Raw genomic sequence first — 57,671 nt, forward strand, 5'->3', positions numbered from 1 at the left:
GCTCAGCTTTGTCAGTCGGCTCGCAGCCAGAATGACTATATTGAGCTGTCTAGGGTTTATCACACGGTTCTGCTGGCTGATGTGTTGCAAATGGGTGCGACTTCAGATGACGCAGCAAGACGCTTCATTGCGTTAGTTGATGAGTTCTATGAGCGTAACGTGAAATTGATTATTTCAGCGGAAGTGGAGCTAGAAAAGCTATATACCCATGGTCAGTTAGAATTTGAGTTTAAACGTTGTCAGTCGCGTTTAATCGAAATGCAGAGCCATGAATATTTGGCAAAAGAACACTTAAGTTAGCTTTGATTATCTCGAATAAGAAAGAGAATTAAAAAAATCGTGATTTTGTTCAAAAAGAGGTGATTTTTTCTTCGCTCTTCTCTATAATCCTGCGACCTACCGTTACTGCGGGCCTCTAGCGATGAGTAAAATCACGTTATGCCAAGAGTTTTCCAACACTCGAAGGGGTGATGATGGTAACTCTTAGACAGTGGGAATACGCGAGTATTCCTTAAGTGTAAATTTTTTAAATAGGTAATTATTAGCATGAAAACTTTCGTTGCTAAACCAGAAACTGTAAAACGCGACTGGTATGTTGTAGACGCTGAAGGCAAAACTCTTGGCCGTCTAGCAAGTGAAATCGCTTCTCGCCTACGCGGCAAGCACAAAGCAGAATACACTCCTCACGTAGACACTGGTGATTACATCATCGTTGTTAACGCTGAGAAAGTAGCTGTGACTGGTAACAAAGCTAAGGGTAAGGTTTACTACCGTCACTCTGAGTTCCCAGGTGGTCTTAAGACTATCACTTTTGAAAAGCTAATTGCTAAGAAACCAGAAATGGTTCTTGAACTAGCAGTTAAAGGTATGCTTCCACGTGGTCCTCTAGGCCGCGCGATGTACCGTAAGCTTAAAGTATACGCTGGTACTGAGCACAACCATGTTGCTCAACAACCACAAGTACTAGACATCTAATTGGGGATTAAGACAATGGCAGAGAATCAATACTACGGCACTGGTCGTCGCAAAAGCTCAGCAGCTCGTGTTTTCATCAAACCAGGCTCTGGTGAGATCGTAATCAACAAGCGTAGCCTTGATGTTTACTTCGGTCGTCCAACTTCTCGTATGGTTGTTAAGCAACCTCTTGAGCTAGTTGAACTAACTGAGAAACTTGACCTTTACATCACTGTTTCTGGTGGTGGTATTTCAGGTCAAGCTGGCGCAATCCGCCACGGTATCACTCGTGCTCTTATGGAATACGATGAAACTCTACGTCCTGCTCTACGTGCAGCTGGCTATGTTACGCGTGACGCTCGTTGCGTTGAACGTAAGAAAGTTGGTCTACGTAAAGCACGTCGTAAACCTCAATTCTCTAAGCGTTAATTTTTCCTTACCGAAAAATACACGCGACCAGTTTTATTACTGGAATTGTGGTTCAAAGCTCGGCTATATGCCGGGCTTTTTGTCTTTCTGGCCCCCGCTAAACGCTTCCCCCTCCTCGTTTTATTCCTAAATTCTTATATTTTGAAAGCTTTTGTAACCCAATGTGCGCTTTGCCTCATGATTGTTACAAAAAGGTAGCTTTATCTTGTCAAAAAGTAGGGTTTTATTTATCATTTGCCGTCAATAAATAGAACTAAATACATATTTTGTTAGCCATGCTCTTTAATCGGAATTATTTCAATCCATAAGGAGCAAATGGGAGAATGTTTGGATGAGCAACGCGCCTTTAAATAACGGTCGCAGGCGTTTCTTAACCGCAACAACAGCCGTTGTTGGTGGTTTGGGAGCAGCTGCTGTAGCCGTGCCTTTTATTAAATCATGGAACCCGAGTGCCAAAGCGAAAGCTGCGGGCGCGCCGGTGGAAGTGGAAGTCAGTAAGTTAGAACCGGGACAAATGGTTCGTGTCGAGTGGCAAGGTAAACCTGTATGGGTTGTACGCCGTGCTGAGTCGGTACTAGAGAACCTAAAAGCGATCGGTGGTCAACTTCGTGACCCTCAATCTGAAACTGAACAACAACCAGACTACGCACAGAACGAGTTTCGTTCTATTAAGCCGGAGTTCTTCATTGCTGTTGGTTTCTGTACGCACTTAGGTTGTTCTCCAACTTACCTGCCAGATTCTTTTGCAGAACAAGTTCAGGGCGTTAAGTCTGGTTTCTTCTGTCCTTGTCATGGTTCAAAGTTTGATATGGCAGGTCGAGTATTCCAAGGCGTACCAGCTCCATTGAACCTTGTAGTGCCAAAGCATATGTATTTGAGTGACACTAAGATCATGATCGGTGTGGACGAGGGAGACGCATAATGCAAGGATTGCTTGATTGGGTAGAAAAACGTCTACCCGCAATGAATGCTTATAAAAAGCATTTATCTGAATATCCAATGCCTAAGAACTTTAACTTTTGGTACCTTTTCGGTTCTTTGGCAATGTTGGTACTGGTTAACCAAATCCTTACAGGTATTTGGCTAACAATGAACTACGTTCCGTCTGGTGATGGCGCATTTGCATCTGTTGAATACATCATGCGTGATGTGGAATACGGCTGGTTACTGCGTTATATGCACTCGACAGGTGCTTCGGCATTCTTCGTGGTTATCTACCTGCATATGTTCCGTGGTCTAATCTACGGTTCTTACCAAAAGCCTCGTGAGCTACTTTGGCTCTTCGGTATGTTGATCTTCTTAGTGCTTATGGCTGAGGCTTTCATGGGTTACTTACTACCATGGGGGCAAATGTCTTACTGGGGTGCTCAGGTAATCATTTCTCTGTTTGGTGCGATTCCTGTTATTGGTGATGACCTAACGCTTTGGATCCGTGGTGATTACATCATCTCTGGTGCAACGCTGAACCGTTTCTTCGCACTGCACGTTATCGCTCTACCAATCGTACTTCTGCTGCTTATCGTACTTCACGTACTAGCACTGCACGAAGTGGGTTCGAACAACCCAGACGGTATCGAGACTAAGCTTCCTAAAGGCACAATGGGCGACGACTACAAAACTCAGTTCCCATTCCATAAGGATTACACTAAGAAATACGACATCATTGACTCTGTTCCTTTCCACCCATACGGGACGGTGAAAGATATGGTCGGTGTTGCTGGTTTCCTATTCTTGTTCTGTTACGTGCTGTTCTTTAACCCAGAGATGGGTGGATACTTCCTTGAGCCGCCTAACTTCGAAGCTGCTAACCCACTGAAAACACCTGAGCATATTGCTCCAGTTTGGTACTTCACGCCGTTCTACGCTGTACTTCGTGCTGTTCCTGATAAGCTGATAGGTGTAGTTGCAATGGGTGCATCTATTGTTGTGCTATTCCTACTGCCATGGTTCGACCGTTGTAAAGTGCGCTCTTACCGTTACCGTAGCAAACTGCATTTGATTAACATCATCCAATTCACAATAAGCTTTATTGCGCTTGGTGTACTTGGTGCGCTTCCAGCAACGCCAACGTATACGCTACTGGCTCAGATCTTTAGCTTAGGTTATTTCATGTTCTTCGTTCTACTGTGGTTCTACAGTAAAAATGAAGCGACGAAACCATTACCAGAAAGGGTGACATTCAAATGAAAAAGTGGATTGTAATTTTATTTGCTATGTTGCCGTCACTGGCGATGGCAGCGGGTGCAGGCGTACCATTAGACAAAGCAAACAATGATTTAACAGATAAAGCCTCATTGCAAAATGGCGCTAAGATGTTCATGAACTACTGTTTTGCTTGTCACTCAACGCAGTACCAGCGTTATGAACGTGTTGCGAATGATTTAGAGATCCCTGTAGATCTAATGAAGGAAAACCTGATTTTCGACCCTGAAGCGAAAATCGGTAGCTTGATGGTTAATGCTATGCCCTCTGATCAAGCGGCAAGTTGGTTTGGTGCTCCGCCACCAGATCTAACTTTGGTTGCTCGTGTTCGTGGCGCAGATTGGCTATACACGTACCTTCGTACCTTCTATGAAGACCCATCTCGTCCGTTTGGCGTGAACAACATTGTTTTCCCAAGTGTTGGTATGCCGCACGTTCTTGAAGAGCTGCAAGGTATTCCAACACCAATCTACGATATTCATATGGTAGATGGCGAGGAAGTGACAACTGTTGTTGGCACTGAAACTGACGGTTCTGGCGAATTAAGTGCTGGTGAATACGACGAAGCAGTTCGTGACCTTGTTAACTTTTTGGTTTACTCGGGCGACCCAGTTCAACTTGAGCGTCATGCAATGGGTTGGTGGGTAATGGCCTTCTTAGTAATCTTCACTATCATCGTGATTTTGCTGAAGAAAGAGTATTGGCGTGATGTGCACTAATTGTGCTATAATACCGTGCTAATTCCCAAATTATGTTAATGTTCAATGGAGGCTTTAGGCCTCCATTGTTTTTATTTAAAGTGTACTGGAGGGCTCCATGGCTGTAGCTGCCAATAAACGTTCTGTAATGACTCTTTTCTCAAGTGCTTCTGATATGTATAGCCATCAGGTGCGCATTGTTCTTGCTGAAAAAGGCGTAAGTGTTGAAGTTGAGTTGGTTGATGAAAAAAATCTACCAGCAGAGCTTGTTGAACTGAACCCGTACAAATCAGTACCTACTCTTATTGATCGTGAGCTTGCTTTATATGACTCAAAGATCATTATGGAGTACTTAGATGAGCGTTTCCCTCATCCACCGTTGATGCCTGTATACCCGGTTGCTCGTGGTAATAGTCGTCTAATGATGTACCGCATTGAGCGTAACTGGTATTCAGTTGCAGAGAAGATCGTTAAAGGCAACGCTGAAGAATCTGAAGCTGCTCGCGTTAAACTGCGCAACGACCTACTAACTCTTGCTCCTATCTTCGCTGAGTATGAATACTTCATGAGCGAAGAATTTAGCCTAATTGATTGTTACCTAGCTCCGCTACTATGGCGTTTACCTGAGCTTGGTATCGAATTAATTGGCCCTGGCTCTAAAGAGCTTAAGATTTACATGAACCGCGTATTCGAACGTGATTCATTCCTAGCTTCTCTAACTGAAGCTGAGCGTGAGATGCGACTCGTTCGCTAAGCGTTTATGGATATTTCAAATATGACTCCACGCCGACCATATATGCTTCGCGCATTTTATGAGTGGCTGGTTGATAACGAATTAACTCCACACCTTGTTGTTGAAGCAACATTACCGGGTGTAAGAGTTCCAGAAGAGTTTGTTCAAGATGGTCAGATCATTCTGAACATCGCGCCTCGTGCGGTTGGACAACTTGAACTGGGTAACGAAGCTGTGACGTTTAGTGCTCGCTTTAGTGGTCGCCCACACTCTGTGATCGTGCCGCTTTACGCAGTACAAGCGATTTATGCTCGTGAGAATGGTGCTGGTACCATGTTTGAACCTGAAGAGGCTTACATGGAATCTTTTGAAGAAGGGATTGAAGAAAGTCCTTTTGAAGAACAAGAGAAAGGCCCATCTTTGAGCGTAGCAACGGCAGACGTAGATGCTGAAGAGCCTGACTCAGATCCTGAGCCTCCTCGTCCAGCAAAAGGTCGCCCAAGCCTTCGTGTTATCAAATAACGTTAGCTAAATAACGACTCAAATAAAAAAGCAGCGACTCGTCGCTGCTTTTTCTTTTCTGCTAAATAGCATTTAATTGGCTGGCTTAAGGCTAGTTAACGGCCGTCTCTTCTTCGCCATATTCAAACGCTCGAATCACCTGCTTTACGCCTGAAACATTACGCGCAACTTCTGTCGCGATATCAGCATGCTCTCGAGATACTAACCCAAGTAAAAACACCTCTGAATCTTCAGTGATGACTTTAACCTTGATGCCGTTGAGATCAGCGTTTGCTAGAAGGGCTGATTTCACCTTGGTAGTAATCCAGCTGTCGTTACTAATAGCACTGATGGTCAATGGCTCTTTTACTCGCACCTGATTATGGATGCTTTCTACGCCTGCCACTTCTTTGGCTTGGTTTTCAAACGCGCGACGCTCTGAGTCAGTGGTCGCTTGCCCCATCAATACAACCGAACCTCGGTAAGAGCTCGCTGTGATACGAACGTTGCCACGATATGGCTGTTTGTTGGTGATGGCTGCGACTTCAAATTCGATATTGTTATCGTTCCAGATTTGCTTGGTGGTTCGTGTGTCAGTGACTAAGTTCGCTGTGGTTGCAGCACCAGCAATGAAAATGCCAGCACAACCAGACAGGGACAGTGTAAGTAGCGAAACACTAATCAGCTTAAACAGCCTCATAGAGGTTAATGATTTCATTGTGATGCTCCGTATATCACTCTTCGTGAGCAGGGAAGAGTACTTGATCGATTAGGTCACATAAGCAATGCAGTGTCACCATGTGTACTTCATGAATGCGTGCTGTACGGTGTGAAGGGATACGAATTTCTACATCGTGTTCGCCCAATAAGCCTGCCATTTCACCACCATCTTTACCCGTAAAGGCGATGATCGTCATGTCACGTGTTACCGCTGCTTCCATTGCTTTGATGATGTTTTTGCTGTTACCGCTAGTAGAAATAGCCAGTAAAATATCGCCAGTTTGACCAAACGCACGTACCTGCTTAGAGAAAATCTCTTCGTAGTGATAGTCGTTGGCTACTGCCGTTAGCGTGGTGTTGTCTGCTGTGAGAGCCATTGCTGGTAGGCTAGGGCGCTCGGTTTCAAAGCGATTAAGTAGGCACGATACAAATTGCTGAGCATTCGACGCCGAACCACCATTACCACAACAAAGAATTTTGTTTCCGTTAAGCAAGGTCGCAACCATTGCTTGAGCGGCATGCGTAATTGCGTCTGGCAGTGCTTCTGCAGCCGCAATTTGGATCTGAATACTTTCTGTAAAACTTTCTTTAATGCTGTCTAGCATGTTTATCCTTGGGTAATCGCGTTTTGAATCCAGTCGATATTGTCATTCGGCCCTTCTATGGCAACGATATCAAACCTGAAATCTGTAGAGTGCACCGACAAGCCTTGCTGCATAAGCCAAACATTGGCTGTTTTGAGCAGCTTCTGTGACTTTTTTGCTGTCACCATTTCGGCGGCATGTCCGTAGCGGGTTTGCTTGCGGTATTTGACCTCAGCAAACACAACCGTATTGTTATGGCGCATTATAAGATCAATCTCGCCACATTTAGCTATGAAGTTTTCTTGAATTAACGATAATCCGTGACCAACTAAATAATTTTTAGCCACGGTCTCGTATTTATCACCCACTTGTTTGTGGGTGATTGTTGGTTTGGATAGGAATTTTCGGCTAAAAAGCCCCATGCTCTGCCCAGCTGATTTCACGTTGAACAACACAGTTGTTGTCGATCGTTAACACGCCGGTTTCACCTGGAATGCTGTAACCCTGGACGGCTTTCATCTGTGGCAATGCATCCATTAGGTAGTAGGCATCCATCCCCAGTGCTTGCAGACGTTTTTGGCCGTTTGAATGTGCAGGCCATAGGTCGTTTAGCTCTTTGTTAAGCTCGTTCTTGCTCTCAACCAATAGTGGGATGTCACTGTAGAACACACCCGTTAGATCTTCGTACTGCTTGTCACCGCTGTTGCTGCGTGAGTTTGAGAACAAGGCTGGTTGGTCAGCATCTGGGTTAATCGCGACTTCAATGAAAGGCTTAATCAACGTAAGCTCTGAGTTCTTCGCCACAATGTAAACAGAGTCGATATCACGACGGCTGCGCGGTTCAGTTTCTAGGTCTAGGTTAAGTAGCCCGTCCATTTGAGCAATACGTTGTTGGCTCTCTTGTAAGCCGAATACCTGATTCACATTACGCTGAAGTTGGCGCTTGTCAGAGAATAAGGTAATCGCGACTTCGTTGTTGCTGTATTTTTTCCACTCTTTCTCAAACGCTTGCTTAACGCGGTCACCTAAACGCCCTTTTGGCGCCAGAATAAGCGGGTACTTGTAGCCTTGAGCAAAAAGGTGTTTCGCTGCCTGAGCGACTTCTTGCTCTGGCGATAGAGCGAGATAGCAAATATTGGTATCAGGTTCTAGCTGCGTCGGAATATTTAGAGCTAAAGCTGGAATCGAATTTTCGTGGTTTTTCTGCGCTTGCTGAAGCTTGGTAATATTGCTCTTAATCAGCGGGCCAACGATGAAATCTACCTTATTCTCTTCCAGTGTCGCTTTAATTTCAGCTGCACTTTGTACGTTAGTGTCCATAACTGTTAGCGTTGCGTTTTCTTCGCGCTCTTTGTCATTCATCATCGCAAAGATGAAACCATCACGCACAAGCTGTGCTTGCTTGCCGTACTTACCCGTGAGCGGCAGTAATAGCGCAGTGCTGGTTGGTTTGCTGATCTCTAGCGCCAATATGTCAGTGATCGCCTGAGGTGTGTAGGTTGCTGCAGGATGACGAGGATTCTCAGTCAGCCAATCAGACAGAGTTTTCTGTAGGTCTGGAAGGTTAGAGTTCAGCGTCTTCATATAAATAGCCAGCTGTAACCAACCTGCTAGAACGTCTTCTGTCGGAGAAGTCTTAAGTTCTAGAATCTCATATTGAGAGTAGCTATTCAGGTTCTGCCAAATACGGTCGGCAGTTATCTGTTGGCTTTCGTCATCAGCGTCTACGTATTCTGAATAAAGGACTAACTCACGGCTTGCTTCGAAATACTCGCTTTGCATTTCAGAAATGTTAGCGCGTAGCTCGTGATAATCTTTCCACTGCTCGTTCGGAAGCTTCCACCAAGGCTGAAAGTTCAGCTGGCTGTACGCTTGCTGTGGTTGCGAGTTATTCACCAGCAGTTGAGCGCGAGCTAATTGCCATTCTGCTTGTTGAACTTCACTCAGCTCTTGTTTGGCTAAGCGCTTGATAAGCAGAGTCGCTTGATCGGTTTTTCCAGCTTGCACAGAAGCCTTAAGTGCCATGATTAACCAGTCGTTTTGTAGACTTCCTTTGCTACTATCCGCCTGCATCATGTAACTTTCAGTTGATTGCGCTGGATCTAGTGTAATATCAACACGCGTTGGTGCTTGAGGACCTGAAGAACAAGCCGCCAATGTAATTGCTAATGCAATTGGAGTTAGTAAGCGTGGTACACTGAGTCTCTTATGGTTCATCGTTGCCATGAGTTCTTTAAATTCCGTATAAATTTGTATCTATATTAATCGTTGAAGTGATGGTAAACAAATGACAGATAACAAAACCTTGCTCACAGAGAGCCCAACTCTCTACATTGTGCCAACCCCAATCGGAAATTTGGGAGATATCACTCAAAGAGCAATTGAAATTTTATCAAGTGTCGATGTTATTGCAGCCGAAGACACACGCCACACGGGTAAGCTGCTTGCTCACTTCAATATATCCACCAGAACGTTCGCTTTACATGATCATAATGAACAAACTAAAGCACAAGTTCTAGTCGAAAGGTTATTAGAAGGTCAGTCTATCGCATTAGTCTCTGATGCGGGTACTCCTTTAATCAGTGATCCAGGTTACCATCTTGTCTCACAATGTCGTCAAGCGGGTGTGAGAGTTGTGCCACTTCCTGGTGCTTGTGCTGTAATTACCGCACTCAGTGCGTCAGGTCTGCCGTCGGATCGTTTCAGCTTTGAAGGCTTCTTACCGCCAAAGAGCAAGGGTCGCAAAGACAAGTTCTTAGAGATTGCAAAAGCAGAGCGCACATGTATTTTCTACGAATCACCGCACCGTATTACGGATTCTTTGCAGGACATGCTAGAGATCTTAGGACCCGACCGTGAGGTCGTGTTGGCTCGTGAGCTAACCAAGACATTCGAAACCATTCAAGGATTACCATTAGGTGAGTTGATTGAATGGATAGAAGAAGACTCGAACCGCAAACGTGGTGAGATGGTGTTGCTGATCCATGGTCACCGTGAAGAAGCGAGCACCGATCTGCCAGACGAAGCAACTCGCACACTCGGCATTCTAACCAAAGAGCTACCCCTTAAAAAAGCGGCGGCGATGACAGCAGAAATCTACAATCTGAAAAAGAACGCTTTATACAAATGGGGCTTAGAGCATCTAGACAACTAGAGACCTCTTTATAGACTAGATACCTATTTATAGAGTAGATACCTATTTATAGAGTAGATAACCTTTATTGAAAAAGCTTCTGAGGAATGATGGTATTACCGTTATTCCTCTTTTTTTGTCTAGATTGTGTAAAAATCATGCATTCGATTAGAGGTTTGCAGCATATTTGTGATCTCGCTAGACACTGCTCACTAATCTCTATACAATCCGCCCTCGGAGTTGAACGGGTAATCGCTGCTTTGCTGATGTCCTTCGGGAGACTGACGTTGAGGTCCTTCGGGAAACTGACGTTGAAGTCCTTCGGGAGACTGGTAGAGGGGAGGAACGTCCGGGCTCCATAGAGCAGGGTGCCAGATAACGTCTGGGGGGCGCGAGCCCACGACAAGTGCAGCAGAGAGAAGACCGCCGATGGCCTCATTTCTTCGGAAGAGGCACAGGTAAGGCTGAAAGGGTGCGGTAAGAGCGCACCGTGCGACTGGCAACAGTTCGTAGCAAGGTAAACTCCACCCGGAGCAAGATCAAATAGGCCCTCGCATTGCGCTGCTCGCGTATGGGGGCGGGTAGATTGCTTGAGCCTGTGAGCGATTGCAGGCCTAGACGAATGGTTACCGCCGCGCAAGCGGAACAGAACCCGGCGTATGTGTCAACTCCACCTATATAAAGAACCCATCATTACTTAACGGTAGTGATGGGTTTTTTGCTTTATATTGACGTAAATGATTTAGATTTCCTTAGAATCCTTCACCCTGATATGAGCTTGGGTCAAAAATTCCCAAAGCCTATACACAATATGGTGGAGATACGGCGTGAAATCAGTACACTAAAACGTTAATAGAACAAATTATTGCCGAACTAATGGCTCAATCCACTCACTGAGAAGACTATGACAGAAGCATTCAAACATATTTCAGTATTGCTTAACGAATCTATTGACGGACTTGCGATCAAACCTGACGGTACCTACATTGATGGTACTTTTGGCCGTGGTGGTCACAGCCGTACAATCCTGTCTAAACTGGGCGAGAATGGACGACTCTTTAGTATCGACCGCGATCCACAAGCGATTGCTGAAGCTCAGAAGATTGATGATCCTCGTTTTACGATTATCCATGGTCCATTTTCGGGTATGGCTGAATATGCAGAGCGTTATGACTTAGTCGGTCAAGTGGATGGCGTATTGCTGGATTTAGGTGTTTCTTCACCACAGTTGGATGATGCTGAACGTGGTTTTAGCTTTATGAAAGATGGTCCGCTGGATATGCGCATGGACCCAACAACAGGTGTTCCTGTCTCTCAGTGGTTAGTTGAAGCGGATCTTGATGACATTACATGGGTTATTCGTGAGTTCGGTGAAGACAAACACGCTCGTCGTATCGCGAAAGGCATCATCGCTTATCAAGAGAATGAAGAGAACGAACCGCTAACGCGGACTGGTCAACTGGCTAAGCTTATCTCTGACGTCGCTCCAAAGAGCTTCAAAGAGAAAAAGCACCCAGCGACACGTGCTTTCCAAGCATTCCGTATCTACATCAACAGCGAACTTGAAGAGATTGATACCGCACTGAAAGGCGCAGCAAGCATTCTTGCTCCTCAAGGTCGTATTTCTGTTATCAGCTTCCACTCGCTTGAAGACCGCATGGTGAAGCGCTTTATCCGTAAAGAGAGCCAAGGGCCACAAGTTCCTCACGGTTTACCGCTAACAGAAGATCAAATTAAAGCTTTAGGCAGTGCCGATCTAAAACCAATTGGTAAAGCGATCAAGCCTTCTAAAGATGAAGTGGATGAGAATACTCGTTCACGTAGCTCAGTACTACGAATCGCAGAAAAGCTATAGTCAATGAAGACCTCCAAGCCTAACTTAGCCAAGATAATATTTTTTGATTTGATCTCCGTGGGCAAGGTTCCATTGGTACTTCTTATCTGTATCTTTGCGAGTGCGATGGGGGTCGTTCTTACGACACATAATTCACGTCAGGCGATCACGAAGAAAGACATGGCATTAGTGGAACGAGAACAGCTTGATGATGAGTGGCGAAATTTAATGCTTGAAGAGACGGCTTTGGCTGAACATAGCCGCGTTCAAGCATCGGCAAAACGAGAGCTAGACATGAAACGTCCAGACTCTGACAAAGAAGTTGTGATCACACTGAAATGACCGGTAAAAAGGAAAAAGCACCCGCCAAACCCGTTAAGAAATCAACGAAAGAGCGAGTGAAGAGCGAAAAGGATTCGGATCCAATTCTTATTAAATGGCGTTTCAACGTCGTTATTGCTTTCGTGTTTCTTGCCTTTGCTGCACTCGTTGGTCGTGTGGCTTACATCCAAATTATTGAACCAGATAACTTAATCCGTCAGGGCGATCTTCGCTCTGTACGTGTTAAGGCTATTCCTTCCGCCCGCGGCATTATCTCAGACCGCAATGGCGAACCGCTTGCTGTGAGTGTTCCAGTTGAGGCGGTATGGGCCGACCCGAAAACGATTTTCGATAAAAATGGCATGGCCCAGATTGATCGTTGGTATGCGTTAGCTGATGTACTTGGCTTAGAACGACAATCGATGATCGACAAGATCTCTAGCAACAAATCCCGCCGATTTGTTTACCTACAAAGACAAGTTAGCCCAGCGATGGCTAAGTATATTCGTGAACTAAAGCTGGTGGGTGTTGGCCTGAAAGCGGAATCTCGACGTTACTACCCCGCAGGCGAAGTCAGTGCACACCTTATCGGTGTTACCGGAATTGACGGGCACGGTTTAGAAGGCGTTGAACGCAGCTATGACAAATGGCTCACGGGTGAAGCAGGTAAGCGGACGATTCGTAAAGATCGCTATGGACGCGTTGTTGAAAACATTGCTTTAGAAGAGCGTGAAGAAGGCAAACCACTCGAATTAACGATCGATCAACGATTACAAGCCATTGCTTATCGCGCTATTAAGCAAGCCGTAGCCGATCACAAGGCGACTTCAGGCTCTGCTGTACTACTCGATGTGAAAACGGGTGCCGTGTTAGCCATGGTTAATGCCCCTTCTTATAATCCGAACAACCGCGCTGACTTACAAAGCTTTAAGATGCGTAACCGCGTTCTGACTGATGCAATGGAACCTGGCTCGACCGTAAAACCTTTTGTGGTTTTGGCGGCGCTAGAGAACGGCACTGCAGACCCAGATATCGTGATTGATACTGGCAATGGCATTATGCAGATCGGTGGTAGTCGTGTACGAGATTCTTCTAAAGTCGGTAAGGCTGACTTAGCGCTGATCCTCAAGAAGTCGAGTAACATCGGTGTTGCTAAATTGGCGCTTAACATGCCACTTGAAGCCTTGCTTGGGATGTACAGTTCGGTTGGTCTAGGCGAGATGTCTGGGCTGAATTTGGTTGGTGAAACGAGCGGTATTTTCCCGAATCGCCGTCGTTGGTCAAAGTTTGAAATTGCCACCTTAGCGTTCGGTTATGGCTTGTCTGTTACGCCGATGCAGTTGGCACATGCCTATGCGACGTTAGCTAACAAAGGTTTGTATGAGCCGATTCATATTATTAAGAGTAACGACCAAGATTTTTCTAAGCAAATCATCAAGCGCGAGAACGCTGAACTGGTTTTGAATATGCTAGAAGGGGTGACTCAAAAAGGCGGTACGGCGACAAGAGCTGCCGTTCCGGGTTACCGCGTTGCAGCCAAAACGGGTACCTCTCGTAAGGCTGAAGCTGGCGGCTACAGTGATGAATACATCGCGGTTACCGCAGGCTTTGCTCCAGTTAGTGATCCAAGAGTGGCATTGGTTGTTGTGGTCAATGAGCCTCAAGGCGACCTTTACTATGGTGGTTCAGTCGCAGCCCCCGTCTTTTCTGAAATCATGAAGGGCGCACTGCAAATAATGAACGTCCCTGCTGATGAAAATAAGTTTCAAGAATAGAGTTAATCAGGATTCAATATGAGTAATAGCCTCACGCTGTCATCTTTACTTTCTCCTTGGGGAGACTTCGGTTCACCTGAACTGGAGTCGATTGCTGTTGAGCAATTGGAGCTAGATAGCCGAGCCATCAAGGAAGGTGATATTTTTGTTGCCGTAGTCGGACATTCTGTTGATGGCCGTCGTTTTATCGACAAAGCGGTCGCACTGGGAACTCATGCTGTTATTGCACAGGCCGATGCTGAAAAGTCTCATGGTCTGATTGAATGGTTGGATACTGTCCCTGTTATTTACATTAACAACCTTAACTTGGTGCTATCTGAGTTAGCTGGTCGTGTTTACTCGTCTCAAGCGACTAAGTTGATTGGTGTTACCGGCACCAATGGCAAAACCACCATCACCCAGCTGATTGCTCAATGGCTTGATCTCGTCGGTCAACGCTCAGCGGTAATGGGCACGACAGGTAATGGTTTCTTAGACAATCTAAAAACCGCAGCGAACACCACAGGCAGTGCCATCGAAATACAGCGCACACTGAGTGAGTTAGCTGCAGAAAAAGCGGTTTATACCGCAATGGAAATATCTTCTCATGGTTTGGTGCAAGGTCGAGTAAAGGCTTTGGACTTTGAGGTTGGTGTATTTACTAACTTGAGTCGTGATCATCTTGATTACCATGGCACGATGGAAGAGTACGCTCTGGCTAAGAAGAGCTTGTTTACTCAACACAAATGCAAGCACGCAGTGATCAATGTGGATGACGAAGTGGGTAAAGCTTGGATGCCGGACTTATCCAATGCCATTGCAGTCTCACTGTTACCGCTAACGGGCTATCAACAGTCGGTGTGGGCATCTGATGTCGCTTATGCAGAAACCGGTATCAAGCTCTCTTTCGATGGTAGTTGGGGACAAGGGAAGCTTTCTGTTCCACTGATTGGTCAGTTCAACGCATCAAACGTACTGGTTGCTTTTGCTACTTTGCTTTCTTTGGGTATCGAAAAGCAAATCTTGATCGACACTGCGCCTCAGCTTCAACCTGTGATTGGCCGAATGGAGCTTTTCCAAGTTCCGAGCAAAGCCAAGGTGGTTGTCGATTACGCTCATACACCCGATGCGCTAGAGAAAGCATTGGCAGCACTGCGCGTGCATTGCTCAGGAAAACTGTGGGCAATCTTTGGTTGTGGTGGAGATCGCGACACTGGTAAGCGCCCAATGATGGCTGCGACCGCAGAGCAGTTCTCCGATAAAATCATTATTTCAGATGATAACCCTCGTAGCGAAGAACCGGCACTGATTGTCAAAGACATGCTGGCTGGCTTAAGTAAACCTGAAGCTGCGTTTGTCGAACACGATCGCTATCAAGCCGTTAAGTTTGCGCTTGAGCAGGCAAGCAGCGATGACATTATTCTTCTGGCTGGTAAAGGCCATGAGGATTACCAAGTATTGAAAGATAAAACGGTACATTACTCAGACCGAGAGTCTGCGCTTCAACTTTTAGGTATTTCATAATGATTGATGTATCACTTGAGCAAATCTGCTCCGTGGTCAGTGGTGAGCTGATCAAAGCGGGCAACTCGAACAATAACGTAATCAATGCAGTTTCAACGGATACTCGTACCGTTGAAGAAGGCGCCTTGTTTGTCGCTATCGTTGGAGAGCGTTTCGACGCGCATGACTTTTGCCATCAAGCCGTTGAAGCAAACGCGAGCGCGTTGTTAGTCGAACGAAAACTTGACCTAAATATTACTCAAGTTGTTGTCGAAGACACTAAACTTGCTTTAGGTGAACTAAGTGCTTGGATTCACAAACAATGTGACGTGCCAACGATGGCGATTACAGGAAGTTGTGGCAAAACGACCGTCAAAGAGATGGTGGCAAGTATTCTACAACAGCGTGGCAAGGTGCTGTTTACGGCGGGTAACTTCAATAATGATATTGGTGTGCCTTTGACCTTGTTACGCAGTGAACCCAATGATGACTATGCTGTGATCGAATTAGGCGCTAACCATATTGGTGAAATTGCCTACACCACTCAGCTAGTGAAGCCACAAGTTGCCTTAGTTAATAATGTAGCCGCGGCTCATTTAGAAGGCTTTGGTTCGATTGATGGTGTGAAACAAGCGAAAGGTGAAATTTTTCAGGGGCTTGCTGCTGGTGATACTGCTATTGTTAATTTAGAGAGCAACGGTGGTGATTTTTGGAATGAAGTACTTGCGGATAAAGCGGTGCTGACATTTTCTGAAGGTAGTCGTGAAGCCGATTATTTTGCTGAAAATATCGAAATCAACGACCAAGGCGAAGCTTGCTTTGATATGCAAACACCACAAGGTGCTACGGCTGTTGAACTTGGTATTATTGGTCAGCATAACGTGGCGAACGCGTTGGCGGCTGCAGCGTTGAGCATTCAATTTGGCGCAACGCTTGATGAAATAAAAAGTGGTTTAGCGAATCTTATCTCGGTTAAAGGACGAGTTGAGGTTCAACAATTAAGTCAGAATATCAAGCTGATAGATGACAGTTACAACGCCAGCGTACCCGCGATGAAGGCGGCAGCCAAACTGCTGTCGAGCTTCAAAGGTCAACGTTGGTTGATTTTAGGCAATATGGCTGAATTAGGCGACGAAAGTCTTGCACTTCACCGTCAAGTCGGTGAATATGCTGCCCCATTCGCTTTTGAGCATGTACTCACTTACGGTGATGATACCAAAGTGATTAGTGAGGTCTGTAACGGTACCCACTTTGCAACGCATCAAGCGATGATCGCGCACATAGAGCAGCACTTACGCTTGCCAGAAAATGCGTCACATACCTTGTTGGTAAAAGGCGCGAATAGTGCAGGAATGAGTAAAATAGCCGCTGCTTTAAAGGAGAACTTTTCATGATAATTTGGCTTGCAGAGCTACTACAGCCACACCTTTCTTTTTTCCGTTTGTTCGAATACCTATCGTTTCGTGCAATCGCGAGTATTTTGACGGCTTTATGTCTGTCGCTGTGGATGGGACCTCGTTTAATTGAGCGTCTGCAAATGCTACAAATTGGCCAAGTTGTTCGTAATGACGGCCCTGAATCTCACTTTAGCAAACGTGGTACACCAACCATGGGCGGCGTGATGATCCTAGCCGCCATTATTATTACAGTATTAATGTGGGCTGATCTTTCTAACCCTTACGTTTGGGCTGTATTAGTTGTACTTGCTGGTTATGGCGCGGTCGGTTTTGTTGATGACTACCGTAAAGTGGTTCGTAAGAACACCGATGGCTTGATTGCTCGCTGGAAGTACTTCTGGCAATCGGCTATTGCACTGGTTGTGGCATTTGCTCTGTATGCTCACGGGCACGATACTGCAGCAACTCAATTGGTGGTTCCTTTCTTTAAAGATGTGATGCCACAATTAGGTTTATTGTACATCGTACTGACTTATTTTGTTATTGTGGGTACCAGTAACGCGGTGAACCTAACAGACGGCCTAGACGGCTTGGCCATTATGCCAACGGTGATGGTTGCTGCTGGTTTTGCTGTGATTGCTTGGGCGACAGGTAACGTTAACTTTGCAGCATATCTACATATTCCATACATCCCATACACTTCTGAGCTTGTGGTTGTATGTACTGCTATCGTCGGTGCCGGACTTGGCTTCCTATGGTTCAACACTTACCCAGCGCAAGTATTCATGGGCGATGTTGGCTCACTAGCGCTTGGTGGTGCACTGGGTGTGATCGCGGTGTTAGTTCGCCAAGAGTTGGTACTGGTTATCATGGGCGGTGTGTTTGTAATGGAGACCTTGTCAGTTATTCTGCAGGTGGGCTCTTACAAATTGCGTGGTCAGCGTATTTTCCGCATGGCTCCGATTCACCACCACTATGAACTAAAAGGTTGGCCAGAGCCGCGCGTAATCGTGCGCTTTTGGATCATCTCAATGGTATTAGTACTGGTTGGCCTAGCGACACTGAAAGTTCGTTAATCTTATGTGAGCCTCTGATTAGAGGCTCTTTAAAACTATTAAGAGCATCTTGTTTAAATGGAACGTTGGCAAAATATTCAAAATGTAGTGGTTGTGGGGCTCGGTATTACCGGGCTCTCTGTCGTTAAACATCTCGTAAAATATCAGCCTCATACTCATGTGAAGGTGATTGATACTCGAGAGCTACCACCAGGAAAGGAATCTTTACCTGAATCGGTAGAACTGCATTCTGGAAGTTGGAATAGCCAATGGTTAGCGGAAGCTGATTTGGTGATTGCTAACCCAGGTATCGCCTTAGCGACGCCTGAAATACAAGATGTTATTCAAGCGGGAACTCCGGTTGTTGGCGATATTGAACTGTTTGGCTGGGCGGTAGACAAACCTGTTGTGGCTATCACAGGTTCCAATGGCAAGAGCACAGTGACCGATCTAACGGGTGTACTTGCAAAGGCTGCTGGTCTTAACGTTGGTGTTGGTGGCAACATCGGTATTCCTGCCTTAGACCTTCTTGAGCTTGATGCTGATTTATATGTCCTTGAGCTTTCAAGCTTTCAGCTAGAGACAACATCCAGTCTCAACCTTGCAGCTGCGGCCTTTTTGAACTTGTCAGAAGATCATATGGATCGCTATCAAGGCATGGCTGATTACCGTGACGCCAAATTAAGAATTTTTAACAACGCTCAGTACGCGATTGTAAACCGCGAAGACAAAGAGACTTATCCTGATCACCGTATGCCATTAGTGACATTCGGACTCGACGACCAAGAGTTTGGTGTGGCGACGATTGATGGTACTGAATGGCTGGTGGATAACTGCAAGCCAGTACTTCCTACTCAAGATTTAACATTGGTTGGACGTCACAATGTGGCAAATGCGCTAGTCTCGCTAGCACTGCTTAAACAAGTCGGTATTGATTACAGCAAAAGCCTTGAAGCTCTGAAGGCCTACAACGGTTTAACGCATCGTTGCCAAGTGGTGGCTGATAAGCGTTCTATTAAGTGGGTTAACGACTCGAAAGCAACCAACGTAGCCAGTACATTAGCGGCTCTGTCGGGCTTAGAATATCAAGGCACCTTGTATCTTCTGGTGGGTGGTGTAGGTAAGGGCGCTGATTTTAGTGAGCTTGAACCTGTGTTGTCACAGCTAGAGCGTGTTCAACTGTGTTGCTTCGGTGAAGATGCCGCGCAATTTATGCCATTGCATCCATCGGCTAAGACGTTTGATACCATGTGTGACATTATCGAGAGTGTCTCGAAGCAGTTAGTTGCCGGTGATATGGTGATGTTGTCTCCAGCGTGTGCGAGCTTCGATCAATTTAATAACTTCATGGCGAGAGGTGATGCGTTCACTGACCTTGCCCATGAGTATGCCTAACGTGTTGAAGGACTAACATTCAGTGCAAAGAGTGAAAGAGATTAATCAATCCATTTGGCAATGGCTAAACCGTGCCACACCAGAGGCGCTCTACGATCGTCAGTTGGTATGGATTGCTCTTGGACTGATGCTGACCGGATTGGTGATGGTAACGTCTGCTTCGTTCCCAATCAGTGCTCGTTTAACTGATCAGCCGTTTCACTTTATGTTCCGCCATGCCATTTTCCTTGTGTTGGCGTTAATCGTATCCAGCGTCATATTGCAAATTCCAATGAAACGTTGGTTTCAATACAGTATGTACTTATTGGGTTTATCCTTCTTTTTGCTGGTCGTGGTATTGGCTGTCGGTAAGTCGGTTAACGGTGCATCGCGCTGGATCCCTCTTGGATTATTTAACTTACAACCCGCTGAAGTCGCTAAGTTGTCGCTGTTTATCTTTATGGCGGGTTATTTAGTTCGTAAACAAGACGAAGTGAGAAAAACCTTCTTCGGTGGCTTTGGTAAACCGATCATGGTATTCGGTGCTTTTGCTGTGTTACTACTTGGCCAGCCCGATTTAGGTACAGTAGTTGTAATGCTGGTGACCTTGTTCGGAATGCTATTTATCGCAGGAGCCAAGCTTTCACAGTTTATTGCCTTGATGGTGGCGGGTATTGCTGCGGTCGTTGGCTTGATTGTTATAGAACCTTATCGTGTTCGACGTGTTACCTCATTTTGGGAACCGTGGAATGACCCGTTTGGCAGTGGCTACCAGTTAACTCAATCGCTAATGGCATTTGGTCGTGGTGATTGGATGGGGCAAGGCCTTGGAAACTCGGTTCAGAAGTTAGAATATTTACCAGAAGCACATACCGATTTTGTTTTTGCGGTATTGGCTGAAGAGTTAGGCTTTGTTGGCGTGACCTTAGTGCTGATCCTTATTTTTAGTTTGGTGCTTAAAGCGATTTTAATTGGCAAAAAAGCCTTCGAGAACGACCAGTTATTCAGTGGTTATCTTGCCTTTGGTATTGGTATTTGGTTTGCTTTTCAGACGCTTGTTAACGTAGGTGCTGCATCGGGTATTGTTCCGACCAAAGGTCTAACCCTGCCGCTTATCAGTTATGGTGGTTCAAGCCTTATCGTGATGTCAGTTGCGGTTTCTATGCTGCTGCGTATCGATCACGAATGCCGAATACAACAAAAAGAACAAGCCGACAATCAAAACGAATTAGTAGAATAAGAATCTAACGTTATGAAACAAAACAAAAAACTTTTAGTGATGGCTGGTGGAACTGGCGGTCACGTTTTCCCAGGATTAGCGGTGGCGAAAAAGCTTCAGCAACAAGGTTGGGAAATTCGCTGGTTAGGAACTGCGGACAGAATGGAGGCGGATCTGGTACCAAAGCATGGTATTGAGATCGACTTCATTAAGGTGAAAGGCCTGCGTGGTCAAGGCATTAGCAAGCTAATTAAAGCGCCATTCCAGATTATTAATGCCATACTTCAAGCAAGACAGCACATCAAAGCATGGCAACCAGATGTGGTGCTTGGAATGGGTGGTTACGTGAGTGGTCCCGGTGGCATCGCGGCATGGTTATCCGGTATTCCTGTAGTTTTGCATGAACAAAATGCAGTGGCAGGTTTAACCAACCAATGGCTATCTAAAATTGCTAAAAAAGTATTCCAAGCTTTCCCTGGTGCTTTTCCAACGGCTGACGTTGTTGGTAACCCTGTGCGTGAAGATGTTGTTGGCTTAGCTGAACCCGAGCAACGCATGGCAGAGCGTGACGGTGATATTCGTATCCTAGTTATGGGCGGCAGCCAAGGTGCTAAAATTCTTAACGATACTCTGCCTGTAACATTGGCTCAGTTAGGCGCTGGTTTTACTGTGATGCACCAAGCCGGTAAAAACAATCAACAGCAAGTGATTGAACAATACAAATCACATTCTGTAGATAATGTTCAAGTGACTGAATTTATTGATGATGTGGCGCAAGCTTATGAGTGGGCAGATCTATTAGTGTGTCGCTCAGGTGCATTAACCGTATCAGAAGTGTCTGCAGCCGGTGTGGGTTCTATCTTCGTTCCGTTTATGCATAAAGACAGACAGCAAGCGTTGAATGCCGATCACCTAGTTGAATGTGGCGCAGCGTTAATGATTGAACAGCCTCAACTAACGGCTGATAAGCTAGCGAACACGATTGCTCAGCTTGATAGAAATGAATTAAAAATGATGGCAACAAAAGCTCGTCAAGCAGCCAAGCTTGATGCTGATGTGACCGTCGCTGAAGCGATTAAAGCTTTAGCAAAATAATGAGATTGAATTGATGACGATTGAACATACCCAAGACTTAGCGCAAATCCGTGCAATGGTGCCAGAGATGCGCCGTGTTAAATCTATCCACTTCATCGGTATTGGTGGCGCAGGAATGAGCGGGATTGCTGAAGTCTTGCTTAATGAAGGCTACCAGATCACGGGTTCTGATATTGCTCAAAACCCAGTGACCGATCGTTTAGTTAGCAAGGGTGCTACCGTTTACATCGGCCACCAAGCAAGTAACGTTGCTGATGCAAGTGTGGTGGTGGTTTCAACCGCTATCAACGAAGAAAACCCAGAGATTATTGCTGCTCGTGAAGCGCGTACACCTATCGTTCGTCGTGCAGAAATGCTGGCTGAGCTGATGCGTTTTCGTCATGGCATTGCTGTGGCAGGTACGCACGGTAAAACCACTACGACCGCGCTAGTGACACAAATATATTCGGAAGCGGGTTTAGATCCAACTTTCGTAAACGGTGGTTTGGTAAAAAGTGTTGGTACCAATGCTCGCTTAGGTTCGAGTCGTATTCTTATCGCTGAAGCCGATGAAAGTGACGCGTCATTCTTACACCTGCAACCAATGGTTAGTATTGTGACTAACATTGAAGCGGATCATATGGATACCTACGGCGGCGATTTTGAAACGCTAAAGCAGACGTTTATTGATTTCTTACACAATCTGCCATTCTACGGTCAGGCTGTGATGTGTGTTGATGATCCGGTAGTACGTGAGCTTATTCCTCAGGTTAGCCGTCAAGTGATTACCTATGGCTTCTCAGAAGACGCTGATATCCGCATTGAAAACTATGTACAACAAGGTCAGCAAGGCAAGTTTACGGTTGTTCGCAAAGGTAAAGCCAATCTCGATATTACGTTGAACATTCCCGGTCGCCATAACGCACTGAACGCATCAGCGGCGATTGCGGTTGCGACGGAAGATGACATCAGCGATGAAGCGATTCTAAAAGCGATGGCTGGAACGGAAGGCACTGGCCGTCGTTTCGATCACCTTGGTGAATATGAAACGGGTAAGGGTGTTGCAATGCTGGTCGATGATTACGGCCATCACCCAACCGAAGTTGATGTCACCATTCAAGCTGCACGAAGTGGTTGGACTGATAAACGTCTTGTGATGATCTTCCAACCGCACCGTTATAGCCGCACTCGCGATCTGTATGATGACTTCGCGAACGTTCTTGAGCAGGTTGATGTGCTTATTCTGTTAGATGTTTATTCTGCAGGTGAGAAACCTATTGCAGGGGCTGACGGACGCTCGTTAAGTCGAACTATTCGTGGGCGTGGTAAGATTGATCCAATCTTTGTTGCTGATATCAACACGCTGCCGTCGGTTTTAGCCAACGTTATTCAAGGCGGAGACCTTGTTTTAACACAGGGTGCTGGTGATGTTGGTCGTGTAGCGAAGCAACTTGAATCGCTACAATTAGACATTAATAAGATGCAAAACGCGTAACAGAATACTGTATACAGACTGTGGTTGAACGCTCACTTCTTGCGATTGACCTAAAATTGACCAAAAATCTTATTATCAACGTTTGATAGTTTGATTTTGCTCAGTATAATTCATAGGTTAAAGTAAGTGCTTTTACCTCTATTACGAAGATAGGGAATAGAATTGCGAACCAACGACAGGGAATGCGGGCTTTGGTAGAAAGTACTTTTAGCGAAAACCGCCACCTATTCAGTTTACCATCGCTAAAGAAACACGCTGTAGGCGGGTCTTTTTTTGTCATGGTACTGCTATTCATTGGATTTCTTTTCTATACCACACTGACTTGGATGTGGGATGATCAGCGATTGCCTCTCTCCAAAATAGTACTTCAAGGCGACTTAACTTACGTAACCGCTGGTGATGTTCAACATGCCTTTGGCGAGCTAGAGCATATTGGCACGTTCATGTCGCAAGACATCGGTGTTTTGCAAGACAGTTTAGAAGCGTTACCTTGGGTTTCAGTGGTGTCCATTCGTAAGCAGTGGCCAGACACAATAAAAGTATTTTTGACTGAGTATCATGCAGCAGCAATCTGGAACGGTAACATGCTGTTGAATGATAATGGTCAGGTGTTTAATGGTGATATCGGTCTTTTGAAGGGCGATAGAGTCAAGCTTTACGGCCCAGACGGCACCAGCCAAAAAGTGATAGAAAAGTGGCGACAAATAACTCCTTTGATTAACAATCTAGGGTTAACCGTTACTTCGCTCGTTCTCAATGAGCGTCGCGCTTGGCAAATAATCCTAGATAACGGTATCCGTTTAGAACTAGGTAAAGATTCTTTAGATGAGCGTGTTGAACGCTTCATTTCGCTTTACAACGAACTTGGTAGTAAAGCGAATCAAGTGAGCTACATCGACCTCAGGTATGATACGGGAGCCGCTGTAGGCTGGTTTCCAGAGCAAGAGTTAGAAGAGAGCACAGATGACTAAGACCGCAGATGACAACATAATCGTTGGTCTTGATATAGGCACTGCGACCATATCAGCTCTAGTTGGTGAAATATTGCCTGATGGTCAAATCAATATCATTGGTTCAGGGCAAAGCCCATCCAGAGGTATGGATAAAGGTGGTGTAAACGACCTAGAGTCGGTAGTGAAGTCAGTTCAGCGAGCCATTGATCAAGCAGAGTTGATGGCGGAATGCCAAATCAGCAATGTGTTTATCTCGCTATCGGGCAAACATATCGCAAGCCGAATTGAAAAAGGCATGGGCACTATTTCTGATGAAGAGGTGTCTCAAGACGATATGGATCGAGCGATCCATACCGCGAAATCAATTAAAATAGGTGATGAGCAGAGAATTCTGCACGTGATCCCACAAGAATTTACCATCGATTATCAAGAGGGGATCAAGAATCCACTTGGTTTATCTGGTGTTCGAATGGAAGTCAGTGTTCACCTAATTTCTTGCCATAGCGACATGGCGAGAAACATTATTAAAGCTGTTGAACGATGTGGTCTCACTGTAGAACAAATCGTGTTTTCAGGACTTGCCTCAAGTAATGCGGTAATTACTGACGACGAGAGAGAGCTTGGAGTATGTGTTGTTGATATTGGTGCTGGTACGATGGATATTTCCATTTGGACTGGCGGCGCATTGCGACACACAGAAGTCTTTTCCTACGCAGGAAATGCAGTAACCAGTGATATTGCCTTCGCTTTCGGCACGCCAGTGAGCGATGCTGAAGAGATAAAAGTAAACCACGGTTGCGCTCTGAGTGAACTCGTAAGCAAGGATGATTCTGTTAACGTCCCTAGTGTAGGTGGCCGTCCATCGAGAAGTTTGCAAAGACAAACTTTGTCGGAAGTGATTGAACCACGTTACACTGAACTTATGGGTCTCGTTAACCAAACTATTGATACGGTTCAATTACAGCTACGAGATGAAGGTATTAAACACCACCTTGCAGCTGGCGTCGTTCTCACTGGTGGAGCGGCACAAATTGACGGATTGGTAGAGTGTGCGGAACGTGTTTTCCGCAATCAAGTTCGAGTTGGTAAGCCGTTAGAAGTTAGTGGCTTAACTGACTATGTTAAAGAGCCGTATCATTCTACGGCGGTTGGTTTACTTCATTACGCAAGAGATTGTCAGATAAGTGATGAGGGTGATTACAGCGAACCTAAGCGTTCAGCACCTTCTATGTCAGGCTTGTTTGGTAAATTGCGTAATTGGATACAAAAAGAGTTTTAACCTGAGTTGCAGGAAAAAACGGAGATAACACATGTTTGAACCGATGATGGAAATGTCTGACGATGCAGTAATTAAAGTCGTTGGAGTTGGTGGCGGTGGCGGTAACGCTGTTGAGCACATGGTACGTGAGTCAATCGAAGGCGTAGAATTCATCAGTGTTAACACTGATGCTCAAGCTCTTCGTAAAACAAGCGTGAGCAGCGTGATCCAAATTGGTGGTGATATCACTAAAGGTTTGGGCGCTGGTGCAAACCCACAAGTAGGCCGTGATGCAGCTCTCGAAGATCGAGAAAGAATTAAAGAAGTTCTAACTGGCGCCGATATGGTATTTATCGCAGCTGGTATGGGCGGTGGTACTGGTACTGGTGCTGCTCCAGTTATTGCTGAAGTTGCGAAAGAGCTTGGTGTGCTAACGGTTGCTGTTGTAACTAAGCCATTTAGCTTTGAAGGCAAAAAGCGTTTAGCGTTTGCTGAGCAAGGTATTGAAGAGCTTTCTAAACATGTGGATTCTTTAATTACGATTCCAAATGAAAAGCTACTTAAAGTACTTGGCCGTGGTGTAACACTGCTTGAAGCTTTCGCAAGTGCAAATGATGTACTTAAAAACGCTGTACAAGGTATCGCAGAGCTAATTACTCGCCCTGGTATGATTAACGTCGATTTCGCGGATGTTCGCACCGTAATGTCTGAGATGGGTCATGCAATGATGGGTAGCGGTATCGCAAAAGGTGAAGACCGTGCTGAAGAAGCTGCTGAAACAGCAATTTCTAGCCCACTACTAGAAGACATCGACCTAGCTGGCGCGCGTGGCGTTCTTGTGAACATCACAGCAGGCCTAGATATGCGTCTAGATGAATTCGAAACTGTGGGTAATACAGTTAAGGCATTCGCTTCTGATAACGCAACGGTTGTTATTGGTACCTCTCTAGACCCTGATATGACGGATGAAATCCGTGTAACTGTTGTTGCAACAGGTATCGGCACAGAGAAAAAACCAGACATTACTTTAGTTGCTGGTGGTAAAGCAAAAGTAGCGCCAACGCCTCAACCTCAAGTTGCTGTTCAAACAGCAGCAAAAGTGGAAGAGAAAGTGGCACAACCATTGCAGGAAAAAACTGAGGTAAAACCTCAAGTTAAACCACAGCCAACAACGTCACCTGTTTCTTCAGGTACAGGCGCTAGCCAGAGTGCTGCACCTAAAGCTGAGAAAGAGAGCGGATATTTAGATATTCCAGCATTTTTACGACGTCAGGCTGATTAACAAATACCCAAAATTTGACTATCGTCGAATTAATGGTAAAATTCGCGGTTGGTAAATACTGACCGTGATTTGTAGCACTGATAACGAGGCAAGCAGATGATCAGACAACGTACTCTGAAAGAAATTGTGAAAACAACTGGTGTGGGTCTCCACTCTGGTCGTAAAGTCACACTTACTCTTCGCCCGGCAGCTGCAAATACAGGTATTGTTTATCGTCGTACAGATGTCAATCCACCTGTAGATTTCCCAGCTGATCCAGCATCAGTTCGTGACACTATGTTATGTACTGCTCTTGTTAATGACGAAGGCATACGTATCTCTACAGTGGAACACCTTAACGCAGCTCTAGCTGGAATGGGTATCGACAACATTATTGTTGAAGTCGATGCTCCAGAAATTCCAATTATGGATGGTAGCGCAAGCCCATTCGTATACTTGCTACAGCAAGCGGGTGTAGAAACACTGAATGCAGCGAAACGTTTTATTCGAATCAAAAAGCCTATCCGTTTTGAAGATGGCGATAAGTGGGCAGAGTTTGTTCCATTTAACGGCTTCCGTATGGACTTTGAGATCGACTTTAACCACCCTGCAATTGAATCCGATGAGCAACGTTTGTTGTTTGATTTCTCATCACAAGGTTTTGTGAAGCAGATTTCTCGCGCTCGTACTTTCGGTTTCATGCGCGATATTGAGTACCTTCAGTCTCAAAACCTAGTACTTGGCGGTAGCTTTGATAATGCTATCGTACTGGACGAATACCGAATTCTTAATGAAGAAGGCCTTCGTTTCGACAATGAGTTTGTAACTCATAAAGTATTGGATGCGATTGGTGACCTTTACATGTGTGGACACGCTATTATTGGTGAGTTCCGTGCATACAAATCAGGTCACGGCCTAAATAACCAACTTTTACGTGCAGTTCTTGCTGACGCAGAAGCTTGGGAGTGGGCAACATTCGAAGAAGAAGCTGGCTCTCCAGTTGCTTTCGCAGAACCGGGTATGGTTCTAGCGTAATTGTTGTTTACAACAATATAAGATTTCAAAAACCAGGCCATCGGCCTGGTTTTTTTGTATCTATTTTCCAGATACAGTGTCGTTAACCTCCGGAAATTGCTGGCCAATGGGCTGCTGTCTGCTTAATCCATCAGCAATTAGAAAGAAAAGTTCCAAGCACATCAAACAAATGGTGTTCTAAATGGTCGTTAGTGTGAAAATTACTTACACTAAAGGGCATTAATTTTAACTCAAGCCTTGAAAACTCTACTCTCAAGTACAATATCAAAGATACTAGATTTATCTCAGTATCCTTGGTTAGTAACTGAAGACTAGTTCATAGCTAGTAGAGACTGACGGCATTTAAAATAGATCGCGGACGATCTGAGAACGAAGAGATTCCAAGCACATGATTACTAAGCTGCTGACAAAGGTAATTGGCAGTCGCAATGACAGAACACTGCGCCGCCTTAGAAAAATTGTAAAAGAAATTAATAACTACGAACCAACGTTTGAAGCACTTTCTGATGAAGAGCTAAAAGCAAAAACGGTTGAGTTTCGTGAGCGCTTAGATAAAGGTGAATCGTTAGATCAACTTCTACCTGAAGCTTTCGCTACGGTACGTGAAGCGTCTAAGCGTGTTTACGGCATGCGTCACTTTGACGTGCAAATGATTGGTGGCATGGTTCTTAATGCTGGCCAAATTGCAGAGATGCGTACTGGTGAAGGTAAGACACTTACCGCAACCCTACCAGCTTATCTAAACGCGCTACCAAGCAAAGGTGTTCACGTAATAACGGTGAACGATTACCTAGCGAAGCGTGATGCGGAAACAAACCGTCCATTATTTGAATTCCTTGGCATGACTGTTGGCGTGAATGTGGCAAACATGGCTCCGCCAGAGAAAAAAGAAGCGTACCAAGCTGACATCCTATACGGAACAAACAACGAGTTTGGTTTTGATTACCTGCGTGACAACATGGCTTTCCGTGCTGAAGACCGAGTTCAACGTGAGCGCTTCTTCGCTGTAGTCGATGAGGTTGACTCAATCTTAATTGATGAAGCCCGTACTCCGTTAATTATCTCTGGCCCAGCTGAAGATAGTTCTGACCTTTATACGCGCATTAACACTCTAATTCCTTCTCTAGAGCGTCAAGATAAAGAAGATTCAGAAGAGTACCGTGGTGAAGGTCACTACACCATGGACGAAAAATCAAAACAGGTTCACCTGACTGAAAACGGTCAAGAATTTGTAGAAGAACTAATGGTCAAAAACGGCTTGATGGAAGAGGGTGACACACTTTACTCTCCAACCAATATCAGCCTATTGCACCATGTGAATGCTGCGCTTCGTGCACACGTATTGTTTGAGAAAAACGTCGACTACATCGTTACTGAAGAAGGCGAAGTGGTTATCGTTGATGAACATACTGGTCGTACTATGCCAGGTCGTCGTTGGTCTGAAGGTTTACACCAAGCTGTTGAAGCTAAAGAAGGTGTGAAGATTCAAAATGAAAACCAAACGCTAGCATCGATTACATTCCAGAACTTCTTCCGATTGTACGAAAAACTGTCAGGCATGACAGGTACTGCTGATACTGAAGCTTTCGAATTCCAGTCTATCTACGGCCTAGAAACGGTGGTTATCCCAACCAACAAGCCTATGGTTCGTAACGATATGCCAGATGTGGTTTATCGTACTGAAGAAGACAAGTTCAATGCGATCATTGAAGACATCAAAGACCGTGTTGCGGCTGGTCAGCCATCACTGGTTGGTACGGTTTCTATCGAGAAATCTGAACTGCTGTCTAACGCACTGAAAAAAGCAAAAATTAAGCACAACGTACTAAATGCTAAGTTCCATGAGATGGAAGCTGAGATCGTTGCGCAAGCTGGTATGCCGAGTGCGGTAACTATCGCAACTAACATGGCAGGTCGTGGTACCGATATCGTGTTAGGTGGTAGCTGGCAAGCACAAATTGAGAAGCTAGATAATCCAACGAAAGAGCAGATCGACAAGATCAAAGCTGACTGGAGAGTTGTCCACGATACAGTTCTTGAGTCAGGTGGTCTGCACATCATTGGTACTGAGCGTCATGAATCTCGCCGTATCGATAACCAGTTACGTGGTCGTTCTGGTCGTCAAGGTGATGCGGGTTCTTCTCGTTTCTATCTATCAATGGAAGATTCTCTACTACGTATCTTTACGTCTGATCGTATGGCTGGTCTTATCCAAAGTGGTATGGACGAAGGCGAAGCGATTGAATCTAAGATGCTGTCTCGCTCAATTGAAAAAGCTCAACGTAAAGTGGAAGGTCGTAACTTCGACATCCGTAAGCAGCTTCTTGAGTACGATGATGTAGCCAATGACCAACGTAAGGTTGTTTATGAGCTACGTGATGAACTGATGAGTTCTGATGACATCAGCGAGATGATCGAACACAACCGTGAAGATGTACTGGCGTCAGTCATTGATGAATACATCGCTCCTCAATCTCTTGAAGACATGTGGGATATCGCGGGTCTGCAAGATCGTCTGAAGAATGACTTCGACCTAGACTTTGATATTCAAGGTTGGTTAGACGAAGACGACAAGCTTTATGAAGAAGCATTGCGTGAGCGTATTCTTGGTATGGCGGTAGATTCGTACAAACAGAAAGAAGAAGTGGTTGGTGCTCAAGTACTGCGTAACTTCGAGAAGTCTGTGATGCTACAAACGCTAGACGGTCTTTGGAAAGAGCACTTGGCTGCGATGGATCACCTTCGTCAAGGTATCCACTTACGTGGTTATGCTCAGAAGAACCCGAAACAAGAGTACAAGCGTGAGTCGTTTGAACTGTTTGAAGGCCTACTCGATGTGCTGAAAACAGATGTTGTTACCATCCTTTCTAAAGTTCGCGTTCAGCAACAAGAAGAAGTTGAAAAGATGGAAGCTCAACGTCAAGCTCAAGCTGAACAAGCGGCGCGTCGTGCACAAGCACAACACGCAACGGCTGAAAACCAGCTAGCTGACGATGAAGCGGATGCGGCATCTCCACAAACGGTAGTACGTGATGAGCGTAAAGTGGGTCGTAACGAACCATGCCCATGTGGAAGCGGCAAGAAGTACAAACAGTGTCACGGTAAAATTGACTAAGTTTGGTGAATCTTCGCTGTAACGGATAATTGCAGTGTCGGACGTGCTTACTTACTAACGGTATTCACTTACTAACGTAAGCTCCGCGCCTCCTCCTTGCACTTAACACGTTACAACTTAGCTTCATAAAAACTTGCTGTTATTAAAAAGAGTCGCTTAGGCGGCTCTTTTTGTATGTAAATTTCATGACTTATCTTTTTGTCGAAAGGAAAGTCGTCATTCCCTGTAGCGAGGAACGAGCGCAGTAGGGAATCTTGTTTGATAGTTTGGCTTAAGGTTGTTGTATTAGCCTCCCAACTCAGTCGTTACTCCTTCTTGAGGATGACGTATTCAGGGGCTGCTTGAGCGAAGCGTTTTATTAAGGAACATCATCATATGAAAAGAATCCATATTGTCGCGGGCATTATCTTCAACCAAGATAAGTCACAGGTCTTTATCACTAAACGCCCAGACGACAAGCACAAAGGCGGTTTCTGGGAATTCCCTGGTGGTAAAGTAGAAGCGGGCGAAACCATTGAGCAGGCGATGGCTCGTGAACTTGATGAAGAGATTGGCATTAAGGTGACAGATCAGTCTCTGTTTGAGCACCTTGAATTTGATTACAGTGACAAGTCGCTTAAGTTTGATTTCATTCTTGTGACTGATTTCGAGCAACAGCCTTATGGTAAAGAAGGGCAACAAGGTGAATGGGTCGATCTTGAATCATTGAGTCAATACGCATTCCCTGAAGCGAATGTGCCCATTTTAGAGCGAGTAATAAAAGAGTTTTCGTAATTGCTAGCCTGAGTTTGAGATTGTTGTTAGTTTAAAGAGATTAATCGAATGAACGTTGCTGCGACAGATGAGCAGTGATGGTAACCAAAACAATGGAGATATTCGCAGTGGTAAGAATTGCAATTGCAGGAGCAGCTGGCCGTATGGGTCGTAACTTGGTGAAAGCCGCTCACCAAAATTCAGAAGCAAGCGTTGGCGCTGGTTCAGAGCGCCCAGAGTCATCTTTGGTCGGTGTTGATGTTGGCGAGTTATGCGGTGAAGGCCGTTTTGATGTAGCTCTAGTCGATGACCTTTCGAAAGCGATTGAAGAGTTTGACGTGATCGTCGACTTTACCGCACCTGTGAGCACATTAGCGAATATTGAACTTTGTAAACGTCACGGAAAGAAGCTAATTATCGGTACGACAGGTTTCTCTGAAGAAGAGAAACAGGTGATTGATGCGGCGTCAAAAGAGATGCCTATCGTAATGGCTCCTAACTACAGCGTTGGTGTAAACCTAGTATTCAAGCTGCTAGAAAAGGCCGCTAAAGTGATGGGCGATTATTGTGATGTTGAGATCGTTGAGGCTCACCATCGCCATAAAGTCGATGCGCCGTCAGGCACTGCGATTGGTATGGGCGAAGCGATTGCTGGTGCGATGGGCAATGATCTAAACGATGTCGCTGTATGGTCACGTGAAGGTATTACTGGCGAGCGTACCAAAGATGAGATCGGCTTTGCGACGATTCGTGCCGGTGACATCATTGGCGAGCATACCGCAATGTTTGCTGATATTGGTGAGCGCGTTGAAATTACCCATAAAGCAACGGATAGAATGACCTTTGCTAATGGTGCGATAAAGGCAGCTGTTTGGCTAAATGACAAGCCAGCAGGCTTTTATACCATGACGGATGTCCTTGGTTTGAATGACCTGTAAATAGATATTTATGCGCTGGCAATTGCCGGCGCTTTCTTTATTTGGTGGCTTTTCCTTAATAATCTCTCTTCTACGATCTTCCTTCTACTTTCTTCTTATCGCCATTTTCCCTCTATTTTTATGCTATTTATGCAGGCTTTAGTGTGTTTTTTGTTTTAGATCTTTAAATTATCATGTTTTCTCTTGGTATTTATCGATTGCGTTTTGTCGCTGATATTTTTGGCACTCTATGGTTAGCTAAAACGACGGGTGAAAATTAGAAAATCGTAATATTCCTATTAATTGAGTATGAAAGTTGAACTTTTGAAGCTTTGGTAAAGGAAATTGAATTAGTTCTTACAAATGTTTAATTTCTTTTGCGTTAAATGTTGACACGTATCACGCAGATCACTAAAATACCGCCAATTTGTCTAATTTCCATAAACACGCAGTTTTTGGTGTTGCAGGAAGGTAGATTTGCAAATTAAATCAATTTTAATGCATTTTTATTTCTGGAGGTTGTCTTGAAGAAGTCAGCACTACTCGTCCTAGAAGATGGGACAGTATTTCACGGTGAAGCCATTGGCGCTGTAGGTTCTGCAGTTGGTGAAGTCGTTTTTAATACCTCGATGACGGGGTACCAAGAAATCCTCACTGATCCTTCCTATTCTCAGCAAATCGTTACCCTTACTTACCCTCACATTGGCAATACCGGAACCAATTCCGAAGATGAAGAATCTTCTTCAATCCATGCTCAAGGCCTTGTGATTCGCGATCTCCCTCTAATCGCTTCTAATTTCCGTAATGAACAATCCCTTTCTGATTACCTTAAGTCGCAAAACGTTGTTGGTATCGCTGATATCGATACTCGTAAGCTGACGCGTATTCTTCGTGAAAAAGGTGCTCAAAACGGTTGTATCGTAGCGGGTAACAATTTAGACGAAGCTTTGGCTCTAGCTAAAGCAAAAGAATTCCCTGGCCTGAAAGGTATGGACCTTGCGAAAGAAGTTACTACAAAAGAAGCGTATCAATGGAAACAAGGTTCGTGGACGCTTACGGGTGGACTTCCTGAAGCGAAAGCAGACTCTGAATTGCCATACCACGTTGTTGCTTATGACTTCGGCGCAAAACGAAACATCTTACGAATGCTTGTTGACCGCGGCTGCCGCCTAACGGTTGTTCCTGCTGAAACTTCAGCAGAAGAAGTACTCGCTCTGAACCCTGATGGTGTTTTCCTTTCAAATGGCCCTGGTGACCCAGAACCATGTACTTACGCAATTGAAGCAACAAAAGTGTTCCTAGAAAAAGGTTTACCAATCTTTGGTATCTGTCTAGGTCACCAGATTCTTGCTCTTGCGTCAGGCGCTAAGACAGTGAAGATGAAGTTTGGTCACCACGGTGCAAACCACCCGGTTAAAGATTTAGATCGTGATGTTGTGATGATTACTTCACAAAACCACGGCTTTGCTGCTGACGAAGATACGCTTCCAGAGACATTACGAGCGACTCATAAGTCTCTATTTGATGGTTCTCTACAAGGTATCCACCGTACAGATAAGCCAGCATTTAGCTTCCAAGGTCACCCAGAAGCAAGCCCAGGTCCAGAAGACGCAGCGCCGTTATTCGACCACTTTATTGAACTAATCAAACAGCACACAGTGTAATTCGGAGTAGTAGATAATGCCAAAACGTACTGACATTAAAAGTGTTCTAATTCTGGGTGCTGGTCCGATTGTTATCGGTCAAGCATGTGAGTTTGATTACTCTGGTGCTCAAGCTTGTAAAGCACTTCGCGAAGAAGGTTACCGAGTTATTCTTGTAAACTCGAACCCAGCGACAATCATGACTGACCCAGACATGGCTGATGCGACTTACATCGAACCTATCCAATGGGAAGTGGTTCGTAACATCATCGCTAAAGAGAAGCCAGATGCAGTTCTACCGACAATGGGTGGCCAAACTGCACTTAACTGTGCGTTAGATTTAGAAAAATACGGCGTACTTGAAGAGTTCGGCGTAGAGATGATTGGCGCAACTGCTGACGCTATCGATAAAGCTGAAGACCGCTCTCGTTTTGATAAAGCAATGAAATCGATTGGTCTTGAGTGTCCAACGGCTGATACAGCGAAAACGATGGAAGAGGCTTACAAAGTTCAAGAAATGGTTGGTTTCCCTTGTATCATTCGTCCATCGTTTACGATGGGTGGTACAGGCGGCGGTATCGCTTATAACAAAGAAGAATTTGAAGAAATCTGTCGCCGTGGTTTGGACCTATCTCCAACTAACGAACTTCTTATCGATGAATCACTTATCGGTTGGAAAGAGTACGAGATGGAAGTGGTTCGCGACAAGAACGATAACTGCATCATCGTATGTGCGATTGAAAACTTTGACCCAATGGGTATTCACACTGGTGACTCGATCACAGTGGCTCCGGCTCAAACGCTAACAGACAAAGAATACCAACTAATGCGTAACGCTTCTCTAGCGGTACTGCGTGAGATTGGTGTTGAAACAGGTGGTTCAAACGTACAGTTTGGTATCAACCCGAAAGATGGCCGTATGGTTATCATCGAGATGAACCCACGTGTATCTCGTTCATCTGCACTTGCTTCTAAAGCAACAGGTTTCCCAATCGCTAAGATTGCAGCGAAACTGGCTGTTGGCTTTACGCTAGACGAGCTAATGAATGACATCACTGGCGGCGCAACACCAGCATCATTCGAACCAACAATCGACTACGTAGTAACTAAGATTCCTCGTTTTAACTTCGAGAAATTTGCAGGTGCTAACGACCGTCTAACGACGCAAATGAAGTCGGTTGGTGAAGTTATGGCTATCGGCCGTAACCAACAAGAATCTCTACAGAAAGCACTTCGCGGTCTAGAAGTAGGCGCAACTGGTTTTGACGAAATGGTTGACCTAGATGCACCTGACGCTCTAACGACGATTCGCCATGAGCTTAAAGAAGCTGGTTCTGACCGTATTTGGTACATCGCAGACGCTTTCCGTGCTGGTATGTCAGTTGATGGTGTATTCAACCTAACGCAAATTGACCGCTGGTTCCTAGTTCAAATCGAAGACATCGTTAAACTTGAGCAAGAACTTAAAGCGAAAGGCTTTGCTGGTCTGAATAAAGACGAGCTAATGAAGCTTAAGCGTAAAGGTTTTGCTGATGCTCGCCTGTCTAAGATTCTAGGTGTGGCAGAAAGTGAAATTCGTCGTCTACGTGACCAATACGATATTCACCCAGTCTACAAGCGTGTAGATACGTGTGCTGCTGAGTTCTCTTCGGATACGGCTTACATGTACTCATCTTACGATGACGAATGTGAATCGAACCCAACAGACAAAGAGAAGATCATGATCTTAGGCGGCGGTCCAAACCGTATCGGCCAAGGTATTGAATTCGATTACTGTTGTGTACATGCATCTTTAGCACTACGTGAAGATGGCTACGAAACAATCATGGTTAACTGTAACCCTGAGACAGTTTCGACTGACTACGATACGTCTGACCGTCTGTATTTTGAACCAGTAACGCTGGAAGACGTACTAGCAATCGTTCGTGTTGAGAAGCCAAAAGGCGTTATCGTTCAGTACGGTGGCCAAACACCACTGAAACTGGCTCGTGAGCTTGAAGCTGCTGGCGTACCAATCATTGGTACTAGCCCAGACGCAATCGACCGTGCAGAAGACCGTGAGCGTTTCCAAGTTGCTGTTGACCGTCTTGGTCTTCTACAACCAGAAAACGCGACAGTTACAACAATGGAGCAAGCGGTAGAAAAATCTCGCGAAATCGGCTTCCCATTAGTTGTTCGTCCTTCTTATGTTCTTGGTGGTCGTGCGATGGAAATCGTATACGACGAGCAAGACTTACGTCGCTACTTCAACGAAGCAGTAAGTGTTTCAAACGAATCTCCAGTACTACTTGATAGCTTCCTAGATGATGCAATTGAAGTCGACGTTGATGCGATTTGTGACGGTGAGCGCGTTGTTATTGCGGGTATCATGGAGCATATCGAACAAGCGGGTGTTCACTCTGGTGACTCAGCATGTTCTCTTCCTGCTTACACGCTAAGCCAAGAAATCCAAGACGTAATGCGTGAGCAAGTTGAAAAGCTAGCGTTCGAGTTGGGTGTTCGTGGTCTAATGAATACGCAGTTTGCTGTTAAGAACAACGAAGTGTACCTAATCGAGGTTAACCCTCGTGCAGCACGTACAGTACCGTTCGTATCGAAAGCAACAGGCGCAGCAGTCGCTAAGATTGCAGCTCGTGTTATGGCGGGTCAATCGTTAGAGTCTCAAGGCTTTACGAAAGAAATTATCCCACCATACTACTCAGTGAAAGAAGTTGTTCTTCCGTTCAACAAATTCCCTGGTGTTGACCCACTATTAGGCCCAGAAATGCGCTCTACTGGTGAAGTTATGGGTGTTGGTGCAACGTTTGCTGAAGCATACTCTAAAGCCGAATTGGGTTGTGGCAACATCTACCCAGAAGGCGGCCGTGCACTTCTTTCTGTTCGCGAAGGCGACAAAGAGCGCGTTGTTGACCTAGCATCTAAGCTATCTAAGCTTGGTTACCAGCTAGACGCAACACACGGTACTGCAGTTATCCTTGGCGAAGCGGGTATCAACCCACGTCTAGTAAATAAGGTACACGAAGGTCGTCCTCACATTCTTGACCGTATCAAGAACAACGAGTACACGTACATCGTGAACACTGCAGCTGGCCGTCAAGCGATTGAAGATTCTAAAGTTCTTCGTCGTGGCGCACTGGCTGAGAAAGTGAACTACACGACTACGCTAAACGCTGCATTCGCGACTTGTATGGCGCACACTGCAGACGCGAAAACGTCAGTAACTTCAGTTCAAGAACTGCACGCACAGGTTAAAGCTTCTCTAGCTTAATTGACTAACGTGTATCGCTGTTAAGCGGATATAAATGCTCAAAGCCCACTCTTCGGAGTGGGCTTTTTTATGTCTGTCATCTGGTGTCGGTTAAATAGTGAAAATCTGGTGATGGCTAAATGATGAAAAATTGGAATAGGTTACAATCTTGTGTTTCGTTGTTGATTGTTTGCTCACGGTGGTAAGTTGTCGCTTCACGAGAATTTAAGGCGTTGGGTATATGGAAATCACTCTAGAAATATTGGCTATCTTGTTTGTAGTTGCAACGGCGGCAGGCTTTATTGATGCAATGGCTGGCGGCGGTGGATTATTGACTCTACCAGCATTGCTAGCGGCAGGAGTACCACCAACGCAGGCACTGGCCACCAACAAACTTCAAAGTTCTTTTGGTAGCTTCTCCGCCAGTTGGTATTTCGTACGCAACGGTATCGTGAACATAAAAGAGATGCGTCTTGCCATTCTCTGTACCTTTATTGGTTCTGCGATTGGCGCTGAGTTAGTGCAGCATATCGACGCAAGTTTGCTGACCAGCATGATCCCCTTACTGCTTATCGCCATCTCTCTCTATTTCCTATTAGCACCCCAAACTAGAGCGTCTGAAGGTAAGCAAAAGATGTCTGAAGCCGTGTTTGCTTTGTGCATTGGTGGCGGTGTTGGTTTCTACGATGGCTTCTTTGGCCCAGGAACGGGTTCTATTTTCACGGTCTGTTTTGTCGCTATCGGCCATTTCTCTTTAGTGGATGCAACGGCACGTACTAAGGTTCTTAACTTCACTTCGAATATCGCAGCTTTAATCTTCTTTATTTTGGCTGGTTTGCCCATTTGGGAATTAGGGTTAGTGATGGCGGTTGGTGGCTTTATGGGCGCTCAGCTTGGCGCTAAAGTAGTGGTGACAAAAGGGCAGAAATGGATTCGCCCCCTTGTGATCGTGATGTCGATGTTAATGGCGTCTAAACTGCTTTGGGAACAGCATCAACAATGGATTCTATCAGTATTTTAACTCGTGGTGATTGATAGCTGTTCGGCCTTACACAGATATGAATCGGTCGAATCAATCCCTTCAATTCGGCAAAACTAAACAGGTACTGAGGCTCAATATTGAGTGTTTTTACGATAGATAGCGGGATCAACGCTGGCCCTGTCCCACCCAGCGCTAACTGGGCTGCTGCGGTGTAAGCATCCATCTCCATCAAGGGTTTGATGCCGAATTTTTCAAGCACAGATAACTGATACGAGTTTGCTGGATTGGTCATATCGTTAGTGATGACCATTGGAGGAAGCTCCGTTAACGGCGACTTACTTACTATGTAAAACGGCTCATCAAACAGGTGGAATGTCATTAACCCATGATGCGGTGGCAGTAAACCAGCACACAACCCCAAGGTCGCCTTGCCAGATTGCACTCGCTCTATGATTCTTGGGGTATGGTTAGTGGTAATGGTGATGTATTTATCTTGCTGGATAAATTGGCCCATCATCTCACCTAGATAACCCGCGATCAGCGACTTAGAGCTATCTAAGGTGATGAGAGTGGTATCTTCCAACTCTTGCTGCTCATAAATAAGACCACGAAGCTCATTGAATGCAGGGCCGATACTCTCGATTAATGCAATCGCATCTGGCGTCAGTTTGATCTGTCGACCACTCGGTTCTATGAGTTTCTTGCCTAACTTCTTCTCTAAATTAGCAATCCGTTTGCTGACCGCTGATTGGCTGATATAAAGCAAACTGCCGGTGCGGCTCATGGTTTTTGCTTTACTTAAAACCAATAGAGTTTCGATTCCTTCGAGTAGCATTGGGTTATATTCATGAAAGTTGGGAATGATTAAACCAAGTTACCTCAAACGCCATTCATTCTCTAGTCTGAGCACATAGATATCAGACAAGCTAGGGGTTTTGACGTTAGCTCGTTAATTAGGAAATTAGCTCGTTAGGTTTTCTTAACTAGACTCGCGATGCGTTGGCCAAAATAGAAAGCGGTTTTAAGATCATTACTATTGATGTGATTATCGTTGCTCTCAGCCGTCTGATCATCACTGGCGACCAAACCTATACTTGAACCTGTGCGATTCAAACCTAAATTATCAATATGCTTTGAGATATCAAGGCCTGCCCAAATCATGCCATGCTGACAAGCCAGAGTGAAAAAGCTCAGTAGGGTTTGCTGTTGTTCACCGTTAAGGCTACCACCAGTGGTGAAACCTGCAGCGAGCTTATTTCGCCATGCTTTCTTACAGTAGCTATCACTGCTTGCATCCATAAAGCTCTTAAATTGAGCCGCTGGTGAGCCCATGTAGGTTGGCGCGCCAAAAATAATCGCATCACAATTGTCTAATGCGCTGAGCTTATCGTCATTGTCAAATCTTCCTTCGACTATTTCAGAAGAGAGCACCTCGATGAGCAGTGCTGAGTTAGATTGTTGAGTGTTAATGCCTTCTGCGATTGTCTCAGCGATTTGCTTAGTCGCTCCATTCTTAGAGAAGAAAACAATGCCCACTTTATTGATACTCATTTTGAACTCCTTATTGGCAGACTATATTAGTAAATAAAATAATTTATAAAGATATTGGTTTACTAATATAGCCTGTTAACTAGGTAAGTAAACAAAAAGCATTACTAACTCATAAGCTAAGAGCTAACAAGCTAACTAAATTGAGTGTCAGGAAAAAAGGGGGATCTTTAAAGGGAGAAATCGAGGGTATAAGTACTTTGAAAGCGAATTTAAAAAGGCCCCTTTGCGGAGCCTCTTAGTCATCGTTCTATCTACTTGATAGCGAAGGTAGGCAATGACAAGTGCCAGCGAATAGCGCCAAGCCTAATCAATAGTGTTGTGAACACACCGGCCAAAAATGCGGTTTCTGAATCGTGCCCCATGAGAATCGCCATGGTATGGAAAGCACCACCAATGATACAAGCCGTGGCGTAGACTTCACTTCTTAAGATCATCGGCACTTCACGGGCAAGCACGTCACGGATAATACCGCCACCACAGCCTGTGATAACACCCATGATAATAGCCACTAATGCCGAGTCTTGATAATTCAGCGCTTTCTCAACACCAATGCCAACAAATACGGCTAAGCCTATCGCATCACATACCGGCAATATCCACCAAGCCAGACGTTTAGGACGTCTTACAATAATCATGGTCAGCAAACAGGTAGTGATAATGACCCAAAGGTAGGTGGTATCGGTGATCCAAAACACGGGAGTCGCACCCAATGCCATGTCACGGATAGTGCCGCCGCCAATCGCGGTCACGCTGCCTAGAACGGCGACACCAAAGGGGTCCATCTTAAGACGGCCAGCGACGAATACGCCTGAGACAGCAAAAATGGCAGTGCCAAATAAATCGATAATATAAAGCAGCATGGAGTCCATGATACTGGTGCTCTTATAGTTAAAATTGTAGGGACAGGTCGGTGGCGAATTGTACGAAAAAACGCAGCAAATAGTTAGTGATTTTGCCTAGCTCTATCGAAGAAATCGCATACTTGTTGGATCGCTTTCAAAGTTCTCGTTGTCGGGCGATTAATCCAGTCAGAATTGAGTGACCAAATCTGATTTTGAGCGACTGCTGGGATCTCGTCCTCCCAAGTTTGCCACATGGTTCCATTCTCAATTGCGTGCTGAGAAGTGAAGATCACTTGCGGTTTCCTTAATACAACTTGTTCAATACCAACTTGTGGATAAGGGGAAGCGCTGTCTTCGAAAATATTCTGGCCACCACAAAACTCAAACACCTCACTTGGCCAGTGCCCTTGAGCGACGGTGATGATCGGCTTTTCACTTAGCTGATAAAAGTAGTTTACGGGTTCGGCATCTTTATATTTTAGTCTCAATGCGTTGAGTTTTTCTTTGTATTGCTTGGCATTGTTTTCCCCAATACTCGGATCACTGGAGTATTGGCTGAGTTGTTCAATATTGGTCGCAATGCTATCTAGGCTTTTGGTTCTCGAGTAGTAAATATTAAACCCAAATTGCTCTAGTTTCGCGAGCTCTCTGGGCGGGTTTCCCGCTGGCCACGCAAGAATCAAATCAGGTTGCAGTGCGATGATCTTCTCTACCTTGATGCCTTGATAGTTTGCCACTTTTTCAAGCTGGTCTGCTTGTGGTGGGTAATCACTCCGCTCACTTACCGCAACAAGGTTATCACCTAAGCCAGCACTGTACGCGAGTTCAGTGGCGTGAGGAGCAAGGCTTACTACGCGTTGAGCTGGCTGTACTTTTTCTGGAGTCAGCGATGTTTCTTCCGCAAATGATAAAGGCAGCCATAAGCTGGAAGACAAAAGAGTAAGGCTTGTAACAAGTGCTGAAGGTTTCACTCTAAATCCCTTGGTGAACAAATAGTAAGATTAGGCTTTGTAAAAATATCCAGATAGCAATACGACCAAACAGCAGCTTCTGAACCTGAGATAGATGCAGAGCTGATGGGGCGATTCTTCCACCCAATTTTGCGCGAATGGCTTTGGTGTTGTTGTAAATAGCAGGGCCACCCAATGATAATTCCAGCTTGTTGCCAACGGCCGTGATCAACCAAGCAGGCCCAGGCAGTGGCCAAGAACGGCTTTGGGCAAGCATCATCTTAAATGTGTGCATTGCTTTATCACCACATACGATCATCAAAGCAAACAAACGCATCGGTATGAATTCGAGGATAGCGACTATCTTGATAGCCGTTGAGCCGAACGGAGAAAATTGCTTGCGACTTGGCGACCAAGCTCGAGCTAACTCGACTACAAGGCGATACATTAAAGCCGCAATTCCACCACCAATGGCGTACCAGAATAAAACGCATACCACATTGCGAGCGTAACCCATGATGATGGTTTCAGCAGCGGCTTTGCCAAGCCCAAGTGATGACAGTGATTCAGTTTGACGATTTACAACCGGAGCCAGTAACTGACGAGCGGCAGCTTTATCTTCTCGACCAAGCGCTTTGATCAGCTGATTTGCTAGCTTTTCATTATTGCGCCAATCAATCGCCAGTAATAACAGCGCTAATTCAAACAGTTGAGATTGCCAAACCAATGGTTGCAGTGCCAATAGAATTATCAGAGTCGGCAGTACCATTACGCCCCAGGCTAATGTGCCCGAGATTAAGCTTTGGGAATAGTTTTGGTTGTTATTAACCTTGCTTGCTAAAAGCTCAGCAAACTTATGCCATAAGGTCGTAGGGTGTGCGGCATGGGGGATAGGTAAAATCAAATGAAAAAGCAGTGCTCCCCACATTACAAGGAGCACGCCATTTGCAAATACCTGATCAAACAGTGTTTGCATGTCTAGTCGCTTACTTTAGTAGGGCAACCATCTTGATAACCATTTCTGAAGAGCTTTGAGCTGCTAGTGGCAGGAACTCTTCGAAGCTCATTGGTGATTCTTTGTCTGCAACGTCAGATATTGCACGAACAACCACGAATGGTACTTGGAATTGGTGGCAAGCTTGAGCGATAGCAGATGCTTCCATCTCTACAGCAACGACAGATGGGAAGTGCTTGCGGATGAACTCTTGGCGTTCTGCTGTGCAAACAAATGCGTCGCCAGTACAGATAAGACCGCGAACGGCGTGCTTATCTTCCATTTGCGCTAGTGCTTGTTCAGCAACAGCCATCAGTTTGTCGTCCGCTTTGAACGCTGCAGGTTGACCTGCCATTTGACCGATTTCGTAACCGAAAGCTGTAACATCTGCATCGTGGTGACGAACTTCAGTTGAGATAACCACATCGCCAAGGTTCAGTGTTGAATCAAAACCGCCAGCAGAGCCCGTGTTCAGTACTACGTCTGGTTGGTATTCGCTTAGTAGGATTGAAGTACCCACTGCAGCGGCCACTTTACCAATGCCTGATTGAAGCAAAACAACGTCAACACCATTTATCTGACCAGAGAAAAAGGTACAACCGCCTTTATTAACTTCAGTAATGTCTGAAATTGCTGCCTTTAGGATCGCAACTTCTTGCTCCATTGCGCCAATGATGCCGATTTTCATGTGTAGTCTCTTAATAAATAATATTTAAACAGTAGAGCGAAATTGTAGCATGGATAAGAAGTGTCGAGCGACTGCCCAGAGGCACTTCTCATCCGAATAGCAGCGATTTATCTGCGTATTCTTTTATCTATTTGATCAGGCCTTCGCTTTTTAAGCTAGCGCGAAGTTGTTCAGCACGCTTTCGGTTTACGCCAAAATCAGAGTGACCAGTACGAGACTCTGAACGCACGATCAGTTTGCCATCAGTGATCTTAAGTTCTAAGTCATCGACAAAGCGCATGATGCGAGAAGTACATTCAACGCGCAGGTAATCTTCTGTTTTACTCGCGGTTTTCGATCCCGGTAAGGTTAGCGCAACCTGCTCAATCGCATCTAAGTTTGCTGAATCTGATAACTCAAACGCGGCCAATGTATGCTGTTCACGGTCATCTTGAGTTGATACGCAGTTTGGTTTGTCTCCACAAGGTGATGAAGTTCTGTCTTTCATGTCCGTGATTCCTTGGCTACAAGCGGTTAAGGTCAAAAGAGATAGAGAAAGGAGAGCGGCTTTTTTCATAGTGTTTCCTAGGGCGTTGTTTTAATTGTAGTTATAGGTATTGGCTTGTTTGCGATTGTTTTACGTATTTTTCGATATGCTTGTGATAAACGTATCTAATTCAAAAAAGGATCCATCATTGGATCCCTTTTTTTATAGTAACGGCCTGAGTAATAAAGGAAACCTTAGATTAGTCACACTTCTAGGTAATCCAATATTCCTTCCGCTGCTTTACGGCCTTCATCGATAGCGGTCACCACTAAGTCAGATCCTCGAACCGCATCACCACCTGCAAAGATCTTACTGTTGGTGGTTTGGTATTGAAATTCTTGTTTACCGGAAGCCTTGATGCGACCCCATTGATCGATCTCTACACCAAATGGTTCTAGCCACTCCATTGCATGAGGTTGGAAACCAAATGCCATGATAACGGCGTCTGCTTCAAGAACATGCTCACTGCCTTCTACGGGTTCCGGACGACGGCGACCTGCGTCATCGGGTTCACCTAGCGCCGTTTTCACCACTTTGACGCCAGTAACATGACCAGATGAATCGGTTTCCAATGCTAATGGCTGAAGGTTGAACATGAACTTCACGCCTTCTTCTTTTGCATTCTTCACCTCACGGCGAGAGCCTGGCATGTTGGCTTCATCTCGGCGATAAGCACAGATGACGTTAGCAGCATGCTGACGAATAGACGTTCGTACACAGTCCATCGCGGTATCACCACCACCAAGCACAACCACTTTTTTGCCCTTCATGTCGATGAATGGCGTTGGGTTATCCAGTTCCATGACCTTGTAAGTATTGGAAACAAGGAAGGGTAGGGCATCATAAACGCCCGGCGCTTCTTCGTTGTCTAACCCTGCTCGCATGTTTTTATAGGTACCGACCCCTAAGAAAACGGCATCATAATCATCAACAAGTTGTTGAAGCTGAACGTCTTTACCGACTTCGGTATTCATCTTAAACTCGACGCCCATACCACTAAAGATACGGCGACGGTTTTCCATGATGCCTTTCTCGAGTTTGAACGATGGGATACCAAACGTTAGCAGGCCACCGATCTCCGGATAGCGGTCAAATACTACGGCCTTCACACCATTTCGAACTAAGATATCAGCTGCAGCAAGACCAGCGGGGCCTGCGCCTATGATTGCGACCTTTTTGTCGGTCCATTCAACGTGAGACATGTCTGGTTTCCAGCCCATCTCAAACGCTTTGTCATTGATGTATTTTTCAATGTTGCCGATGGTTACTGCGCCGAAATCGTCGTTGAGGGTACAAGAGCCTTCACATAGACGATCTTGAGGACAAACTCGGCCGCAAACCTCAGGCAAGCTGTTGGTTTGGTGGGACAGTTCAGCTGCTTCGATAATACGCCCCTCATTGGCAAGTTTGAGCCATTGAGGGATGTAGTTATGGACTGGGCATTTCCATTCACAGTAGGGGTTACCACAGTCTAAACAGCGGTCGGCTTGTGCCTTAGCTTGTTGCTTCGTGAAAGGTTCGTAGATCTCTACAAACTCAATCTTACGTATCTTGATTGGTTTCTTCGCTGGGTCTACGCGATTCACATCAATAAATTGGTATACATTCTGGCTCATGATTGGCTCCTTCCAATTATTGCGCTTGAACACGAAGTTCAGCAGAGCTGCGGCTTTGGTGACCGAGCAAGGTGTTGAGATCCGCCGTCTTCGGCTTCACTAGGTAGAACTTTGGAATCCATTCATCAAAGTTCGCCAGAATAGCTTCAGCGTGTACTGAGCCAGTCTCTTCTAAGTGCTCCGCAATCAAGCCGCGCAGGTGTTCTTGGTGGATAAATAGGTCAGACAAAGAAAGTGCTTCGACCGACTCGTTGTTTACACGGCCTTGGAAGTCTTCATTCTTATCCATCACATAAGCAAACCCACCTGTCATACCGGCGCCGAAGTTCACTCCGGTTGCGCCAAGAATGGCAACAATACCACCGGTCATGTATTCACAGGCATTGTCACCTGCACCTTCAATCACGGCAACGGTGCCTGAGTTACGTACGCCAAATCGTTCGCCTGCAGTACCTGCTGCAAATAGCTTGCCTCCGGTCGCACCATACAAACAAGTGTTACCGATGATGGTCGCTTCGTTACAAACAAATGCAGTGCCTTGGTGAGGTTTGATAACCACCTTACCGCCCGCCATGCCTTTGCCGACATAGTCATTGGCATCGCCTGTCAGATATAGCTCGACGCCACCCGCGTTCCAAACTGCAAAGGATTGGCCTGCTGTGCCATCGAGATACAACTTGATTGGTGAGCCCGCCATGCCTTGGTTACCGTAGCGTTTCGCTATTTCGCCAGAGATACGAGCGCCAATCGAGCGATCGGTGTTGATTACGTTGTAGTAAAGGCTGGTGGATTGACGTTTCTCAATCGCATCAATGGCGTCATCAAGGATCTGTTGGTTGAGTTGAGCCTTATCAAACGGTGCGTTTGGCTCTGTCCAAAACAGTGGGTGACCTTCCGCAGATACTGGAGCTTCCAATATCGAAGAGAGATCGAGCTTGCTCTGTTTCGCAGTGAGGCCTTGAACGGCTTCAAGCAAGTCAGTACGACCAATCAGATCAGTAAGTTTCTCTACGCCAAGTTCTGCAAGGTACTGGCGAACTTCGTCGGCTAGGCCGGTAAAGTAGTTCACTACCATGTCAGGCAGGCCTTTGAAGTATTCACGGCGTAGTGTTTCATCTTGAGTCGCCACACCCGTTGCACAGTTGTTTAGGTGACAAATTCGTAAGAACTTACAACCCATCGCGACCATTGGCGCAGTACCAAAACCAAAACTCTCTGCACCTAAAATCGCGCCCTTGATAACATCGAGTCCGGTTTTTAAACCACCATCGACTTGCAAGCGGATCTTATGGCGTAGGCCATTGGCTACCAATGCTTGTTGAGTTTCCGCTAAGCCAAGCTCCCAAGGGCAACCTGCGTATTTTACCGAGGTCAATGGACTTGCCGCGGTACCACCGTCGTAGCCAGAAATCGTAATCAGGTCGGCATAGGCTTTCGCCACACCAGTAGCAATGGTGCCCACACCCGGTTCAGATACTAACTTCACTGAAACCAAGGCTTTCGGGTTCACTTGTTTTAGATCGAAAATCAGTTGCGCCAGATCCTCGATAGAATAAATATCGTGGTGCGGAGGAGGGGAGATCAGTGTTACCCCTTGAACTGAGTATCTCAGTTTGGCGATTTCTGCGGTGACTTTATGTCCTGGCAGTTGGCCACCTTCGCCCGGCTTCGCACCTTGTGCAACTTTGATTTGCAGAACATCCGCATTGGTTAAGTAATGTGGCGTCACACCAAAGCGACCGGAAGCTATCTGCTTGATGCGAGAATTACGATCAGTACCAAAGCGTCGTGGATCTTCACCACCTTCACCAGAGTTGGAGTAGCCTCCTAATCGGTTCATCGCCATGGCCAGTGCTTCATGAGCTTCAGGGCTTAAGGCACCAATCGACATCGCTGCAGAGTCGAAGCGTTTAAAGAGATCACTGCTCGGTTCGACTTTTTCTAATGCTAGAGGTTGAGCTGCTTTTTTAAGGCTCATTAAGTCACGCAACATGGCAGCAGGACGAGCATTAACTTGCTTCGCAAAAGATTGATAATCTGATGTTTCGCCTGTCTTTACGGCGGTTTGTAAGGTACTGACTACGTCTGGGTTGTAGGCGTGGTATTCGCCGCCATGTACGTATTTGAGCAAGCCACCATGTTCCAGTGGTTTACGTTTAGTCCATGCTTTACGAGATAGGTTATAGATATCTTGCTGGAAGTCGCTAAAGCTAGCGCCTTGGATACGAGTCGTTACGCCTCGGAAACACAAGTCAACGACATCGGTATGCAAACCGACCGCCTCAAATAACTGCGAGCAGCGATAAGAAGCAATCGTCGAGATACCCATCTTCGACATGATCTTATACAGACCTTTGTTGATGCCGTTTTGGTAATTTTGCAATGCAGTGCGATAGTCTTTATTTAAAGAACCATCGTCCAACATTTTGCCCAATGCTTCATAAGCGAGATAGGGATAAACTGCGGTTGCACCGAAGCCAAGCAGAACTGCAAATTGGTGCGGGTCACGTGCGGTTGCTGTCTCAACCACGATGTTGGCATCACAACGTAGGTTGTTGTCAGCAAGTCTGGTTTGCACTGCACCTACAGCCATCGCTGCTGGAACAGGGAGCTTGCCTTTCTCTAAGTGCTTGTCTGAAAGAACAATCAAAACAGCACCATCACGGACCTCTTGCACCGCACGATCACACAAGTCATTAATGGCTTGTTCGAGATCTTTATCAGCAGGATCATAGTGCATGCTAAGAATCGCGTGGCTATAGTGTTTTTGATTTAACTGCAGAAGTTGCTGCATGTCAGAGTAGACCAGAACTGGCGAATTAAATGTCACACGGTAGGCGTGACCGTCTGTTTCGCAGAACACGTTCATCTCTTGGCCGATACTGGTGGCTAAAGACATAACATGCTTTTCACGCAGTGGATCAATCGGTGGGTTGGTGACCTGTGCAAACATTTGACGGAAATAGTCAGTGACGAGACGTTCTTTCGAAGAGAGCACAGCCATCGGCGTATCATCGCCCATCGAGCCTACGGCCTCTTGTCCCATATCACCAAGCACACGCAGTACTTGGTCCGACTCTTCGTTGCTCATCGCAAACTGTTTTTGGTAGGTCTTGAGCGTGTCATCGTCAAAGCTGCGCTTACCGACTTGCTCATCGGGCAGATCGGAAAACGGTGTGAGTTTGTGAACGTTCTTTTCCATCCACTCTTTATAGGGATGGCGACCTTTAAGGTCATTATCGATCTCGTTAGATTGCCACAGTTTACCGCGGCGCGTATCTATGACGAGTAGTTCACCCGGGCCGACACGCCCTTTCTCTGCCACCTCGTCTGGCGCGTAATTCCAGATGCCCACTTCAGATGCCAGCGTGATCAGGTTGTCTTTGGTAATCACATAACGCGCAGGGCGTAAGCCGTTTCTATCTAGGTTACACGCAGCGTAACGACCGTCAGAAAGGACGATACCTGCAGGGCCATCCCACGGTTCCATGTGCTTGGAGTTGAAGTCGTAGAATGCACGCAGATCGGGATCCATGTCTGGGTGGTTTTGCCAAGCGGGCGGCACGAGCATACGCATCGCTCGGAATACATCCATACCACCGGCAAGGAACAGGTCGAGCATGTTATCTAGGCTTGATGAATCTGAGCCTGTCTCATTCACAAAGGGTGCGGCCGTTTGTAAATCGGGCAGCAGTGGTGAAGAGAATTTATAGGCACGAGCTTTAGCCCACTGACGGTTACCTTCGATGGTATTGATCTCACCATTGTGCGCCAAATAGCGGAATGGCTGAGCCAGTGGCCAACGCGGCTGAGTATTGGTTGAGAAGCGCTGGTGGAACAGGCATATCGCCGATTCCATACGTAAGTCAGCAAGATCGAGGTAAAATCGCGGAAGATCGGCCGGCATACACAGGCCTTTGTAAACCATGACTTGTGTCGAAAGGCTACAAATATAGAAATCTTTGTCTTCGGTGATCTGTTTTTCAATTCGACGACGAGCGATATAAAGGCGTCGTTCAATATCGCGTTCACGCCACCCCGCGGGTGCCGAGATAAACACTTGCTGAATATTGGGAACAGAATCTTTGGCGATTGGACCTAATACGTCGGTGTTGGTCGGCACGACACGCCAACCTGCAACGGTTAAAGTTTCTTGAGCTAGCTCTTTATTGACGATGTCTTGCGCGGATTGCGCTTTGATTGGGTCTTGGCTGAAGAAAATCATGCCGACAGCGTATTGCTTGCCGAGCTTGAAGTTATTCTCTTCTGCAATAATTCTGAGATAAGAGTCTGGCTTCTGTAGCAATAAGCCACAGCCATCTCCTGTTTTACCATCCGCAGCAATACCACCACGGTGTGTCATGCGATCGAGGGCTGAAATAGCAGTTCGTACCAACTTATGACTCGGTTGGCCTTCCATTTGCGCTATTAAACCAAATCCACAGTTGTCTTTTTCAAGACTAGGATCATATAGAGCCATTGCAATTCTCCCTTTTGCTTCTCTGTCATCCAGACAGTAAATGACTAACTATTCATATACTTGTTATTTTTTATAAGCTTATAGTTTGTCTTTAGCTAGTTAAAACGTTATTGGTTGTGTTAACAAAACCGATTGGTTTTATTTTCACCAGCTTTACAACGTATAGCTAATTGTGTTTAAGGTCAAGTTCATGGTTAATTATCATGCGTAAACGCGATTAACCACGTAATAATCTAAAATAGTAGAATGATATCAAAGGGATATAAAAGGTAGATGTTAATGGAATTTAACATGTGTAACGAAGGGAATGTCCTAGGAGCCGTAAGGCAGATAGAAAAAAGGCTAGCATCGAGTGCTAGCCAAACATAAAAGTTAGGAAGGGTGTTGCTTTTCCTCTAGGCTAACGTCATCGACGTTAGCCCGAGAAATATTATGCGGAAAGCATGAGTGAATCAGCTTTCGCTTCTAAGTTTGAGTTACCCATTAAGAAGTCATCAATGGCAATTGCACATTCACGACCTTCATTAATACAACGTACAACCAGAGACTGACCAGTACGCATATCACCAGCAGCGAAAACGCCTTTCTGGTTCGTCGCAAAACCTTCAGAAGCGACGTTACCGCGCTCGTCCAGTTTAATGTCTAGTTGAGCAAGCACGCCTGTAGGCTCTGGGTGTAAGAAGCCCATTGCAAGGAATGCCATGTCACATGGAATAACACGTTCAGAGTTCGCTACTTCATCAAAACCTGGACGTTCGCCTGGTTTTGCGTCTTGCCAAACGATGTCAGCGATACGTAGACCCGTTACTTGACCTTGATCGTCGCTAATGAACTCTTTGGTTAAGATGTTCCAATGACGTTCACAACCTTCTTCGTGAGAAGTGGTGGTTTTCATGATCATTGGGTATTGAGGCCAAGGCATATTTGCAGGGCGTTTCTCTGGTGGGATCGGCATGATCTCAACTTGAGTAATGCTTGCTGCTTTATGACGGTTTGATGTGCCTACACAGTCAGAGCCCGTATCACCACCACCGATAACCACAATGTGCTTATCTTTAGCGTGAAGCTCTTCTGTCTTAAGATCTAAGTCGTTGGCACGGCGATTATTTTGACCAAGGAATTCCATGGCAAAATGAACGCCTTTAAGCTCACGACCTGGGATTGGTAAGTCGCGTGGAACCGTAGAACCACCCGTTAGCAGTACCACATCAAACTCTTGGCGTAACTGTTGAGCATTAACATCAACACCGATGTGTTGGTTAACTTTAAATTCAACGCCAGCTTCAGCCATTAGGTTGATCTTACGATCAATCACGTCCATGCCCAGTTTGAAATCTGGGATACCGAAGCGAAGTAGACCACCCACTTTCTCGTCACGTTCAAATACCGTTACCGAGTGACCAGCACTGTTTAGTTGCTCAGCTGCGGCTAAGCCTGCAGGGCCTGAACCGATAACTGCGACAGTTTTACCTGTGCGAGAGCGTGGTGTTTTAGGCTTTGCGTACCCTTCACGGTACGCAGTTTCTACAATCGTTTTCTCGATATTACAGATAGTGATTGGGTCTTGGTTGATGCCAAGAACACAGGCACTTTCACAAGGAGCAGGACAAACACGACCTGTAAACTCTGGGAAGTTATTGGTAGAGCTAAGAATGTTCCAAGCCTCTTCCCAGCTGTCGCGATAAACCGCGTCATTGAATTCTGGGATGATGTTACCAATCGGACAGCCGTTGTGACAGAAAGGTACGCCACAGTCCATACAACGAGATGCTTGAGTATTGATCTTTTCACCAAACTCTTCGTTAAGTACGAACTCTTTGTTGTCTTCAATTCGAACTGATGGGTCGAGCTTCTTTGGAAGCTCACGACCGTGTTCTAAAAATCCAGTAGGCTTACCCATTATACTGCCTCCACTTCTTCCGTTTGTGCCTGTTGTGCTTCAGCTTTACGCTTTTGAAGAACCGCTTTGTAGTCGCGTGGCATTACTTTAACTAGCGATGCAACACTTGCTTCAAAGTTGTCTAGGAAAGACTGAGCAACTTCACTTCCTGTGAATTCAACATGCTTAGTTAGCATATCTAGTAGAAGATCTTTATCTTCTTGTTCAATTGGATCTAGGTCTACAAGTTCTGCGTTGAGCTTAGTCTCGAAGTCACCTGCTTTATCCCAAACATAAGCGACACCGCCACTCATACCTGCAGCAAAGTTACGACCCGTTGAACCAAGGATAATTGCCGCACCGCCAGTCATGTATTCACAACCGTGGTCACCAACACCCTCAACAACAACCTTCGCACCAGAGTTACGAACACAGAAACGTTCGCCAGCCATACCGCGAATAAAAGATTCACCAGAGGTTGCACCGTAGAAACATACGTTACCCACCACGATGTTATCTTCAGCAACGATAGTAGATCTTGCATCTGGGTACAGTACCAACGTACCGCCAGACAGACCTTTACCCCAGTAATCGTTCGCGTCGCCTTCTACTTCGAACTTAACGCCTTTCGCAAGGAACGCACCGAAAGATTGACCAGCACTACCGTGGAACTTAACGTTCATTGGCTGTGGTAAACCTTGGTCTTTGTAAACCTTCGAGATTTCGTTCGACAGCATCGTGCCTGCTGAACGGTCCGTGTTGATGATAGGGAACTGAGCGGTAACCGCTTCACCTTTCTCAAGCGCTGGGATTGCAGCCTGAATCAACTTACGGTCTAGAACGTCTTCAAGATTATGATTCTGTGTTGTCTGGTTGTAGATACCATCTTCTGCACGAGCCTGCTCAATGTGCAGTACCGGTGTTAGATCTAGGTTCTTGTACTTCCAGTGACCGATGTCATCACGAACTTTAAGTTTGTGCGATTGACCAACCATCTCATCAATAGAGCGGAAGCCAAGTTCAGCCATTACTTCACGTAGACCTTCAGCCATGTATTGGAAGAAAGTGACTACGTCTTCTACGCGGCCGTCGAAACGCTCACGAAGAGTTTTGTTCTGTGTTGCGATACCAACAGGACATGTATTCTTGTGACACTTACGCATCATGATACAGCCTTCAACAACTAGAGCAGCTGTTGCTACGCCCCATTCTTCAGCGCCAAGTAAGGTTGCGACTGCAAGGTCACGTGGTGTTTTCATCTGACCATCAGACTGAACAACGATACGGTTACGTAGGCCGTTTTTCAGTAGTGTTTGGTGCGTTTCCGCTAGACCCAGTTCCCAAGGCAGACCGGTGTGACGGATAGAAGACATCGGAGATGCACCCGTACCACCATCAAAACCTGCGATAAGTACCACGTCAGCTTTCGCTTTCGCTACACCAGATGCAATCGTACCTACGCCTGCTTCTGATACTAGCTTCACGTTGACACGGCCGTTACGGTTCGCGTTTTTCAGATCGTAGATCAGCTGAGCCAAATCTTCGATTGAGTAGATATCGTGGTGTGGCGGTGGAGAGATAAGACCTACGCCCGGAGTCGAGTGACGCGTTGCGCCTATCCAGTCATCAACCTTATCACCAGGTAGTTGACCACCTTCGCCAGGTTTCGCACCTTGAGCCATCTTGATTTGCAGCTCATCAGCGTTAGATAGGTAGTAAGACGTTACACCAAAGCGACCAGAAGCCACCTGTTTGATTGCTGAACGTTCCCAGTCGCCATTTTCTTTACGCTCGAAACGTGCTGGATCTTCACCACCCTCGCCTGAGTTTGATTTCGCGCCAATGCGGTTCATCGCGACAGCCAGTGTTGAATGAGCCTCATGCGAGATTGAACCGAAGCTCATTGCGCCTGTTGCGAAACGCTTAAGGATTTTCTCAATAGGTTCTACTTCAGCTAGAGGAATAGAGCCTGCTGGGTTCTTGATGAAATCAAGTTGGCTACGTAGTGTTGCTGCGTTGTCGCCTTGAGCATCAACGGCGTTCGCGTACTTCTTGAATTGACCGTAATCTTTGTTACGCGTCGATTCTTGAAGTAGAGAAATGGTTTCTGGGTTGAATAAGTGCTTCTCACCACGTTGTTTCCACTGGTAAACACCGCCAACATCAAGAACTTGAGCTGGGATTTCACGAGCTGGGTAACCAACACGGTGACGAACTAATACTTCTCGTGCGATATCGTCGATCGTTAGACCTTGGATACGAGAAACTGTACCAGTGAAGTATTTTTCAACCACTGATTTGCTAACACCAAGTGCTTCAAAGATTTGAGCGCCGTGGTAAGACTGCAGCGTAGAGATACCCATCTTCGAGAAGATCTTCAATAGACCGCCGTTAACACCCTTACGGTAGTTATCGAATAACTCACGTGGATGAACGTTTGGATCTAGCTTCTTAGTACGTTGCAGTTCAACAATCGTTTCGATAACTAGGTATGGGTTAACTGCGTTTGCACCGTAACCAATTAAGGTTGCAAAGTGGTGTGTCTCACGAGCATCGCCCGTTTCAACAACGATGTCACACTTAGCACGTAAACCTTTACGGATTAGGTGGTGGTGAACCGCGCCAACCGCCAGCATTGCTGGAATAGCGGCATGGTTAGAGTTAACCGCACGGTCAGTTAGTAGGATGATAGAGTAGCCATCAATAACCGCATCTTCTGCATATTGGCAGATACGTTTAAGTGCGCGCTCTAACTTACCTTGGTCTCCGTTTGCTTGGAATACGATATCCAGCGTCTTCGATTGAAGGTGCTCGTTATCGATTGCACGCAGTTTTTCTAACTCTGAGTTAGAAAGAACAGGAGACTCAAGTTCTACTTTTTGACAGTGTTCAGGTGTTTCAGCAAGTAAGTTCTGATCTTTACCTAGGTAAGTGTTCAGAGACATAACCATACGCTCACGAATCGGGTCGATCGGCGGGTTAGTTACTTGTGCAAACAACTGCTTAAAGTAGTTTGAAAGGTGCTGCGATTGATGAGAAAGAATCGCTAGCGGCCAGTCAGCACCCATTGCAGAAAGTGGCTCGTAGCCTGTTTTTGCAAGAGGGAGAATGATTTCGTTTACTTCTTCAGAGCTCACACCAAACGATTGTTGTTTATGAAGCAGTTTCTCTGGAGAAGGTTGGTTAAATTCGTTGCTCGCATCGGGTAGCTTTTTCAAGCTCAGAAGGTTCTCTTCAACCCATTTTTCGTAGGGTTGCGATTTAGCGATACCGTCTTTCACTTCTTCATCAGAAATGATGCGACCTTGCTCAAGGTCAGCAACGAAGATACGACCAGGTTGTAGACGACCACGGTATTCAACGTTTTCAGGTGCGATCTCAACAACACCAGACTCAGACGCCATCACTAGGAAGTCGTCTTTAGTTACTGTGTAGCGAGAAGGACGCAGACCATTACGGTCAAGAGTTGCACCAACTTGAACACCATCGGTGAAACATACTGACGCTGGGCCATCCCATGGTTCCATTACGTTCGCGTGGTACTGGTAGAACGCACGACGAGTTGGATCCATGTTTTTGTTTTCTTGCCATGCTTCCGGGATCATCATCATCAACGCATGTGGCAGAGTACGACCTGAAAGAACAAGTAGCTCAAGCGCCATATCGAAGTTTGATGAGTCTGAGCTACCTTCTTGACAGATAGGAAGCAGCATGTCGATTTCAGCTTGTGTAAACAGATCCGATTCTAGGATTGCTTCACGTGCTTTCATCCAGTTCAGGTTGCCGCGAACCGTATTGATTTCGCCATTATGCGCGATGTAACGGAAAGGCTGAGCTAGACGCCAACGAGGGAATGTATTGGTAGAAAAGCGAGAGTGTACAAGTGCTAGAGCTGTCACCATGGTTGGGTTTTGCAGATCTAGGAAGTACTGAGGAACTTGTTCAGTTGTTAGCTGACCTTTGTACACCAATGTCTTGTAAGACATTGAGTTGATGTAGAAGTCATCACCGATATTTGAAACGCTTTCTAGGCATACACGAACCGTGTAGTTACGTAGAACATACAGTTTACGCTCAAGCTCTTCTGGTGTGATACCAGGGCCGCCAGAAATAAATACGTGTTCAAATTGAGGTTCAGTGCTTAATGGGTCAGCACCAATCATTGAATTGTCAGTTGGAAGTTCACGGTAGCCGATAACTTCTAACTCAAGGCGTTGTGCATTGCGTTCTAGAATGTCACGACACTGTGCACGTTTGTATTCATCTTTAGGGAAAAGTACAACACCAACACCATATTTTTCAAAAGATGGCAGTTTAATTCCAAGCTTTACGGCTTCTTCTAGTAAGAATTCGTGCGGCTTCTGTAGCAGGATACCTGCACCATCACCAGAACACGGATCGCAGCCTTGGCCGCCACGGTGTTCCATACGTGCAAGCATATCGAGTGCTTGAGTTACTACATCATGAGATTTGCGATTCTTTAGATGCGCAACAAAACCGATACCACAAGCGTCATGCTCCAATTCAGGAGTATACAGACCCTGTGAGTTCTGCTCTTGATCTACCATAGATACATCCTTCCAGTTAAATCTAGGCGCAACTTATTTGTATTAAGTTAGCCTTGTCCTTTTATATTTATGGGTCTAAACCTGCCTATGCTGGCGGTTTGAATCCTTTCCGTATCTCGCAGGAAAAGTATTGCGAGAAAAACAATCCTTAGTGATATCCGTTTATTTTTAGCCACAAACTAGTGGTTTATATAGGTGGGATATGGGTATCACCGACTTATTGGCAAGTTTTAGATGTAAGTAAATACTCAAAAATAGCCAATATGTGTAAGTATCCTACAATTTTGTCTAGGCGAATTGCAATGAAAGTTGGTCCATGTAGACCATTTTTTTCGTTTTATTTTGAATTTAATGTCTAACAAATGTGCAACATTAGGCAAATAGAGCCGATTTTTTGCATGTTTATTGATATTTGATAGGTTGCTCGCAAAAAGCCTTGCGTAAACTAATTGGTCGAATTTTGCAGGGATGTAATTTTTTTTCAGAAAAAGACTGAGATTCATTTTTATTTACTTGAGCACTTTGAAAATATGCAATTACACGAGTTGGTTAATACTATCGGCCAAGACCTTCAACGTCGTTATGGCGAAAAGGTTCACAAGCTGACACTTCATGGTGGTTTTAGCTGCCCAAATCGAGACGGCACAATTGGTCGCGGTGGTTGCACTTTTTGCAATGTGGCGTCTTTTTCCGACGAACAAACTCAGATTCAAAGTATTGCCGATCAATTAAAAGACCGCGCGGGTGAGGTTGCTCGTGCTAAGAAGTATCTTGCTTATTTTCAGGCATACACCAGCACTTATGCTGAAGTGCAGGTGCTCAAGAATATGTACGAAGAAGCCCTTAAAGCTCCGGGTGCCAATATTGTTGGCCTTTGCGTTGGTACAAGGCCCGATTGCGTGCCTGATTCTGTATTGGAGCTGCTGTCGGGTTACGTGAAACAAGGCTATGAGATTTGGCTAGAGCTCGGGCTACAAACGGCTAATGATAAAACCCTCAAGCGAATTAACCGTGGCCACGATTTCGCGGTGTATGAAACGATCACTCGGCGCGCTCGTGCTTTGGGGATCAAGATATGTACTCACCTTATTGTGGGCCTGCCCAAAGAAACCAAAGCGGATAACCTTGAAACTTTAGATAAGGTATTAGCCGTTGGCACCGACGGTATTAAGCTGCACGGGCTCCATATAGTAGAGGGCAGTACCATGGCTAAGGCGTGGAAGGCCGGAAAGCTAGAAGCACCAAGCCTTGAGGAGTACATTGATATCGCGACTGAGGTGATTCAACGGACTCCAGCAAACGTGGTTTATCACCGAGTATCTTCTGCGGCGAGACGCCCAACGTTACTCTCTCCTTTGTGGTGTGAGAACCGTTGGTTGGCGATGACTGAGATTGGCCGTTCGCTTGATCGAACTGGCGCACAAGGCATCAAA

45 protein-coding genes and 1 other RNA gene (2 of these 46 only partly in view) are annotated in these 57,671 nt (G+C 45.6%); 31 read left to right on the plus strand and 15 right to left on the minus strand.

Going from position 1 to position 57,671, the window contains the following annotated elements; all coding sequences use genetic code 11:
- From zapE to sspB, 8 genes are all read left to right on the plus strand, one after another.
- Window positions 1-300, plus strand: the 3' end of a protein-coding gene (gene zapE, locus M4S28_RS03420; RefSeq protein WP_017077674.1) for a cell division protein ZapE. 804 nt of this gene lie to the left of the window's left edge; the window shows 300 of its 1,104 coding nt (coding positions 805-1,104); its start codon lies off the left edge, out of view; its stop codon occupies window positions 298-300.
- 246 nt (window positions 301-546) lie between these two features.
- Complete coding sequence (gene rplM, locus M4S28_RS03425) at window positions 547-975, plus strand: 50S ribosomal protein L13 (protein WP_010434689.1); 429 nt, start codon at window positions 547-549, stop codon at window positions 973-975.
- Window positions 976-990: 15 nt separating this feature from the next.
- The gene (gene rpsI / locus M4S28_RS03430) at window positions 991-1,383 is read left to right on the plus strand and encodes a 30S ribosomal protein S9 (RefSeq protein ID WP_004740758.1); all 393 of its coding nucleotides are present in this window, start codon (window positions 991-993) and stop codon (window positions 1,381-1,383) included.
- A gap of 331 nt (window positions 1,384-1,714) precedes the next feature.
- Entirely contained in the window at window positions 1,715-2,305 is a 591-nt protein-coding gene (petA, locus tag M4S28_RS03435; RefSeq protein WP_017072804.1) for a ubiquinol-cytochrome c reductase iron-sulfur subunit, read from the plus strand.
- Window positions 2,305-3,570: a cytochrome b gene (locus tag M4S28_RS03440; protein WP_004729830.1), complete on the plus strand. Its 1,266-nt coding sequence runs from the start codon at window positions 2,305-2,307 to the stop codon at window positions 3,568-3,570. Before petA ends, M4S28_RS03440 begins: the two co-directional genes overlap by 1 nt.
- Window positions 3,567-4,304 (plus strand): cytochrome c1, encoded by a 738-nt coding sequence (locus M4S28_RS03445; RefSeq protein ID WP_249632318.1) that lies wholly within the window; start codon window positions 3,567-3,569, stop codon window positions 4,302-4,304. Before M4S28_RS03440 ends, M4S28_RS03445 begins: the two co-directional genes overlap by 4 nt.
- A gap of 97 nt (window positions 4,305-4,401) precedes the next feature.
- The gene (sspA, locus tag M4S28_RS03450; protein WP_010434700.1) at window positions 4,402-5,037 is read left to right on the plus strand and encodes a stringent starvation protein SspA; all 636 of its coding nucleotides are present in this window, start codon (window positions 4,402-4,404) and stop codon (window positions 5,035-5,037) included.
- Window positions 5,038-5,058: 21 nt separating this feature from the next.
- On the plus strand, window positions 5,059-5,538 hold the full coding sequence (sspB, locus tag M4S28_RS03455) for a ClpXP protease specificity-enhancing factor (RefSeq protein ID WP_004729819.1): 480 nt from the start codon (window positions 5,059-5,061) through the stop codon (window positions 5,536-5,538).
- Window positions 5,539-5,629: 91 nt separating this feature from the next.
- Here the strand turns inward: sspB and M4S28_RS03460 are convergent, their stop codons facing one another.
- The 4 genes from M4S28_RS03460 to M4S28_RS03475 are packed head-to-tail and all read right to left on the minus strand — an operon-like array spanning window position 5,630 to window position 9,047.
- A complete protein-coding gene (locus M4S28_RS03460; protein ID WP_004729818.1) occupies window positions 5,630-6,235 on the minus strand; it encodes a BON domain-containing protein in 606 nt (201 codons plus the stop codon).
- Window positions 6,236-6,251: 16 nt separating this feature from the next.
- A complete protein-coding gene (locus M4S28_RS03465) occupies window positions 6,252-6,842 on the minus strand; it encodes a phosphoheptose isomerase (protein ID WP_004729817.1) in 591 nt (196 codons plus the stop codon).
- A 2-nt stretch (window positions 6,843-6,844) separates the two neighbouring features.
- Window positions 6,845-7,243: a YraN family protein gene (locus tag M4S28_RS03470; RefSeq protein ID WP_017084761.1), complete on the minus strand. Its 399-nt coding sequence runs from the start codon at window positions 7,241-7,243 to the stop codon at window positions 6,845-6,847.
- Window positions 7,230-9,047: a penicillin-binding protein activator gene (locus tag M4S28_RS03475; RefSeq protein WP_249632319.1), complete on the minus strand. Its 1,818-nt coding sequence runs from the start codon at window positions 9,045-9,047 to the stop codon at window positions 7,230-7,232. Before M4S28_RS03475 ends, M4S28_RS03470 begins: the two co-directional genes overlap by 14 nt.
- A 61-nt stretch (window positions 9,048-9,108) precedes the next feature.
- Here M4S28_RS03475 and rsmI point away from each other — a divergent pair, with 61 nt between their 5' ends.
- The 22 genes from rsmI (at window position 9,109) to M4S28_RS03585 (ending at window position 38,183) form a co-directional block, all read left to right on the plus strand.
- Window positions 9,109-9,975 (plus strand): 16S rRNA (cytidine(1402)-2'-O)-methyltransferase, encoded by an 867-nt coding sequence (rsmI, locus tag M4S28_RS03480; RefSeq protein ID WP_004735998.1) that lies wholly within the window; start codon window positions 9,109-9,111, stop codon window positions 9,973-9,975.
- 215 nt (window positions 9,976-10,190) lie between these two features.
- Window positions 10,191-10,630: RNase P RNA component class A (rnpB, locus tag M4S28_RS03485), an RNA gene on the plus strand.
- Between the two features lie 228 nt (window positions 10,631-10,858).
- Window positions 10,859-11,809 carry a 16S rRNA (cytosine(1402)-N(4))-methyltransferase RsmH gene (gene rsmH, locus M4S28_RS03490; RefSeq protein WP_004735996.1) on the plus strand — a complete coding sequence of 317 codons (951 nt, stop codon included), beginning with the start codon at window positions 10,859-10,861 and terminating at the stop codon, window positions 11,807-11,809.
- 3 nt (window positions 11,810-11,812) lie between these two features.
- The gene (ftsL, locus tag M4S28_RS03495; protein ID WP_004735995.1) at window positions 11,813-12,130 is read left to right on the plus strand and encodes a cell division protein FtsL; all 318 of its coding nucleotides are present in this window, start codon (window positions 11,813-11,815) and stop codon (window positions 12,128-12,130) included.
- Window positions 12,127-13,884 (plus strand): peptidoglycan glycosyltransferase FtsI, encoded by a 1,758-nt coding sequence (locus M4S28_RS03500; RefSeq protein WP_017077679.1) that lies wholly within the window; start codon window positions 12,127-12,129, stop codon window positions 13,882-13,884. Before ftsL ends, M4S28_RS03500 begins: the two co-directional genes overlap by 4 nt.
- A gap of 18 nt (window positions 13,885-13,902) precedes the next feature.
- Complete coding sequence (murE, locus tag M4S28_RS03505; RefSeq protein WP_249632320.1) at window positions 13,903-15,387, plus strand: UDP-N-acetylmuramoyl-L-alanyl-D-glutamate--2,6-diaminopimelate ligase; 1,485 nt, start codon at window positions 13,903-13,905, stop codon at window positions 15,385-15,387.
- Complete coding sequence (locus tag M4S28_RS03510) at window positions 15,387-16,760, plus strand: UDP-N-acetylmuramoyl-tripeptide--D-alanyl-D-alanine ligase (RefSeq protein WP_104214844.1); 1,374 nt, start codon at window positions 15,387-15,389, stop codon at window positions 16,758-16,760. The genes murE and M4S28_RS03510 overlap by 1 nt, the downstream gene beginning before the upstream one ends.
- On the plus strand, window positions 16,757-17,839 hold the full coding sequence (mraY, locus tag M4S28_RS03515; protein ID WP_004735991.1) for a phospho-N-acetylmuramoyl-pentapeptide-transferase: 1,083 nt from the start codon (window positions 16,757-16,759) through the stop codon (window positions 17,837-17,839). Before M4S28_RS03510 ends, mraY begins: the two co-directional genes overlap by 4 nt.
- Window positions 17,840-17,896: 57 nt before the next feature.
- Window positions 17,897-19,213 carry a UDP-N-acetylmuramoyl-L-alanine--D-glutamate ligase gene (murD, locus tag M4S28_RS03520; RefSeq protein WP_249632321.1) on the plus strand — a complete coding sequence of 439 codons (1,317 nt, stop codon included), beginning with the start codon at window positions 17,897-17,899 and terminating at the stop codon, window positions 19,211-19,213.
- 22 nt (window positions 19,214-19,235) lie between these two features.
- Window positions 19,236-20,432, plus strand: a complete 1,197-nt coding sequence (gene ftsW / locus M4S28_RS03525) for a cell division protein FtsW (protein WP_004735989.1) — start codon at window positions 19,236-19,238, stop codon at window positions 20,430-20,432.
- A gap of 12 nt (window positions 20,433-20,444) precedes the next feature.
- Entirely contained in the window at window positions 20,445-21,506 is a 1,062-nt protein-coding gene (gene murG, locus M4S28_RS03530) for an undecaprenyldiphospho-muramoylpentapeptide beta-N-acetylglucosaminyltransferase (protein ID WP_061024519.1), read from the plus strand.
- Between the two features lie 13 nt (window positions 21,507-21,519).
- Window positions 21,520-22,980, plus strand: a complete 1,461-nt coding sequence (murC, locus tag M4S28_RS03535; protein WP_017084769.1) for a UDP-N-acetylmuramate--L-alanine ligase — start codon at window positions 21,520-21,522, stop codon at window positions 22,978-22,980.
- Between the two features lie 278 nt (window positions 22,981-23,258).
- Complete coding sequence (locus tag M4S28_RS03540) at window positions 23,259-23,951, plus strand: cell division protein FtsQ/DivIB (RefSeq protein ID WP_004729846.1); 693 nt, start codon at window positions 23,259-23,261, stop codon at window positions 23,949-23,951.
- Complete coding sequence (ftsA, locus tag M4S28_RS03545; RefSeq protein WP_004729844.1) at window positions 23,944-25,212, plus strand: cell division protein FtsA; 1,269 nt, start codon at window positions 23,944-23,946, stop codon at window positions 25,210-25,212. Before M4S28_RS03540 ends, ftsA begins: the two co-directional genes overlap by 8 nt.
- A 31-nt stretch (window positions 25,213-25,243) precedes the next feature.
- Window positions 25,244-26,473, plus strand: a complete 1,230-nt coding sequence (gene ftsZ, locus M4S28_RS03550; protein WP_017084771.1) for a cell division protein FtsZ — start codon at window positions 25,244-25,246, stop codon at window positions 26,471-26,473.
- A 96-nt stretch (window positions 26,474-26,569) separates the two neighbouring features.
- Window positions 26,570-27,487, plus strand: a complete 918-nt coding sequence (lpxC, locus tag M4S28_RS03555) for a UDP-3-O-acyl-N-acetylglucosamine deacetylase (protein WP_017080243.1) — start codon at window positions 26,570-26,572, stop codon at window positions 27,485-27,487.
- 388 nt (window positions 27,488-27,875) lie between these two features.
- The gene (gene secA, locus M4S28_RS03560) at window positions 27,876-30,602 is read left to right on the plus strand and encodes a preprotein translocase subunit SecA (protein ID WP_017077687.1); all 2,727 of its coding nucleotides are present in this window, start codon (window positions 27,876-27,878) and stop codon (window positions 30,600-30,602) included.
- Window positions 30,603-30,977: 375 nt separating this feature from the next.
- Window positions 30,978-31,376 carry an 8-oxo-dGTP diphosphatase MutT gene (mutT, locus tag M4S28_RS03565; protein WP_017084773.1) on the plus strand — a complete coding sequence of 133 codons (399 nt, stop codon included), beginning with the start codon at window positions 30,978-30,980 and terminating at the stop codon, window positions 31,374-31,376.
- 92 nt (window positions 31,377-31,468) lie between these two features.
- Entirely contained in the window at window positions 31,469-32,293 is an 825-nt protein-coding gene (gene dapB / locus M4S28_RS03570; RefSeq protein WP_004734972.1) for a 4-hydroxy-tetrahydrodipicolinate reductase, read from the plus strand.
- 503 nt (window positions 32,294-32,796) lie between these two features.
- Window positions 32,797-33,936, plus strand: coding sequence for a glutamine-hydrolyzing carbamoyl-phosphate synthase small subunit (gene carA / locus M4S28_RS03575; RefSeq protein WP_017084775.1), 1,140 nt, complete (start codon window positions 32,797-32,799; stop codon window positions 33,934-33,936).
- Window positions 33,937-33,952: 16 nt separating this feature from the next.
- Window positions 33,953-37,183 carry a carbamoyl-phosphate synthase large subunit gene (gene carB, locus M4S28_RS03580; RefSeq protein ID WP_017077692.1) on the plus strand — a complete coding sequence of 1,077 codons (3,231 nt, stop codon included), beginning with the start codon at window positions 33,953-33,955 and terminating at the stop codon, window positions 37,181-37,183.
- Between the two features lie 220 nt (window positions 37,184-37,403).
- Window positions 37,404-38,183, plus strand: coding sequence for a TSUP family transporter (locus M4S28_RS03585; RefSeq protein WP_017080245.1), 780 nt, complete (start codon window positions 37,404-37,406; stop codon window positions 38,181-38,183).
- On the opposite strand, the gene M4S28_RS03590 is transcribed toward M4S28_RS03585, so the two are convergent.
- From M4S28_RS03590 to gltB (M4S28_RS03640), 11 genes are all read right to left on the minus strand, one after another.
- Window positions 38,134-38,979: a LysR family transcriptional regulator gene (locus M4S28_RS03590; protein WP_017080246.1), complete on the minus strand. Its 846-nt coding sequence runs from the start codon at window positions 38,977-38,979 to the stop codon at window positions 38,134-38,136. The genes M4S28_RS03585 and M4S28_RS03590 overlap by 50 nt on opposite strands.
- 134 nt (window positions 38,980-39,113) lie before the next feature.
- On the minus strand, window positions 39,114-39,695 hold the full coding sequence (locus tag M4S28_RS03595; protein ID WP_249632322.1) for a flavodoxin family protein: 582 nt from the start codon (window positions 39,693-39,695) through the stop codon (window positions 39,114-39,116).
- A 251-nt stretch (window positions 39,696-39,946) separates the two neighbouring features.
- Window positions 39,947-40,564 carry a TRIC cation channel family protein gene (locus tag M4S28_RS03600; protein ID WP_004734978.1) on the minus strand — a complete coding sequence of 206 codons (618 nt, stop codon included), beginning with the start codon at window positions 40,562-40,564 and terminating at the stop codon, window positions 39,947-39,949.
- A 74-nt stretch (window positions 40,565-40,638) separates the two neighbouring features.
- Window positions 40,639-41,508 carry a vitamin B12 ABC transporter substrate-binding protein BtuF gene (btuF, locus tag M4S28_RS03605; RefSeq protein ID WP_249632323.1) on the minus strand — a complete coding sequence of 290 codons (870 nt, stop codon included), beginning with the start codon at window positions 41,506-41,508 and terminating at the stop codon, window positions 40,639-40,641.
- Window position 41,509: 1 nt separating this feature from the next.
- Window positions 41,510-42,463, minus strand: coding sequence for a cobalamin biosynthesis family protein (locus M4S28_RS03610; protein ID WP_102494924.1), 954 nt, complete (start codon window positions 42,461-42,463; stop codon window positions 41,510-41,512).
- 10 nt (window positions 42,464-42,473) lie between these two features.
- Window positions 42,474-43,169 (minus strand): 5'-methylthioadenosine/S-adenosylhomocysteine nucleosidase, encoded by a 696-nt coding sequence (gene mtnN / locus M4S28_RS03615; RefSeq protein WP_017090520.1) that lies wholly within the window; start codon window positions 43,167-43,169, stop codon window positions 42,474-42,476.
- A gap of 127 nt (window positions 43,170-43,296) precedes the next feature.
- Window positions 43,297-43,725: a DUF1499 domain-containing protein gene (locus M4S28_RS03620; RefSeq protein ID WP_065207238.1), complete on the minus strand. Its 429-nt coding sequence runs from the start codon at window positions 43,723-43,725 to the stop codon at window positions 43,297-43,299.
- A gap of 173 nt (window positions 43,726-43,898) precedes the next feature.
- Window positions 43,899-45,311 carry a glutamate synthase small subunit GltD family protein gene (locus tag M4S28_RS03625; protein WP_249632324.1) on the minus strand — a complete coding sequence of 471 codons (1,413 nt, stop codon included), beginning with the start codon at window positions 45,309-45,311 and terminating at the stop codon, window positions 43,899-43,901.
- A 16-nt stretch (window positions 45,312-45,327) separates the two neighbouring features.
- Window positions 45,328-49,791: a glutamate synthase large subunit gene (gene gltB, locus M4S28_RS03630; protein WP_249632325.1), complete on the minus strand. Its 4,464-nt coding sequence runs from the start codon at window positions 49,789-49,791 to the stop codon at window positions 45,328-45,330.
- A gap of 430 nt (window positions 49,792-50,221) precedes the next feature.
- Window positions 50,222-51,691, minus strand: coding sequence for a glutamate synthase subunit beta (locus tag M4S28_RS03635; protein ID WP_004734985.1), 1,470 nt, complete (start codon window positions 51,689-51,691; stop codon window positions 50,222-50,224).
- Window positions 51,691-56,238 (minus strand): glutamate synthase large subunit, encoded by a 4,548-nt coding sequence (gene gltB, locus M4S28_RS03640; RefSeq protein ID WP_004734986.1) that lies wholly within the window; start codon window positions 56,236-56,238, stop codon window positions 51,691-51,693. Before gltB (M4S28_RS03640) ends, M4S28_RS03635 begins: the two co-directional genes overlap by 1 nt.
- Window positions 56,239-56,768: 530 nt before the next feature.
- Here gltB (M4S28_RS03640) and mnmL point away from each other — a divergent pair.
- On the plus strand, window positions 56,769-57,671 hold the 5' portion of the coding sequence (gene mnmL / locus M4S28_RS03645; protein ID WP_249632326.1) for a tRNA modification radical SAM protein MnmL/YtqA. Its footprint extends 51 nt past the window's final position; the window shows 903 of its 954 coding nt (coding positions 1-903); the start codon lies at window positions 56,769-56,771; the stop codon falls past the right edge of the window.

Source organism: Vibrio sp. J383 (genome assembly GCF_023503985.1).
In the GTDB taxonomy this organism is placed as follows: domain Bacteria; phylum Pseudomonadota; class Gammaproteobacteria; order Enterobacterales; family Vibrionaceae; genus Vibrio; species Vibrio splendidus.

Coding starts and splice junctions, on each gene's coding strand:
- mtnN (WP_017090520.1), bottom strand. CDS start 43,169: ATGAAAATCGGCATCATTGGCGCAATGGAGCAAGAAGTTGCGATCCTA.
- M4S28_RS03470 (WP_017084761.1), bottom strand. CDS start 7,243: ATGGGGCTTTTTAGCCGAAAATTCCTATCCAAACCAACAATCACCCAC.
- gltB (WP_249632325.1), bottom strand. CDS start 49,791: ATGGCTCTATATGATCCTAGTCTTGAAAAAGACAACTGTGGATTTGGT.
- M4S28_RS03620 (WP_065207238.1), bottom strand. CDS start 43,725: ATGAAAAAAGCCGCTCTCCTTTCTCTATCTCTTTTGACCTTAACCGCT.
- M4S28_RS03585 (WP_017080245.1), top strand. CDS start 37,404: ATGGAAATCACTCTAGAAATATTGGCTATCTTGTTTGTAGTTGCAACG.
- dapB (WP_004734972.1), top strand. CDS start 31,469: ATGGAGATATTCGCAGTGGTAAGAATTGCAATTGCAGGAGCAGCTGGC.
- petA (WP_017072804.1), top strand. CDS start 1,715: ATGAGCAACGCGCCTTTAAATAACGGTCGCAGGCGTTTCTTAACCGCA.
- M4S28_RS03460 (WP_004729818.1), bottom strand. CDS start 6,235: ATGAAATCATTAACCTCTATGAGGCTGTTTAAGCTGATTAGTGTTTCG.
- murC (WP_017084769.1), top strand. CDS start 21,520: ATGACGATTGAACATACCCAAGACTTAGCGCAAATCCGTGCAATGGTG.
- murD (WP_249632321.1), top strand. CDS start 17,897: ATGGAACGTTGGCAAAATATTCAAAATGTAGTGGTTGTGGGGCTCGGT.
- ftsA (WP_004729844.1), top strand. CDS start 23,944: ATGACTAAGACCGCAGATGACAACATAATCGTTGGTCTTGATATAGGC.
- mraY (WP_004735991.1), top strand. CDS start 16,757: ATGATAATTTGGCTTGCAGAGCTACTACAGCCACACCTTTCTTTTTTC.
- gltB (WP_004734986.1), bottom strand. CDS start 56,238: ATGGTAGATCAAGAGCAGAACTCACAGGGTCTGTATACTCCTGAATTG.
- rplM (WP_010434689.1), top strand. CDS start 547: ATGAAAACTTTCGTTGCTAAACCAGAAACTGTAAAACGCGACTGGTAT.
- M4S28_RS03625 (WP_249632324.1), bottom strand. CDS start 45,311: ATGAGCCAGAATGTATACCAATTTATTGATGTGAATCGCGTAGACCCA.
- sspB (WP_004729819.1), top strand. CDS start 5,059: ATGACTCCACGCCGACCATATATGCTTCGCGCATTTTATGAGTGGCTG.
- M4S28_RS03540 (WP_004729846.1), top strand. CDS start 23,259: ATGGTACTGCTATTCATTGGATTTCTTTTCTATACCACACTGACTTGG.
- M4S28_RS03510 (WP_104214844.1), top strand. CDS start 15,387: ATGATTGATGTATCACTTGAGCAAATCTGCTCCGTGGTCAGTGGTGAG.
- murG (WP_061024519.1), top strand. CDS start 20,445: ATGAAACAAAACAAAAAACTTTTAGTGATGGCTGGTGGAACTGGCGGT.
- M4S28_RS03590 (WP_017080246.1), bottom strand. CDS start 38,979: ATGCTACTCGAAGGAATCGAAACTCTATTGGTTTTAAGTAAAGCAAAA.
- rsmH (WP_004735996.1), top strand. CDS start 10,859: ATGACAGAAGCATTCAAACATATTTCAGTATTGCTTAACGAATCTATT.
- ftsL (WP_004735995.1), top strand. CDS start 11,813: ATGAAGACCTCCAAGCCTAACTTAGCCAAGATAATATTTTTTGATTTG.
- M4S28_RS03445 (WP_249632318.1), top strand. CDS start 3,567: ATGAAAAAGTGGATTGTAATTTTATTTGCTATGTTGCCGTCACTGGCG.
- M4S28_RS03500 (WP_017077679.1), top strand. CDS start 12,127: ATGACCGGTAAAAAGGAAAAAGCACCCGCCAAACCCGTTAAGAAATCA.
- sspA (WP_010434700.1), top strand. CDS start 4,402: ATGGCTGTAGCTGCCAATAAACGTTCTGTAATGACTCTTTTCTCAAGT.
- M4S28_RS03475 (WP_249632319.1), bottom strand. CDS start 9,047: ATGGCAACGATGAACCATAAGAGACTCAGTGTACCACGCTTACTAACT.
- M4S28_RS03595 (WP_249632322.1), bottom strand. CDS start 39,695: ATGAGTATCAATAAAGTGGGCATTGTTTTCTTCTCTAAGAATGGAGCG.
- lpxC (WP_017080243.1), top strand. CDS start 26,570: ATGATCAGACAACGTACTCTGAAAGAAATTGTGAAAACAACTGGTGTG.
- rpsI (WP_004740758.1), top strand. CDS start 991: ATGGCAGAGAATCAATACTACGGCACTGGTCGTCGCAAAAGCTCAGCA.
- M4S28_RS03600 (WP_004734978.1), bottom strand. CDS start 40,564: ATGGACTCCATGCTGCTTTATATTATCGATTTATTTGGCACTGCCATT.
- M4S28_RS03610 (WP_102494924.1), bottom strand. CDS start 42,463: ATGCAAACACTGTTTGATCAGGTATTTGCAAATGGCGTGCTCCTTGTA.
- ftsZ (WP_017084771.1), top strand. CDS start 25,244: ATGTTTGAACCGATGATGGAAATGTCTGACGATGCAGTAATTAAAGTC.
- mutT (WP_017084773.1), top strand. CDS start 30,978: ATGAAAAGAATCCATATTGTCGCGGGCATTATCTTCAACCAAGATAAG.
- M4S28_RS03465 (WP_004729817.1), bottom strand. CDS start 6,842: ATGCTAGACAGCATTAAAGAAAGTTTTACAGAAAGTATTCAGATCCAA.
- M4S28_RS03635 (WP_004734985.1), bottom strand. CDS start 51,691: ATGGGTAAGCCTACTGGATTTTTAGAACACGGTCGTGAGCTTCCAAAG.
- carB (WP_017077692.1), top strand. CDS start 33,953: ATGCCAAAACGTACTGACATTAAAAGTGTTCTAATTCTGGGTGCTGGT.
- secA (WP_017077687.1), top strand. CDS start 27,876: ATGATTACTAAGCTGCTGACAAAGGTAATTGGCAGTCGCAATGACAGA.
- rsmI (WP_004735998.1), top strand. CDS start 9,109: ATGACAGATAACAAAACCTTGCTCACAGAGAGCCCAACTCTCTACATT.
- murE (WP_249632320.1), top strand. CDS start 13,903: ATGAGTAATAGCCTCACGCTGTCATCTTTACTTTCTCCTTGGGGAGAC.
- M4S28_RS03440 (WP_004729830.1), top strand. CDS start 2,305: ATGCAAGGATTGCTTGATTGGGTAGAAAAACGTCTACCCGCAATGAAT.